The organism is Microbacterium sp. CBA3102 (genome assembly GCF_007954505.1).
Classification (GTDB): Bacteria; Actinomycetota; Actinomycetes; order Actinomycetales; family Microbacteriaceae; genus Microbacterium; species Microbacterium aurugineum.
The window spans coordinates 2,671,138-2,727,237 of record NZ_CP042412.1 but is presented as its reverse complement, the minus strand read 5'-3'; the positions used below and the strand labels follow the sequence as shown (position 1 = coordinate 2,727,237).

Below are 56,100 nucleotides of genomic sequence, written 5' to 3'. Positions count from 1 at the left end.
AGCCTCGTCGGCGGCAAGTGGACGACGTTCCGCGCGCTCGGCGAGTCGCTCTCCGATGTCGTGCTCGGCCTGCTCGGTCGTACCAGGACGGTCTCGACGGCCGGGCGCGCAATCGGCGGCGGCCGCGAGTTCCCGCGTACGGAGAAGGCGAAGCGCCTCTGGGTTCAGGAGAACCTCGCCGGCGCCGGCGCACGTGCCGACCGCCTGATCGCACGCTACGGCACCCGCGCCGCCCAGGTCTGGGAGTATGTCGAGCAGGGTACCGACGAGCCGCTCGCGAAGGGCGACCTCTCGACCCGCGAACTCGAATGGATGGTGCACAACGAGATGGTGAGTCGCCTCGAAGACGTCGTGCTGCGGCGCACCAGCATCGCCTTCACCGGAAACGCGGACGCCGAGGTCCTCGATGAGATCGCCGATGCGCTCGCACCGATGCTCGGCTGGGATCGCTCGCGTCACGACGCCGAGCTCGACCAGACACGTCAGCTGCTCAACGAGCGGCACGGACTCGATATCCAGTCCCGCACCCGCGGCTGACTGGACTTCGGACAGCCGCCCTCCTCGCGGCGCAACCCCCATAACGTGTCGGGGCAGAGGGGCCTCGACACACAAGAAAGGTCAAAGAAGACATGGCTGATGTGAATCTCGGTCTCTACTTCCTCTCGGAGTTGGTCGGCACAGCGATGCTCGTCCTCCTCGGATGTGGTGTCGTGGCCAACGTGGCCCTTGCGAAGAACAAGGGCTTCGGCGGCGGCTTCCTGATGGTCAACTGGGGATGGGGCCTCGCGGTCTTCGCCGGTGTGCTCGTCTCCGCGTACTCCGGTGCGATCATCAACCCGGCTGTCGGCATCGGACTCTTCGTCGCCGGCAAGATCTCGTTCGTGATGTTCCTCACCGCGACGGCCGCTGAGCTCCTCGGCGCGATCCTCGGTGCGATCGTCGTGTGGCTCGCATACAAGCAGCACTTCGACGAGGAGCCGGAGGCCGCCAACAAGCTCGGCGTCTTCTCGACCGGTCCCGCGATCCGCTCCTACGGGTGGAACCTCGTCACGGAGATCATCGGAACGTTCGTCCTCGTGTTCGTCATCTTCGCGTTCGCGGACTACGGCGACATCCAGGTCGGCACGCCCGGAGGCCTCGGACCGCTCACCGCGCTCCCGGTCGCACTGCTCGTGGTCGGTATCGGCGCATCGCTCGGTGGTCCGACCGGCTACGCCATCAACCCCGCCCGTGACCTCGGCCCGCGTATCGCTCACGCGATCCTGCCGATCAAGGGCAAGGGCGCCAGCGACTGGTCCTACTCGTGGGTTCCCGTCGTCGGTCCGCTCATCGGTGGTGTGATCGCCGCACTCGCCGCGCCCGTGCTGCTCGGCCTCGCCGGCTGATCGACACCCCATCCGCACTGGAATTCAAAGGAGAGCACAAGTGGCTGACTACATCATCGCCATCGACCAGGGAACCACGTCGAGCCGCGCGATCATCTTCGACAAGAAGGGCAGCATCGTCGCGACCGGACAGAAGGAGCACGAACAGATCCTTCCGAAGGCCGGCTGGGTCGAACACGACGCGGCGGAGATCTGGCGCAACGTGCAAGAGGTCATCGGCTTGGCCCTGGGCCGCGCCGACCTGACGCGCCACGACATCGCGGCCGTCGGTATCACCAACCAGCGCGAGACCGCCGTCGTGTGGGACAAGAACACCGGCAAGCCGATCTACAACGCGATCGTCTGGCAGGACACCCGCACGCAGGAGATCGTCGACCGCCTGGCGGCCGACGGCGGTGTCGAGCGGTTCAAGCCGGTCGTCGGTCTGCCCCTCGCGACGTATTTCTCGGGGACCAAGATCGCGTGGATCCTGGAGAACGTCGAGGGGGCCCGCGAGAAGGCGGAAGCAGGCGACCTGCTCTTCGGCACCACCGACTGCTGGGTTCTCTGGAACCTCACGGGTGGCGCCGACGGAGGCGTGCACGCGACCGACGTCACCAACGCGTCCCGCACGATGTTCATGGACCTCGAAACCCTCGAGTGGCGCGATGACATCCTCGAAGCGTTCGGCGTGCCGCGCTCGATGATGCCGGAGATCCGTTCCTCGTCCGAGGTGTACGGCACCGCGGAGAGCTCCTCGCTCCTGCGGGAGACGCCGATCGCCGGCATCCTCGGCGACCAGCAGGCCGCGACGTTCGGGCAGGCCGCCTTCCAGACCGGCGAGAGCAAGAACACCTACGGCACGGGCTGCTTCCTGATCTTCAACACGGGCGAAGAAGTCGTCCACTCGAAGAACGGGCTGCTCACCACCGTCGGCTACAAGCTCGGCGACGGACCGACCCACTACGCACTCGAAGGTTCGATCGCCGTCACCGGTTCGCTCATCCAGTGGCTGCGCGACCAGCTCGGCATCATCTCCTCGGCCCCCGAGGTCGAGAAGCTGGCCGAGCAGGTCGAGGACAACGGCGGCGTGTACATCGTCCCCGCGTTCTCGGGACTGTTCGCCCCCTACTGGCGTCCGGACGCCCGGGGCGCGATCGTCGGCCTCACCCGGTATGCCAACAAGAACCACATCGCGCGCGCCGCGCTGGAGGCCGTGGCCTTCCAGACCCGCGACGTGCTGGATGCGGTCAACGCCGATGCCGGTGTGGATCTGACGGAGCTCAAGGTCGACGGCGGCATGGTCGCCAACGACGCGCTCATGCAGTTCCAGGCGGACGTCCTCGGTGTCCCCGTCGTGCGCCCGGTCGTCGCCGAGACCACGGCGCTCGGTGCCGCCTACGCCGCCGGTCTCGCCGTCGGCTTCTGGAACGGTCTGGATGACCTCTCCGCGAACTGGCAGGAGGACAAGCGCTGGGAGCCGTCGATGGATGAAGCCGAGCGCGACCGCCAGCTCCGGTTGTGGCGCAAGGCCGTCACGAAGTCCATGGACTGGGTCGACGAAGACGTCAAGTAACAGCGTCGAGTGAAGCGAAGCGGGTCCGGAGTTCACCTCCGGACCCGCTTCTCGCGTCTTCCTGCATCCTCACGAGGAGGACGAGGCTGCGGCCCCGTGCTCCCCCGGAACCGCAGCCAGCACCGTGAGGAAGGCCCTGGCCACCGTCCGGGGCGCAGCCTGGTCCCAGGCCACGTACTCGACGCGCCGGGGACCGTCGAGCACGTCGATGGTCACGACATCGGCGCCCGATCGCGCCACCGTCTCCCGTGCGAGAAGCGTGACCGCCAGCCCCGCCTCGACGAGCCCGAGGATGAGAGTGGCCGAGTCGGCTTCGAACGCGACATCCCTCGTCACTCCCGCGGACGTGAACGCGGCGTCGCTCTGCGCCCGGCCGGAGGTCGCAGCCGGGAAGTCCGCGAAGGTCTGATCGGCCAGGTCCTCGATCCGAATCGCTTCCGCGCCCGCAAGAGCGTGCCCGCGAGGGACCGCCGCCACGAGTCGGTCACGCGACAGGACACGTGCTGCCACGCCGACCGGGTCCACGCCGTCGCGCAGGCCCAGAAGCGCCACATCGAGATCACCGCGACGAAGCCGGGCGACGAGCGTGTCGCTGTTTCCCACCTGCAGTTCGACTCGCGCTTGCGGATGTTGTCTGCGGAACCCCACGAGGACGGCGGGGAGATCGATGGCGGTCACGGTCGGGATGACACCGACGCGGAGAGTCCCCACCACCGCGCCGTCGACAGCGGCGGCATCCTCCCGTGCCTGTTCCGCCGCCCGGACCGCGGCACGTGCATGCCCGACGAACGCCTCGCCGGCCTCGCTCAATCGAACGCTCCGACTCGACCTGATGAACAGTCGCCGGCCGAGTTCCCGCTCGAGTGCAGCGATCTGGTGGCTGAGGGCCGACTGAGTCACGAAGCAGCGCTCAGCGGCCCTGGTGAAGCTCGAGGTGGCAGCAACCTCTACGACGTACCGGAGCTGTTGGAGTTCCATGTATCCATGATCAGCCCTCATGCAAGCGGTGACAACCATGCGTTGGATTCATCGGAGCACGGCGCGCACGCTGGAGGTATGAACCGCGTGATGCTCGTATTCCTCACCGCCCTCGCACCGATCTCCTGGGGGACCACCTATCTCGTGACGACAGAACTCCTCCCGCCCGGGCACCCTCTGTTCGCCGCGCTCCTGCGCTCCCTCCCCGCCGGGCTTCTCGCCGTCGTCCTGAGCCGACGGCTTCCGCACGGTTCGTGGTGGTGGAAGTCGATGGCACTCGGCGCACTCAACATCGGCGCGTTCTTCCCTCTCCTGTTCCTCGCTGCCGAACGCCTCCCCGGCGGGGTGGCGGCAGCGGTTGCCGGTGCTCAACCGGTCATCGTGCTGGCTCTCGGTTCGCTCGTGCTGCAGGAGCGCATCCGACCGCTCACCGCGGCTGCCGCCGTCGTCGGAGCAGGCGGTGTCGCCCTGGTCGTCCTCGGCCCTGCGGCGGATCTCGATCTCTGGGGAGTCCTCGCCGCGCTGGGCGGTGTCACCGCGACCGGAATGGGGATGATCCTCACCAAGCGCTGGGGCAGGCCGAGCGGGGTCGGGCCGGTGGCCTACGCCGGCTGGCAGCTCGGCGCCGGAGGGCTTCTGCTGCTGCCGGTCACTCTGCTCGTCGAAGGGGTGCCGTCGCGGATCGACGGTGAAGCCACGCTCGGGTATCTGTGGCTCGGCACGGTGGGCGGGATCGTCGCCTACTCGCTCTGGTTCCGCGGGGTCCAGCAACTGCCGGTGATCGTGCCGGGGCTCCTCGCGCTGCTCTCCCCGATCGTCGCGACCCTGCTCGGTGCGCTCGTCGCGGGCGAGTGGTTCACGCCACTCCAGGCCATCGGGTTCGTGCTGACGCTCGGCGCGTTGGTGCTGAGCCAGATCGTTGCGCGTCCGGCAGCAGGACCGGGACATCCCGCCGCCTCGGCGGTCGCGCCCGTGCTCACCGCACCGCGCTGACCAGGCTCAGCCCTTGCCGAAGAGCTTCTGGATCTCCGCGAGATCGGCCTCACTGGGAGCCTGGGGGACATTACCCAGCCCGAAGCCCGACCCCGTGGGTGCGGCCGAGGAGGTGATGCCCGCGTTCTCCGCAGCGCGCTTGGCCGGGTTGCCCGAACGAGAACCGCCGGAAGACTTGCCCTTCTTGCCCTTCCCCCGCTTCGAGGAAGCACCGGGACGTCCCATACCGGGCACCGCACCCATACCGGGGATGTTGGGCGTGCCCCCTCGGGCCACCGTCTTCATCATCTTCGCGGCCTGCTCGAAGCGCTGCACGAGCTGGTTCACGTCGGTGACCGTCATGCCGGCACCACGTGCGATGCGCAGACGGCGCGAGCCGTTGAGCACCTTCGGGTTTCGCCGCTCCCCCGGCGTCATCGAACGGATGATGGCTTCGGTGCGATCGATCTCACGCTCGTCGAAGTCCTCGAGCTGCTGCTTCATCTGCCCCATGCCCGGAAGCATCCCGAGCATCTTCTTCATCGAACCCATTTTCTTCATCTGCTGAAGCTGGTCGAGGAAGTCCTCGAGGGTGAAGGCCTCGGTCGCAAGCTTCTCGGCCATCTTCATGGCCTCTTCCTCGTCGAAGGCCTGCTGGGCCTGCTCGATGAGGGTCAGGATGTCGCCGAGGTCGAGGATCCGGCTCGCCATACGGTCGGGGTGGAACGGCTCGAGGTCTTCGAGGCGCTCGCCCGTCGACGCGAAGATGATCGGACGGCCGGTCACGGAGGCCACGGAGAGAGCCGCGCCACCACGCGCGTCGCCGTCGAGCTTCGACAGCACGACGCCGGTGAAGTCGACACCCTCCTGGAACGCCTTGGCCGTGTTGACGGCATCCTGACCGATCATCGCGTCGATGACGAACAGGACCTCGTCGGGGGTGACCGCCTTGCGGATGTCGGCGGCCTGCTTCATGAGCTCGGCGTCGACGCCGAGACGGCCGGCCGTGTCGATGATCACGACGTCGTGCTGCTGCCGTCGCGCGTAGTCGACACCGTCGCGCGAGACCTTCACCGGATCCCCGACGCCGTTGCCGGGCTCCGGCGCGTAGATGGTGGCGCCGGCCTGCTCCGCCACGACCTGGAGCTGGTTGACGGCGTTCGGGCGCTGAAGGTCGGCGGCGACCAGGAGGGGCGTGTGCCCTTCGCCCTCGAGCTGCTTCGCGAGCTTGCCCGCGAACGTCGTCTTACCCGAACCCTGCAGACCCGCGAGCATGATCACGGTCGGAGCGGTCTTCGCGAACTGCAGCCGACGCTGCTCGCCACCGAGGATCTGGACGAGCTCCTCGTTGACGATCTGCACGACCTGCTGCGCGGGGTTCAGCGCCTTGTTGACTTCGTCACCGAGCGCGCGCTCACGCACTCTGGCGGTGAAGTCCTTGACGACGACGAGCGCGACGTCGGCGTCGAGCAGCGCGCGACGGATCTCCCGTACGGTGCCGTCGACGTCGGCCGCGGTGAGCTTTCCCTTCGTGCGAAGGTTGCGGAAGGTCTCGGTGAGCCGATCGGAGAGCGTGCCAAAGGTAGCCATGGTGCTGTCGATTCTACGCGAGCGGAGCCTCCACGCTCAGCGCAGCGCGGAGCTCGGTCGCGACGCGGGGTCAGTCCGACCAGGGAAGGTCGTGGATCAACCCCAGCGCATCGGCGAGCAGGGCTTCCGGGGTACCCCGGCCGGCCCCCTGCTCGGCCCAGACCCGCAGCGACGAGAAGACGGCCGCGGCGTGCGCGGCGCCGAGGATGTCGGCACGCACCGCATCGACCCCGGAACCGCGAGCCGCGCGCGACACCCCTGCAGAGAGCTTCGCCAGACGCAGACCGGTGTCGCGAACGAGTTCGTCCTCGAGCCCCATGGCGGCCGCGTTACGGAGCGCGAGAGCCAATGCATCGGGCGCGAAGTCTCGGACGACGAGCAGAAGGATGCCACGGACGGCTCCCCCCGTCGCGCGCGTCCCGAGCTCTTCGAGGGACTCGAGTGCGTCCTCGATCCGCTCGTCGACGCCCGACCACAGGACGTCGCTCTTCGAAGTGAAGTAATTGAAGAAGCTCGATCGGCTCACGCCTGCGCGCTGAGTGATGTCGGCCACCGATGTGCCGTCGTACCCGCGTTCGAGGAAGAGCTCGCATGCGGCCTCCGCGAGAGTCTCGCGGGACGACGCCTTGGGGCGCCCTGCACGGCCGGTGGAGCTCATGCTCTCACGCTACCGCGCGCGACCGGCATGCATCCGATGCGCCTCGTCGGGAGTATTGTTAGACCCAATCCAACTAATCGATGATGGGAGACGTTCATGCTGGACATCCTCACGCCGGGACTGGCTCCGGACCTCGTGCCGTACGCCGACGGGTGGGAGCTGCAGCGCCGCATTCACCCCGAGGTGGTGGACGGAAGTCGACCGGACACGCTGATCCTGCTCGAGCACGAGGCGGTCTACACCGCCGGCAAGCGCACCGAGCCGCACGAACGCCCTCAGGACGGCACACCCGTCATCGACGTCGACCGCGGGGGGAAGATCACCTGGCACGGACCCGGCCAGCTCGTCGGGTATCCCATCGTCCGGCTCCCCGAACCGATGGACGTCGTCGCGCACGTGCGGCGGCTGGAACGCATCCTGATCGACGTGCTCCGCCCTCTCGGAGTGGACGGGTACCAGGTCGACGGACGGAGCGGCGTCTGGGTTCGTCGCCCGCTCTCGGAGGACAAGGTCGCGGCCATCGGCGTGCGAGTGCAGCAGGGCGTCACGATGCACGGTTTCGCGATCAACTGCGACAACAGCCTCGTGGGGTTCCGCGGGATCATCCCGTGCGGCATCACCGATGCCGGAGTCACCACCGTGAGCGAGATCGTCGGAGCCGACGTCTCCCCCGCCGACGTCATCGATCACGTCACGACCGCCTTCCTCACCGAGTACGCAGGAGTTCCCGCATGACCGCCGCCCCCGAAGGACGCAAGCTCCTCCGATTGGAGGTCCGCAACGCCGAGACCCCCATCGAGCGCAAGCCCGAGTGGATCAAGACCAAAGCGAAGATGGGCCCCGAATACACGGCGCTGCACTCTCTCGTGAAGAGCGAGGACCTGCACACGGTGTGTCAGGAAGCCGGCTGCCCGAACATCTACGAGTGCTGGGAGGACCGGGAGGCGACGTTCCTCATCGGGGGCTCGCAGTGCACCCGCCGCTGCGACTTCTGCCAGATCGACACCGGCAAGCCCGACGCCTACGACACCGACGAGCCCCGCCGCGTCGCCGAGAGCGTCGTGCGCATGAACCTCCGCTACGCCACGGTGACGAGCGTCGCGCGGGACGACCTCCCCGACACGGGCGCCTGGCTCAACGCTGAGACCGTCCGGAAGATCCACGAGCTCAACCCGAACACCGGCGTCGAACTGCTCGCGAACGAGCACAACGCCGATCCGGCCTTCCTCGGGCAGATCTTCGATGCTCGCCCTGAGGTGTTCGCGCACAATGTCGAGACCGTGCCCCGCATCTTCAAGCGCATCCGTCCGGCGTTCCGCTACGAGCGCTCACTCGATGTGCTCACGCAGGCCCGCGACGCCGGTCTGATCACGAAGTCGAACCTGATCCTGGGGATGGGCGAGGAACCGGAGGAGGTCGTCCAGGCGTTGCACGACCTCCATGACGCCGGCTGCGACATCATCACGATCACGCAGTACCTGCGTCCGTCACCGCGCCATCACCCCGTCGCGCGCTGGGTGAAGCCGGCCGAGTTCGTGGAGTTCAAGGAAGAGGCCGAGCGCATCGGATTCCTCGGCGTCCTCGCCGGCCCCCTCGTGCGCTCGTCTTACCGTGCGGGTCGTCTGTGGGCACAGTCGATGGTGTCGAAGGGACGGGAGATCCCCGAGCACCTCGCGCACATCGCAGACAGCGCGGAACTCGGTTTCGCGCAGGCCGTCTGACCACGCCCGGGTCGCAGGCGCCACCCGCGGCGGTGGCGCCTCAGTCGGCGCTCATCACCGACTGGACGGAACCGTTCGAGCCGAGGTTCACGAGCAGGACATCGTCGGACGAGCTGTCGTCCAAGGCGTACTCGAGCACGGCGAAGGGTTCCGAACCGCCGTGCTCGTCGGCCAGGATCGTCATGCTCATCAGTCGGAGCGAGCGGATGATGTCCACCGCGGCGTCGCCCGACACATCGACGAGGACGTCAGGGAGGTCATCGCCGTAGGCCTCCTGCTGCTGCAGGATGTACTCGGTCACCTCGCTGGTGCGATCGTCCACCTCGGCCAGCATGCCGCGACGTGCCGTCCCGTCCACGTTCTCGAGGCCGGCGATGAGTCCGGCGGCAATGTCGAGCGCGTCGGCGGACACATCATCCTGGTCCGGCGCGGTCAGATCGACGGTGACGCTCTGGTCACCGAGCTCCACGGTCTCCGACCAGAAGATCGAGCCGTCGGGGCCCGAGGACAGGAGTCCGAAGTAGTCGTGTTCGATCGCCATAACGCTATGAAACCAGCCTCGTGCTCACGGCGGTAGTCCCGTCCTCAGCCGACCAGGGATTGGACGAAGACATGAGGCGTGAAACCGGTGAGATCGTCGATCCCCTCCCCCTGCCCGAGGAGCTTGACAGGGATGCCGGTGCGCTCTTGAACGGCCAGCACGAACCCGCCCTTGGCCGAGCCGTCGAGCTTGGTGAGGACGAGCCCCGTGACGCCCGCGTGCTCGAGGAAGGCCTCTGCCTGCATCACGCCGTTCTGCCCGGTGGTCGCGTCGAGGACGAGAAGGACCTCGCTGATGGGCGCCTGCTTCTCGATCACCCGCCGCACCTTGGTGAGCTCGTCCATGAGACCGCCCTTGGTGTGCAGACGCCCGGCGGTGTCGATGATCGCGATCTCGATGCCTTCGCGCTTGGCGTACTCGACAGTCTGGAAGGCGACGGAGGCGGGATCCTGACCTTCCTGCTGAGGGCGGACGATCGCTGCACCCCCGCGCTGCGCCCACGTGGCGAGCTGATCGACCGCAGCAGCACGGAACGTGTCCGCCGCACCGACCACGACACTGCGCTGGTAGCCGCGGAGGAACTTCGTGAACTTGCCGATGGTCGTGGTCTTGCCGACGCCGTTGACCCCGACGACCAGCACGACGGCAGGACGCTCGGTGAGCTTGAGGGTGGTGTCGAACTTCGCGAAGTGCTCCTCCAGGGTCTCCCGCAGCATCCGCTGCAGGTCCTGGGGATCGGTGGTGCGGTACTTGTCGACCTTCGCACGCAGTTCCTCGACGACGCGCTCACTGATGTCGGGACCGAAGTCCGCGGTGATCAGCGCTGTCTCGAGGTCCTCCCACGTGGTCTCATCGATCGTGGGTTTGACGAACATGCCGCGCAGTGCGCGACCGAGTGACCAAGACTTCTCCGCCATCCCTCCAGCCTACGGGTAGCGCGGGCGAATCGACCGCGAAGCCGACCTCGATCGGTCAGACGGCGGCGGCCGCCCTGTCTCCGACCCGCTGCCCGACGACCGCAGACACGCCGTCCTGACGCATCGAGACACCGTAGAGCGCATCCGCGATCTCCATCGTGCGCTTCTGGTGGGTGATGATGAGCAGCTGGGAGCTCTCCCGCAGCTGCTCGAACACCGTGAGCAACCGCCCGAGGTTCGCGTCGTCCAGCGCGGCCTCGACCTCGTCGAGGATGTAGAACGGGCTCGGTCGCGCCTTGAAGATCGCCACGAGCAGCGCGACGGCGGCCAGCGAACGCTCACCGCCGGAGAGGAGCGACAGCCTCTCGATCTTCTTCCCGACCGGACGCACCGACACCTCGATGCCGGTCGTCAGCAAGTTGTCGGGATCGGTCAGCGAGATGCTCCCGGTCCCGCCCGGGAAGAGCAGCGGGAAGACCTGGCCGAAGGCCTCCTTGGTGTCTTCGAAGGCGCTCGCGAAGATCGTCTCCATCCGTTCGTCGAGGTCGGCGATGATCGTCCGGAGGTCCTCCCGCGTCTGCGTCAGGTCAGCGAGCTGCTCCGTGAGGAAGGCATGGCGCTGTTCGAGCGCAGCGAACTCCTCGAGCGCCAGAGGGTTCACCCTGCCGAGTTGCGCGAGCTTCCGCTCCGCCTCGGCCAGACGACGCTGCTGGATACGACGATCGAACGGGATGGCGGTGTCGTCGTGCGCGTCCTCGGCGGCCTGCTCCGTCCCCGGATCACGAGGAACCAGCTGATCGGGACCATATTCCGCAACGAGAATATCTTCGTCGAGCGACAGCTCGGACGACACCCGCTCGAGCAGGCTGCTCAGGTGCAGCTTCTTCTCGTGGATCTGCAGTTCGAGCCCGTGCACGCTCTCCGTCAGCCCCGCCAGGCGTTCCCGGAGCGACGTCTCCTGGGCACGCAGTGCGACGAGTTCCTGGTTCTGCGCCGACCGCACCGCCTCGGCTTCGGCGAGAGCGACACGGGCTTCGGTGACCGATCGGTCGAGCGAGTCGAGGATGCGCGGGAGTTCGTCGGCCACCCCGGAGGCAGCCTCGCGCTGAGCGCGACGGATCACGGCACGGCGTGCGGCTTCCGCCGCGGCATCCCGCTCCTGTTCGCGTTGCCGTTCGAGACTCGCCACCCTCGCCTGGGCGGCGCGCACCCGCTCACGCAGAGTCTCGATCTCGAGACGTGACCGCAGTTCTCCCTCCCGGGCGAGTTCGAGCGCCTCCAGGAGTCCGTCGCGAGCGGAAGCGTCGAGTACCGGGCGCGGTGTGGCGATCGCCTCGTCCAGTGCGGCTTTCGCATCGGTGGCCTTCGCCTCGGCGTCGGCAACGGCGGTCTGCGCCTGGGCGAGCCCCGTCTCGAGTCGTTCGCATTCGGCGACCGCGGACTCGTGCCGCACCGTGACCCGGTTCAGCTGCTCCGCATGCGTGGCGAGAGCGGCGTCGTGTTCGCGGAGAGCCCGCAGCGCATCCTTCGCCTGGCGCCGGGCCGTCTCCACCGCTTCGTTCGCATCCTCCCGAGCCTCACGGAGGGAGTCGACCACGATCTGGACCTCGGCGAGTCGTTCCGCTGCGGCATCCCGCTCCGCGGCGAGCTCGAGCCGTGAGCGCTCGCCTCCGGACCCGGTTCGCAGGGTGTGCGCCGTGATCACATCGCCACCGACAGTCACGATCGTCGTGGACGTGTCACCCGCCGTGTCGAGCGCTGTGCGCGCAGCACGAGCCGCATCCAGGTCGTTCGCGATGAGGACATGGGACAGGATGCCGAGAACACCATCGGGGGCGGTGACGGTCTCCACCGCAGGCGTGACACCGTCGATGGGTGCGACGACCACGGACCGGGGGGCAGGTACGTCCGCGACGACGAAGTCGACCACTCCCCGGCGATGCTCGGCCGCCTGCTCGGCCTGCGCGAAGGCATCGGCGGCGGTATCGATGAGCACGCCCTCGGCGAGCGGGCCCAGCACCGCCGCGATCGCTGCTTCGAAGCCGGCGCGGACCTGCACGGAGTCACCCACGAGCCCGCGCACGCCCCGACCGCCGGCTTCGACGACCTCTGCCGCTCCACCGGACAGCGCCAGTGCACTGCTCAGCGCGGCGGCCTTCGCCGTCAGAGCATCGACCTCACGCTCAGCGGTGTGCAGGCGCTCGCGCAGGGTCTCCCGTTCCGCTTCCGCCGCCGTGGAGGCGCGTTGGGCACTGTCGTACGCGGCGGCGTACTCGACGGCGGTGCCCTCGGGCGCCTCGGCATCGTCGATCGCCTCGAGCGCATCCGCGGCCTCCCGACGACGCATGTTCGCCGCTTCGAGCGCATTCTCCTGCCGGAGAACGGCCCCACGCACCGCGGCGAGGGCCGAGGAGGCCGCGTCGGCCGTGCCACGCAGCGCGGAGATGCGCATGTCGTACTCGGAGACCAGTGCGCTCTGCTCGGCGATGTCCACGTCGAGCGTGTCCAGTTCTGCGCGGGCCTGCACCACTTCGCGGCTCGCCGACGCGGCCGCGTCCTGCGCATCCCCCAGCCCCGCGGAGATCACGTCGATCTCTTCCTTCGCCTCGTCGATCGTGGCCTGAGTGACGGTGACCGTGGTGACGGCGGCGTCGTCCTCCTCCGATCCGAGCAACGCGAGGCGCTGATTCGCCAGCGTGTAGAGGCCGCGCATCCGCTCCTGCACCTGCTCCAGCCCGAAGGCGACGCTGCGCGCCTCGTCGACGGCGACCGAGTTCTGCTCGTGCTCGAGGCGCGCGATGCTCGCCCGCACCGTCTCCGCCTGGTCCGACAGCACCAGGCGTTCGGTGTGGCGTTCGTGCTCGGTGCGCGTGTGGTCGGCCAGAGCGGTGCGCAGAGCGACGACGTCGTCGGCGAAGATCCTCGCCTTGGCATCACGGACCACGGCGGCGATGGTCTGCGCCTCCCGCGCGATCTCCGCCTGGCGCCCCAGGGGTTTGAGCTGGCGCCGGATCTCTCCGGCGAGGTCGCTCAGACGGGTGAGATTGGTCTGCATGGCGTCGAGCTTGCGGAGGGTCTTCTCCTTGCGTCGCCGATGCTTGAGGATTCCGGCGGCCTCCTCGATGAAGCCCCGTCGATCTTCCGGGGAGGCCTGCAAGACCGTGTCCAGTCGTCCTTGACCCACGATCACGTGCATCTCGCGCCCCAGACCTGAGTCGCTCAAGAGCTCCTGCAGGTCGAGAAGACGGCAGCCCTCGCCGTTGATCGCATACTCGCTCGAACCGTTCCGGAACAGCGTGCGGCTGATCGTCACCTCGGCGTACTCGATCGGCAGAGCGCCGTCGGCATTGTCGATGGTGAGCTGCACCTCGGCGCGCCCGAGCGGACCGCGGGTCGAGGTGCCCGCGAAGATCACGTCCTCCATCTTGCCGCCGCGCAGGGTCTTCGCCCCCTGCTCCCCCATCACCCAGGCGAGAGCGTCGACGACATTGGACTTTCCGGAGCCGTTCGGACCGACGATGCAGGTGACACCGGGCTCGAACACGAAACTCGTCGGCTGCGCGAACGACTTGAACCCTTTGAGCGTCAGGCTCTTCAGATGCATGCGGGCACCGCTCGTCCGGGGAGAATCACGCGGCTACGCTACCGGAATTCCGGGCCGGAACGGTGATCCCGCGCGGATGCCCACGGAACCGGATGGGGTCGCGACACGCCGAGTCCGAGACGAGATGCTTGACGTCTCCGGCGCGCGTTCGCTACGGTGGCCTGCGGATCGCCACACGAAAGGAGGTTACCGATGATGATTCAGCTCAACGCACAGGCCACTGGCCTCGCCGCGCCCGCGCATTTCGCGCCGCGCCCTGCGTTCTCGGTAACCGCCGGCGTCCGCTCGAGCGCGCTCTGCTAGAACCGCACCCCGAGAATCCCGGCCCGTAGTGGGCCGTCTCCGGTCGGTCCTTCCGCGCCCCACCCTCTGATCTGCTCCAGATCACGGATCTTCCGCCGCCTTCGGCATCTGCGTCTTCGCAGGACCGAGGAGCCGCATCCCTCCGCACCGTCCCCGACTGCTTCGGCGGTCGGGCGTCGGTGCTTCCGCACCCCATCTCACCATCACTCACGAAGGAATCACCGTGAACACCACGTTGCACCGCAGCGTCTCCCACCCGCCCGATATCGAGGACCGTGAGGTCCTCCAGATCCCCCGTCCCGACGAACTGCGCCGCCTCTCGCTCGCGGATCGTCTCTCCCTCCGGATCGGCCTCTGGCTGTTCCAGAGGGCGCAGCGCCCGCAGCGACACCGCCGCGGCCTGTACATCGACCCGTCCGAGCTGTTCCTCCTCGGAGAGCAGCGCCACCGCTCCGCCGCCGAGTCGTCCGCCCTGCTGACGTTCGACATGCAGCGGGGGATGCGCTGACGGACGTCCGGCTGTGACAGCTCCCCCATCCCCCGCGCCGCATCCGCCCGTGCTCGTCACGGGCGGATGCGGGCACCCGCTCCACACACCGGCTCCCTCGGAAGCCCCACTCGAAGGAAAAGACATGACGACCATCGAACCGACGATCACCCCCCTGGTGGTGCCGGTCTCCCTGGACGGTGACGACGCCGCGGATTTCCGCGCATACGGCGAACTCAACCGGCGAATCTGCGACGAGCAGGTCGGTCTGCCCGATCTCGCTCCAGACGCCGCGCAGATGCTCCCGGACTGGCAGGACGACACCGATTCACTCGACCTCGGTTTCGTCGCACGCGTGGACGACGAGATCGTCGGGATGATCACGGTCTCCTTCGCGCAGGAGGCCGAGGCGCATGCGGCGGAGCTCGACCTGCTGGTGCCGGAAGCGCACTGGGGCCGGGGCGTCGAGGATGCCCTGCTCGCCCGCGCCGAAGCGGAAGCGCGTGCGCGTGGTCGGGGTCTTCTGCAGCTCTGGAGTCTCCACCGCCCGAAGGACGCCGACCGGATGCTCGTTCCGCGCACCGGGTGGGGTCGCATCCCGGCGACCCCGCTCTCCGACCTGGCCGAGGCGAACGGGTTCGTCCTGGAGCAGGTCGAGCGCAACAGCGAGTTCGACCTCCGGAGCGACCCTGCCCCCTTGCGCACCGCGCTGGACGACGCGCTCGCAGTGGCCAGAGCCGACTATCGCGTCATCGAGTGGAACATGCCCACCCCGCCGGAGCTGCGGGACGGCTTCGCCGGGGTCCTCGCGCGGCTGTCGACGGATGCGCCGAGCGGCGACATGGACTTCCCCGAGGAGGCCTGGGACGCGGAGCGCGTCGTGCGCCGCGAAGCGCGTCTCCTCGGTGCAGGTCAGGCCGTCTCGGTCGTCGCCGTCGAACACGTGTCGACCGGAGAGCTCGTCGCCTACAACGAGCTTCTCATCGCGGCCGACCGCACCGGGGTCACGCACCAGTTCGGCACTCTGGTCAGCAAGGACCACCGGGGGCATCGTCTCGGCACGATCGTGAAGTGTGCGAATCTGCTCCGCTGGCGGGAGTTGATGCCGGATTCCACCGTGGTCTCCACCTTCAACGCGGAGGAGAACCGGCCGATGCTGAACATCAATGAGGCGATCGGCTTCGTCCCGGTGTCGTACGCCGGCGGCTGGCAGCGCGCTCTCTGAGACACGTGCGGACCCGATCTCATTCGACGGGATGACCTCGGGTCCGCATCGTCATCCGCCAGACCGACGACCCAGGGCGGGGCGACGGAGAGGCTGGGATCATGAATGTTCCTGTGATCGAAGCCCACGCCCTCAGCAAGACCTTCGGGATGACCCGCGCACTCGCCGGTGTCGACCTCGCGATCGGTCGCGGCGAGTCCGTCGCGATCATGGGTGCCTCCGGTTCCGGCAAGACAACGCTCCTGCACGTTCTGGCAGGTATCACCGCGCCCGATGCGGGAAGTGTCGTCTTCCGTCCGGCCGAAGGCGCGCCGATCGAGGTCACCGCCCTCGGGGAGTCCGCCCGTTCCCGGCTCCGGCGCGAGCGGTTCGGCTTCGTCTTCCAGCAGGGACTCCTCATCCCGGAGCTCACGGCCGTGGAGAACGTCGCCCTCGCCTCCATGATCAACGGTGTCCGGCGACGGGATGCCGTCCCGCACGCGGCCTCCTGGCTCGCCGCGCTCGGGCTCGCCGGGATGGAAGAGCGTCGGATCGGCGAGCTTTCGGGCGGGCAGGCCCAGCGGGTGGCCATCGCCCGTGCGCAGGCCACCGGTGCAGAGCTGGTCTTCGCTGACGAACCGACCGGCGCTCTCGACTCGCAGACGTCGTCCGAGGTGATGGACGCACTCCTGTGGTCGACGACAGGTCAAGGGCGGACACTCGTCGTCGTGACCCACGACCCCGATGTCGCCGCGCGCTGCACCCGGACGATCGCCGTCCGCGACGGTCGCATCATCCCCTCGGCGGTGGCCGCGTGAACGGCAACGTCCTGTCCATGCTGCTGCGCCCTGCTCCCGGGCAGAACAGCGTGCTCGCGCTCCCGGTCATCGCGTTCGGTGTCGTGACGACGCTCGTCCTGACGGTGATCGGTGGAGCCCAGTCGTTCTGGGGGTGGTCCGATGACTACGCCCCTCTGTATCAGGCGCTCGCGGCGATCGCCCTCGTGCTTCTCGTCGTCCCACTGATGTCGCTCGGCGGCGCGGCGGCACGCCTGTCGGCGCGGCGCCGTGACGAACGACTCTCGACACTTCGCCTGCTGGGGGTCACCCCCGGTGGCGTCACCGTGGTCACGGTCGCCGAGTCTGCCCTCGTCGCCGCCGCCGGAGCACTCGCCGGTGTCCTCGGGCACCTCGCGATCAGCCCTCTGATCGGGCTCATCCCCTTCCGGGGCGAACCGCTCGGATTCGGCGCGGTCATCCTTCCACCGCCACTGATCGCCCTCGTCTTCGCCGGTGTGCTCGTGCTCGCGTCCGCGAGTGCGGTCATCGGCCTCCGTCGCGTCGTGATCTCACCACTCGGTGTCCGCACCCGCACGACCGTGTCGAGCGTGCACTGGATCCGCGCCCTTCTCGCTGCCGGCGCCATCGCCATCGCCTTCGCATTGATCACGGTGTTCCCGTCGATCGGCGGCTTCGTCATCACCGTCGTCGTCCTCGCCGGACTGTTCGGCGCCGCCCTGGCCGTCCTCAACGTGATCGGCCCCTGGGTTCTCAAGGTCTCGGCGTCCCGCCAGCTGCGTCGTGCCGAACAGCCCGAGCGGTTGCTCGCGGCACGCATCGTTCTCGACTCGCCGAAAGCGGCCTGGCGTCAGGTCGGCGGCATCGCGATGGCGAGCTTCATGGCCGTGTTCGCAGGCACCGGCGTCGCGCTGATGAATGTGATGACGAGCGCGGATGCATCCGCCGCCGACTTCGCCCTCGCCCGTGATATCCGCACGGGTCTCATCATCACGTTGATCGGCTCGTTCCTCATGGTCGCCGCCTCCGTCGGAGTCAATCAGGCATCGGACGTGCTCGACCAGCGGGAGCTGCATCGAAGCCTCCATCACCTGGGCATGCCGGTGGAGACGGTGGATCGTGCCCGCCGTCGCGCGATCATGTCTCCCCTGCTCGTCACGGCGCTCGGCTCGGCTCTGATCGCGGCACTCCTGGTGTTCCCGCTCGTGGGGATCGCGGTGATCACGGCGCCCGTGTCGGTGCTGACGATCAGCGCTGTGGTCGGTGTCGGCATCGCCCTCGTGTGGGCCAGCACCTGGGCGACGCGTCCGCTCCTGCGAAAGGCGTTCCGGACCGCGTGACGCGAAGAGTTCAGCGCCGACGCTGGCAGGACGGGCAGAAGTGCGACGAGCGGTTCATGAACGAGGCTGCGGGTAAGCGAGTGCGACCTTGCTGAGCATCGCCTCCGACTGTTCAGGCCACCTGCAGCCGACTATCGCCGGCGACATACTCGATGACAAGGTCTCCGCCGACAGCTTCGATGTACTTCCGGACTGTGCCGACGCGCGCGCTGTCGAGATCGCCGTTCTCGATCTTCGAGACCTGACGCTGACCAACGCCGATACGTTCAGCGAGCTGCGCCTGGCTGAGTCCGAGTTGCTCACGGAGTTCGCGCAGCCGGTACGCCCGCACCTCGCCCAGCATGCGCTCTTTGTGTATGTCGACACGTGCACGGTTCGCAGGACGCTTCTCGAGCAGCTGCTCCGGGGTAAGAGCCATCGTGATCACTTCCTCTTGGTCTCGTCGTTCTCTGTCTTCTTCAGCTGGGCCAGATGCTCCGTGAACCGAGCGTCTGCGATCGGAATGCTCTCCCGGTACCAGTTCTTCCAGTTGCCGGCCTTGTCCCCGGCGACCAGCAAGATCGCCTGTCGCTGGGGATCGAAGGCGAACAGCACCCTCAGCTCCGACGCACCGGATGAGCCCGGACGAAGCTCCTTCATGTTCTTGTACGCGGACCCCTTCACCGTGTCGACAATGGGGCGTCCCAGCTGCGGGCCGTGGTCCTGGAGGAGCTCGATGGCGGCAATGACCTGGTCGTACGTGTCGTCATCCAGTTTCATCAGCCAAGCCTCGATCACCCCAAGGTCGACGGTCCACATACCCGACACTCTAGACCCTCCAGGGTCTATGAACAACGATACGCTCCGACATCGGCGGCCCGGCTTCGCTATCGATCCGATGGCGCGCCCTCGACGGAGGGCCCACGACGAGTGACTGGCAGGCCTCAACGCTCTCCGACGCCGCACCGGTGTGACGAGAAGCGAGGCCGTAGAGAATCGTGAACTGCGCAAGTGGGTGAGAACTATCGTCGTCGCTGGCAGGACGGGCAGAAGTGCGACGAGCGGTTCATGAACGACACACGACGGATACTCGTGCCGCATCGTGCGCAGGGTTCTCCCTGTCGCCCGTAGGCGTTGAGGGAGTGAGCAAAATAACCCGCCTGACCGTTGACGTTGACGTACTGGGCGTCGAAACTCGTCCCGCCCTCGGCAAGCGCCTTCTCCAGCACGCTGCGCACTTCGGCCAGCAGTCTGCGCACCGACGGCGTCGACAGGCGGGCCGCGGGGGTCTCGGGGTGGATGCGCGCCGCCCAGAGGGACTCGTCGGCGTAGATGTTGCCGATACCGCTCACCACGCCCTGATCGAGGAGGACCCGCTTGATCGCGCTGCCACGCCGGGCGAGCGCCGCGCGGAAGGCGTCGTCATCGAAGCGGCGGTCGAGCGGGTCGCGGGCGATGTGGACGACTTGGGTCGGAATCCTCGAGCCGCCGTCGTCTACCAGGGCGTCGACCGCGAGCGAGCCGAAGGTGCGTTGGTCTGCGAACACGATCGCGAGTTCGCCATGTTCGGGATGCTCGATGCCGATGCGCACACGTTCGTGTCGCTCCGCGGTAGCCTCCGGTGCGCGCAGGAGCATCTGCCCACTCATCCCCAGGTGCGCGATCAACGCGGAGTCGTCATCATCGAGCGGAAGCCAGAGGAACTTCCCCCGGCGAGAGGCCGCCGCGAAACGTCGCCCCTCGAGCCGGGCGACGAAGTCCTCGGCGCCGGCGGAGTGCCGCGTGAGCGCGCGTTCATCGAACACGCTCACCGAGGTGATCAGGGATCCGACAGCGGCCGGCGCGAGGCCGGCGCGGACGACCTCGACTTCAGGGAGCTCAGGCACGCGCGCTGAGCGTGCGCCAGGCGCTGAGGGCGGCCGCCATCTCCGCGGTCTTCTTGCTGCTGCCGGTGCCGGTCATGGTCACGTCACCGACGACAACGGTCGCCGTGAAACGACGGTCATGATCGGGACCGCTCGCCTCGATCGAGTACTGGGGCGGCGTCGCACCGACGCGGGCGGCGAGTTCCTGCAGACTCGTCTTGGGATCCATCGCCGCGCCGTAGCGCTCCGGGTCGGCGAGCAGCGGCTTCGTGAGACGCAGCACGAGTTCCGTGGCCGCATCCGGTCCTGCGGAGAGATAGGTGGCCCCGATCACCGCTTCCATGGTGTCGGCGAGGATCGAATCCTTGTCGCGACCACCGGTCTGCTCTTCTCCGCGTCCGAGCAACAGGTGACTGCCGAGATCGATCCCCCGCGCCACCTCTGCAAGCGCGACGGTCGAGACGACGCTCGCACGTCGCTTCGCCAGCTCACCCTCGTCGAGGTCCGGGTGCGTGGTGAACAGCATGACGGTCACCGCCTGCCCGAGCACCGAGTCGCCGAGGAACTCCAGGCGCTCGTTGTGCGGTATCCCGCCGTGCTCATACGCGTAGGAGCGGTGGGTGAGGGCCAACCCCAGAAGCTCCGCGTCGATCTCGACGCGGAGCTTATCTGGGAGAGGTCTCGTCCCCCCGGGGACCTCCGTCACGGTACGCGACTCAGACGTCGGCGACCTTGCGGCCCTTGTACTCCAGGAAGAGCTCGGTGCCCTGCGAGTCGGTGACGACCTTCGCCTGGTGCGGACGGCTGTAGACGACCTGACCGTTCTCGATGGTCTTGACGAGGGCGACGGGAGCCGCCTTCCACTGCGCGCGGCGCGAGCGGGTGTTCGAACGGGAAACCTTGCGCTTCGGGGGGTTACCAGCCATGACTAGCTCTCTTCTTTCTCGGCGGCGCGAGATTCTTCCGCGCCGTCTTGGTCTGTGATGTTCTGGAGCGCACTCCATCGAGGATCGATGGGAGCCACCTGCTCCGTTCCGGTGTTCACGGCCAGTCGCTCACCCGTTTTCGGGTCGAGACCCGGGCAATCCGGCTGACACACCGGCTGAAAAGGAAGCGACAATACGGCCGCATCCCTGACGAGAGTTTCAAGATCCACGTGGTCGTCTTGAACCTCGAAGTCAGTTTCTTCCTCACCAGGATACGCGAAAAGCTCCTGGAACTCGACTTCGACGGGCCGGGCGATGTCGATCAGGCATCTGCCGCAGACGCCGACGTATTCTGCATCGGCCGTTCCGGACACGAGAATCCCCTCGTGAACGGACTCCAGCCGCACGTCGAGGGCCATCTCGGAGCCGGCTTCGAACGTCACGATGCCCTCTCCCCATGCCTCTTTGAGAGCCACGGAGAACTCGTGTTCACGCATCTCCCCCGGTCGCCGGACGATGTCGCGGACGGGGAGCACGAAGGGACCGTTCATTCGAGAGCGCACTCCGCCATGCTACCCGGGTCGTCCCAGGGTCGCGCCGAGCCTGTACTCAGGAACGGCGGTCAGATTCCGCGGGCCCCCGTGTCGAGGAAGTCGGCAACCGCCGGCGGAACGAACGGTGCGACGTCGCCGCCGAGCGAAGCGACCTGACGCACCAGGGAGCTCGAGACCATCGCATGCGAGGGATCGGGCAGCAGGAACACGGTCTCGATGCCGGCGAGGTGCCGATTGACGATCGCCATCGGGGACTCGTACGCGACGTCGATCTGGGAGCGGATGCCCTTCACGAGCACACCGGCGCCGACATCGCGCGCATAGTCGACCAGCAGACCCATGGTCCATGACCCGATCACGATGTTCCCCGACATCCCGTCGTCGGCGATCGAACGCTCCAGCAGCGACAGGCGCTGTGCGATCGGGAGCATCGCCTCCTTGCCCGGGTTGTGCACCACGAGCACGTGGAGCTCGTCGTACAGGGCCGCGGCCCGACGGATCACATCGAGATGACCCAGGGTCGGCGGATCGAAGGAACCCGGGACGACGGCGATCCTGCTGCTCATGCCACCAGCCTAGGGCACCTCGCGCGCACCTCAGTTCTTCGCGAGCGCCGCACGGTCCTCGTCACTCACGCGGCGGGCGATGGCCTCACGCAGACCCGGATGCGCGTCGAGAGCAGGATCGGCCACGAGGATCGTCTCGGCCAGTTCACGCGCTCGGGTGATGAGACCCGCATCCTTCACGACACGGAGGAGCTTCAGCGAGGAACGCACCCCGGCTTGCGCCGCGCCGAGCACATCGCCCTCGCCGCGCAGTTCCAGATCGACCTCTGCCAGAGCGAACCCGTCGAGCGTCGCCGCGACCGCGTCGACGCGATCCCGCGCGAGGGAGCCGGATTCCGCTTCGGTGACCAGCAAGCAGAGACCAGGCACGCCGCCACGGCCGACGCGCCCTCGCAGCTGATGCAACTGGGACACACCGAACCTGTCGGCATCGAGCACGATCATCGTCGATGCATTCGGCACATCGACGCCGACCTCGATGACCGTGGTCGCCAGGAGCAGATCGATGTCACCGCGCGCGAACGCCTGCATCACCGCATCCTTCTCTTCCGAAGGCATCCGGCCGTGGAGCACGGCACGACGGATCCCGCCGAGCGTCGGATGCGTCGCCAGCGCCTCATCGAGCTGCACCACCCCCCACCGGGGGCCGGAGGCCCCATCGGGGGCGAGAGGCGGCTGTTCACCGGCCTCCGCGGTCTTCTTGGCGGTATCGATCGCGGCGCACACGGCGAAGACCTGGCGGCCCTGCGCGATCTCCTCTGCCGCGCGCTCCCAGACCCGGTTGAACCATCCCGGGTGCTCGGCCAGCGGTGCCACGAAGGACTCGATGCCTGCACGGCCGGCCGGCATCGTCCGGATGACCGAGGTGTCGAGGTCGCCGAACACCGTCATCGCCACCGTTCGCGGGATCGGCGTCGCCGTGAGGACCAGTGCGTGTGGACTCGACCCCTTGGCGCGGAGTGCCTCACGCTGTTCGACGCCGAAGCGGTGCTGCTCATCCACCACCACGAGACCGAGATCGGCGAAGGTGGTCTTCTCCCCCAGCAAGGCGTGCGTGCCGACCACGATGAGCGCCTGACCCGAGGCGACCCGGAGGGCGGCCTTGCGTCTCTCGGCAGCAGGAAGCTGCCCGGTCAGCAGCGTGGGCATCAGCAGCGGTGCCAGTTCCGGGCCCAGCATCTTCGCGATCGAACGCAGATGTTGGCCGGCCAGAACTTCGGTGGGGGCGATCAGAGCGGCCTGGCCTCCGCTCTCGGCGACCTGCAGCATCGCACGCAGCGCGACGAGGGTCTTACCTGAACCGACCTCACCCTGGACGAGCCGGTTCATCGGCCAGGATCCCATCAGGTCGGCCGCGATCTGCGCGCCGACCGTCTCCTGATCGGGCGTCAGCGTGTAGGGCATCGCCGCGTCGAAGCGCTCCAGGAGTCCGCCGGGACCGGCCGGACGGGTCGTCGCCGAGAGCGCCCGGACCGCATCCCGTTGCTGCAGGAGCGCCGTCTGCATTGTGAGAGCCTCATGCATCCGGAGAGTGCGGACCGCCGGATCGATGTCGTTGCGCGTCCGCGGGCGGTGGATACGTTCGAGCGCCTCGCCGGCCGTGAGCAGCTCCTCGCTCTCGCGAATATCCTTGGTCAGCGGGTCGGGCACCTCGGCGAGGTCGTCCAGCACCCGTCCGATGAGCCGGGCGATCTGCCAGGTCTGGATCGTCGAGGTGGCCGGATAGATCGGGATGGGAACAGCCGCACGCGCGTCTGCGCTCCGCCGCGCGGAGTCTTCATCGTCGAAGAGCTCGTACTCCGGATGCGCGAACTGCGTCACTCCGTTGAACTCTCCGACCTTTCCGGAGAAGACTCCCCGCCGTCCGACGGCGAGATCTTTGGAGCGCCATTCCGCGGCCCCGACATTCTTCGCGAAGAACGTGAGCGACATGCGTCCGATGCCGTCTCCGATCACCACGTCGACCATGGCTCCCGGACGATTGCGCATGCGCCGGAAGCTCGATGAGAGCACCTCTGCCACGATGGTCACCGTCTCCCCGAGCGGCAGATCGCGGATCGGGGTGAGCTCACCCGGGTCGGCGTACCGGCGCGGGTAGTGCGACAGGAGGTCACCGACGCTCTGCATGGCGAACGCACGACCGAGCGTCTTGGCAGACGCCGCGCCGAGCGCGTCCTCCAGCGAGGAATCGAGCGAGAGCGACATGCTCCGAGTCTAGGGAACCCGACCGACACCGGCTGTACCGCTGCTGTCGTATCGTGAACGGGTGACGAGGATCATCGCGGGCAGAGCCAGGGGCACTCGACTCGAGGTACCCGGTGCGGGAACGCGCCCCACCAGCGACCGTGTGCGTGAGTCGCTCTTCGGCGCGCTCGAGTCACTGAGTGCCATCGACGGAGCCCGGGTCCTCGACCTGTATGCAGGATCCGGTGCTCTCGGCCTCGAATCGCTGAGCCGGGGCGCGGCGTCGGCGGAGTTCGTGGAGCGCGGACGGCAGGCTGCCGCGATCGTGCGTCGCAATGCCGCGGCCGTGGCGAAGGCCGGCGGCATGGCGCCGGGCCATGTGCACGAGGGCGCGGTCCGCACGTTCCTGCAGCGGGCGACCGGCCCCTTCGATCTGGTCTTCAGCGATCCGCCGTACGACCTCGACGATGCCGCGATGACAGCGGATCTCGTCGCGCTCGCGCCGCTCCTGTCCCCCGATGCCGTCGTCGTGGTCGAACGTGCACGCCGATCCACGCCACCGGACTTTCCCGCCGCCGGCCTCGACCTGTTCCGGGAGAAGACCTACGGCGACACCGCGCTCTGGTGGGCCGAGCCCCGGGCGGACGACGAGCCGAAGACGTCCGACGCTCAGCCCGAGACCGAGTCCCAGTCGCGATAGGGGTCCCACCCGCTGACCTCGACCGGCGAACCGTCGCACAGCAGGTCCTCCTCGCCGCGCGGAAGCACCCGTCCGATCGCACGGAAGCCCGGCGGAAGCGCGTCCGCGGGGAAAGTCGCGAGCAGCGCATGGTCCTCGCCACCGGCGATCGCACGCTCGGGGTCATCACCGAGCGTCGCGCGGTCGAGCGCGATGGTGACCTCGGAGGCCGCAGCCATCCGCCGGGCGTCGAGGGCGAGCCCGTCCGACACATCCATCATCGCGCTGGCGCCGGCCGCTGCGGCGACCGCACCGAGTCCGATCGGCGGAGAGGGGCGCAATTGCGCGGCCACCGCCGCGCTCTCCCCTGCGGCGAGCATCGCCGGGTCGACCGCCACCGGCACGTCTCCGTCACGAAAGCGTCCGAACAGCACCGCCAGTCCGTGAGCGGCGTGACCGAGTTCTCCCGCCACCGCGACGACGTCGCCAGGACGCGCCCCGCTGCGGGTCACCGGCGCTCTGCTTTCGAGATCTCCGAGCGCCGTCACTGCGACCGTCAGCACATCCGACACCGTCAGATCCCCTCCGACGACCGCACAACCGGGCGCAAGGGCGTCACAGGCGTCCCGGAAGCCGTCTGCGAGCCTTTCCACGAAGGAGAGTCGGAGATCGACGGGCACGGCCAACGCCACGAGGAGTGCCGTCGGACGTGCGCCCATCGCAGCGACATCCGCCAGATTCACGGCCGCGGCCTTCCAGCCGAGGTCGTACCCGCTCGACCAGGCAAGGCGGAAGTCGGGTCCGTGCACCAGGGTGTCGGTCGTCGCGACCACACTGCCCGAGGGGGTCGCGACGACCGCGGCGTCGTCCCCCGGGCCGATGAGGGCGTGCGAGGCGGAAGACGTTCGGCTCAGGATCGCATGGAGGATGCGTCCTTCGGAGACATCGCCGAGGCGTGGATCGTCGGCGTCGGGTCGGGAGGGCATGCTGTCAACGGTAGCCTGGAAGCATGCCTCGTTCCCGTCGCCTCGCTGCCCTCGCAGGCGCGGTGACCCTCTCCGCCGCCCTCTCCGGTTGCGCGACGACCGTGCACCTCGAACCGGCCGACGATGCGAACAATCCCGCATGCGCCTCGGTGTCGGTCCTGCTGCCCGACAACGTCGCCGGTCTCGACCGCGTGTGGACGGATGCCCAGGCCACCGGCGCGTGGGGTGAGCCCACCGCGGTCGCGCTGCGCTGCGGCGTCGAGCCGCCGGCTCCCTCCGCCCTCGTGTGCACCACGCTGGGGGGCGTCGATTGGCTGGTCCTCGAGCAGGAGGAGGAACGTCAGCGCCTCGTCACCTACGGCCGGGATCCCGCGGTCGAGCTGAACATCCGGCGCGGCGAGCAGATCGACTTCCAGTCGATCGTGGACTCGATCTCGCAGAGCATCCAGTCCGGGCTCGCCCCGGCCACGGCGAAGTGCACCGATCGGGTCGAGTTCCCCGCGAGCTGATCGCCACGGGGAACTCGATGTTCAGCGGCGGAGGCCCGCTTCGACCAGCTCGGTGATCAGTTCGCCGTAGCTCAGCCCCGAGGCGACCCAGCATTTCGGGAACATCGAGATCGGCGTGAAGCCGGGCATCGTGTTCAGCTCGTTGACGACCAACTCGCCCGTCGGGGTCAGGAACATGTCGACCCGGGCGAGTCCCCGGCCGTCCACCGCGTCGAACGCGCGGATACCCGCCTGCTGGATCGCTGCGGTCTCGGCATCGGTCAGCTCCGCCGGGCACACGACATCGACGCCGTCGCCGCCGAGGTACTTGCCCTCGAAGTCGTAGAAGCCGCGGGACGTCAGCACGATCTCGCCCGGCAGAGACGCCCGGACCCCGTCGGCGCCCTCGAGGACAGCGACTTCGATCTCACGGCCGCTCACGCCGGTCTCGATCAGCACCTTGTCGTCTTCCGCGAAGGCCACGGCCAGCGCGGCGTCGAGCTCTTCCGCGGTGTCGACCTTCGACACGCCCACGCTCGAACCGGCGCGCGCCGGCTTCACGAACAGCGGCAGGCCGAGCGCGGCGGCACGGCGGCGCACGTCCGCGGCGTCCCCGTCCCAATCCCGGCGGCGCACGGTCACCCACGGAGCGACGGCGATGCCCGCGGCCTGGAGGGCGATCTTCATGAAGTGCTTGTCCATGCAGAGCGCGGAGTCGAGCACGCCGCCGCCCGCATACGGGACCTCGAGGGTGTCGAAGTAGCCCTGGATCGTGCCGTCCTCGCCGTGCGGTCCGTGCAGGATGGGCAGCACCACATCGATCTCGCCGAAACCTTCGACCGAGCCGTCCACCTGCACGACGCGCAGTGTGCGGTCGCCACCCGGCTCCGGCCACAGCACACGAGTGCCGTTGTCGACGACCTCCGGGAGATGCGCGGCATCCAGCGGGAACTTCGCGGGATCGTCGTCTTCCAGCACGAATGCACCCTCGCGGGTGATGCCCACCGGGATCACGGCATACCGGTCGCGATCAATCGCTCCCAGCACGCCCCCCGCCGTTGCGGAACTGATCGAATGCTCGCTGGAGCGCCCGCCGAAGAGCACCACCACCGTCTGCTTGTCCATGGTTGGTCCTCTCACCCTGCGGGGTGTCGTCGTCCGTCGTCAGGTGGGGTGCGATGTCCCGCGGATCCATCTTGCCGTCGAGCACCATCTTCACCTGCTCGACGATGGGCATGTCGACCTCGGCTTCGCGCGCGAGCTGCAGGATCGGAGCGACGGAGGCGAGGCCTTCCGCCGTCTGCTGCATCTGCTTCACGACGTCCTGGAAGCTGTACCCCTGGCCGAGCAGGCGTCCCGCCGTGTTGTTCCTGCTCAGCGGCGACTGGCACGTGGCGATCAGGTCGCCGAGACCGGCCAGGCCCTGGAGCGTCTCCGGATGCGCACCGTTGGCCACCGCGAAGTCCGTCATCTCGACGAGTCCGCGCGTGATGATCGATGCCTTCGTGTTCTCCCCGTACCCGACGCCGTCGACGATGCCGATGGCGACCGCGATCAGGTTCTTGAGGACGCCGCCGAACTCCGTGCCGATCACGTCGGTGTTCACGAAGGTGCGGAAATACTGGTTGCGAGCCGCGCGCGCGACGACATCGGCCGTCTCTTGACTGCGGGAGGAGATCACGGCTGCGGTGGGCTGCTCCCGCGCGATCTCCAGTGCGAGGTTCGGCCCCGATGCCACGGCGATGCGGTCGGGATCGCAGCGGAGTTCCTGCTGGATCACCTGGCTCATGCGCAGACCCGTGCCGCGTTCGACGCCCTTCATGAGGCTGATGACCTTGGTGTCGCTGTCGGCGAGCAACGGGCGCAGCGCCTTCAGGTTCTCGCGGAGCGACTGGCTCGGCACCGACAGGTATACCTGTTCCACGCCGTCGAGCGATGTCGCGAGTTCGTGGGTGGCCGCCATCGTCCGCGGGAGATTGATGCCCGGGAGGTAGCGTGAATTGCGCTTGGCCTCGTTGATCTCGTGCGCGAGTTCTGCACGCCGGGCCCACATCGTGACGTGTGCGCCGCCGTCGGCGAGGATCTTGCCGAAGGTCGTCCCCCAGCTGCCGGCGCCGATCACCGTGACGCGCGGTCCGCTCGGAACGGTTCTCTTAGGAGTCAAGGCGCCCGGTCTCCTTCTGGCCGTGGTTCGCGGGGTTCCATCGCTCCGCCGGGGCCTTCTCGTCTCGAAGCTCCTCGAGCAGAGCGGTGATGGCGTTCATGAGTCGATCGGTGGCTTCATTGAGGGCAGCAGGCTCGCCCGCACGTTCACGCAGATCCGCGACATCGACCGGATCTCCGATGAGCACGCGGACCGGCTTGCGCAGCGGCCAGAGGCTGAGACCCTTCTGATAGCGCCCCATGATCGCCTGGGTTCCCCACTGGGCCATCGGGATCAGCGGGATGCCGTCGGCGAGTGCCAGACGCACCGCGCCCGACTTGCCGCGCATCGGCCACAGCTCGGGATCACGTGTGAGCGTGCCCTCGGGGTACACGATCACACCCCGACCGTGCTCGACGAGCTCTTCCGACTGCTTCATCGTCTGCCGAGCGGACGCGGCCGAGGAAGTGCGAGCGACCGGGATCATCCCGGTGCGGCGCAGGAACCAGCCGAGCACCGGCACCCTGAAGAGGCTTTCCTTGGCCATGAAGCGCGGCGCACGACCGGCGCGCCAGACGGCGACGGCGACGATGAGCGGATCGAACTCCGAGTAGTGGTTCGGGGCCAGCACGAACGAGCCCTCACGCGGCAGCTTCTCCGCCCCGCGGACGCGGATCTTCGCGATCAGGGAGACCGGAGGGATCACCAGCGCCGCGAGCGGCCAGAAGATGCTCGGGCGCTTCGTCTCCGATGATCGGGACGCCACCTCGGTCACCGGATGACGTCGAAGTCGGCGCCGAGCGCGTCGAGCTTGGCGAGGAACTTCTCGTAGCCGCGGCTGAGGATGTCGACGCCGGACACCTTCGACTCCCCGGTGGCGGTCAGCGCCGCGATGACGTGGCTGTAGCCGCCGCGAAGGTCGGGGACCACGATGTCAGCGCCGTGCAGCGGCGTGGGGCCGGTGACGACGGCAGCCTGCTCGAGGTCGCGACGCGGGACCCGACGCGGGCCGTCCTGGAGACCCCGGGGGTGGACGACGATGTCGGCGCCCATCTTGACCAGCGCATCGGTGAAGCCCATCCGGTTCTCGTACACGGTCTCGTGAACGACGGAGCGACCGTGTGCCTGGGTGAGCGCGACGACCAGCGGCTGCTGCCAGTCGGTCATGAAGCCGGGGTGAACATCGGTCTCGATCACGACGGGCTTGATCTCGCCGTCGCGACGGAACAGGATGCCGTCTTCCTGGATGTCGAACCAGCCGCCCGCCTTGCGGAAGACGTTGAGGAACGTCAGCATCTCCTGCTGCTTGGCGCCGCCGACGAAGATCTCGCCGTCGGTGGCCAGCGCGGCGGAGGCCCAGGATGCCGCCTCGTTGCGGTCGAAGATCGACCGGTGGTCGTAGCCGCGGAGCTTCTCGACGCCCTCAATCACGATGACGCGGTTCGGCTCGTAGGAGATGATCGCGCCCATCTTCTGCAGCACGGCGATCAGGTCCATGATCTCGGGCTCGATGGCTGCGTTGCGCAGCTCCGTGACCCCCTCGGCGCGGACGGCCGTGAGCAGAACCTGCTCGGTCGCGCCGACGCTCGGGTACGGGAGATGGATGTTGGCGCCGTGCAGACGCGTTCCCCCGGTCGAGAGGCGGATGCCGCTGGGGAGCTTCTCGACGATCGCGCCGAACTTGCGCAGTGCGTCCAGGTGGAAGTCGATGGGGCGGTCGCCGATGCGGCACCCGCCGAGGTCGGGGATGAACGCCTGTCCGAGACGGTGCAGCAACGGGCCGCAGAACAGGATCGGGATACGGGAGGCCCCCGCGTGCGCGTCGATCTCCTCGAAGTGTGCGGACTCCACGTCGCTGGGGTCGAACACGAGCGAGCCGGGCTCGTCGCCCTCGGAGACCCTGACGCCGTGCACCTCGAGCAGCGAACGCACGACGGCGACATCGCTGATGGCGGGGACGTCGCGCAGCGTGCTGACCGTCTCGCCGAGGAGGGACGCGACCATGGCCTTCGTGGCCAGGTTCTTCGCGCCCTTGACGTCGACACGGCCGCGGAGCGGACGTCCGCCTCGAATGGCGAGGACGTCTCCGGTGAGTGCAGGGACTCCGTCCGGAAGAGCGTCGCGCACAGGTGTCGTCATTCGGAGCCTCACTTCATTTACGGATTTCGGGGGCGGGTTGCCCCTGGCTCCCCGCCCCCACCGTCTACTGAACGGGAAGGGTCTGTGGCCGCCACGACTCGCGACGGGCCTCGAACTGCGCGATCTTGTCTTCGTTGCGCAGCGTGAGCCCGATGTCATCGAGCCCTTCGAGGAGCCGCCATCTAGTGTAATCGTCGATCCCGATGTCGGCCTGGACGTCGCCGATGGACGCCGTCCGCGCCTCGAGGTCGACGGTCATCGACACCCCGGGATTCCGGTCGATCTCGGCCCAGAAACGCTCGAGATCCTCTTCGGAGATGGTCGCCGCGAGGAGGCCCTGCTTGCCGGAATTACCGCGGAAGATGTCGGCGAAACGAGGGCTGAGCACGACCTTGAAGCCGAAGTCGCGCAGGGCCCAGACCGCGTGCTCACGGCTGGAGCCGGTGCCGAAGTCGGGTCCGGCGAGAAGCACGGACGCGCCCTGGAACGCCGGCTGGTTGAGGACGAACTCCGGGTCCTGGCGCCATCCGTGGAACAGCGCATCCTCGAAGCCGGTCTTGGTGACCCGCTTGAGGAAGACGGCGGGGATGATCTGGTCGGTGTCCACGTTCGAGCGCTTCAACGGCGCCGCGATGCCGGTGTGAGTGGTGAACTTCTCCATGATTCAGAACCCTTCGGTCAGATCGCTCGGGCTGGACAGCGTGCCACGGATCGCGGTGGCGGCGGCGACGAGCGGCGACACGAGATGTGTGCGCCCTCCCTTGCCCTGACGGCCCTCGAAGTTGCGGTTGGATGTGGAGGCGCAGCGCTCCCCCGGCGCGAGCTGGTCGGGGTTCATGCCCAAGCACATCGAGCAGCCGGCGAAGCGCCACTCCGCTCCGAAGTCCTTGATGACCTTGTCCAAGCCCTCCGCCTCGGCCTCCAGGCGCACCCGCGCGGATCCGGGGACCACCATGACGCGGACGCCGTCCGCCTTCTTCTTGCCTTCGATGACCGAGGCGAAGGCGCGCAGGTCCTCGATGCGACTGTTCGTGCACGACCCCATGAAGACCGCATCCACCGGCACTTCCTTGAGCGGCGTGCCGGGGGTCAGGTCCATGTACTCCAGCGCACGCTCCGCCGCGGCGCGTTCGTTGGGATCGACGATCTGCGCCGGGTCCGGCACGGAGGCGGACAGCGAGCTTCCCTGACCGGGGTTGGTCCCCCAGGTCACGAACGGTTCGAGCTCGTCGGCGTCGATGAACACCTCGGCGTCGAACGTCGCGCCCTCGTCGGTCGGCAGCGTGCGCCAATAGGCGACCGCGTCCTCCCAATCCTGGCCCTTGGGCGCGTGCGGGCGCCCCTCGAGGTACGCGAAGGTCGTCTCGTCAGGGGCGACCATGCCTGCGCGCGCACCGGCCTCGATCGACATGTTGCAGATCGTCATGCGCCCCTCCATCGAAAGGGCGCGGATCGCGCTGCCGCGGTACTCGAGCACGTAGCCCTGTCCGCCACCCGTGCCGATCTTCGCGATCACCGCAAGGATGATGTCCTTCGCCGTGACCCCGGGACGCAGCGTCCCGTCGACGTTGATCGCCATCGTCTTGAACGGCTTGAGCGGAAGCGTCTGCGTGGCCATGACGTGCTCGACCTCGCTCGTGCCGATACCGAACGCCATCGCACCGAACGCCCCGTGGGTCGAGGTGTGCGAATCTCCGCAGACCACCGTGATCCCCGGCATGGTCAGACCGAGCTGCGGCCCGACGACGTGCACGATGCCCTGCTCCGCGTCACCGAGTGAATGCAGACGCACACCGAACTCCGCCGCGTTGCGTCGCAGGGTCTCGATCTGCGTGCGGCTGGTGAGGTCGGCGATCGGCTTGTCGATCTCCCAGGTCGGCGTGTTGTGGTCCTCGGTCGCGATCGTGAGGTCGAGCCGGCGCAGCGGTCGTCCTTCGGTGCGCAGCCCATCGAAGGCCTGGGGGCTCGTCACCTCGTGCACGAGGTGCAGGTCGATGTAGATCAGGTCGGGCTCGCCGTTGTCGCCCTTGACGACCAAGTGGTCGTCCCAGACCTTCTCGGCGAGTGTCCTGCGGCGTGACGGATCAGCACTGTGTGCGGGGGTGGTCATTGCGTGTCTCCTGTGGCTGACGGTTCGGCCCACGATGGACTCCGCGACGAGGAGGGGCTCTAGATCGAGGTCTCGTCGCGGCCCATAAGAAGAAGGAGCACGGTCCGCATGACGTCAGATTACCACCGCTCGGCCGTGCTCCGATCCGCCATGACACTCTGTTGAGCACCGAACGACCGAGAGGCACCGCATGACCGTCGCACACCCCCGCTTCGCCACCCGCGCGGTCCATGCGGCGCGCGACCGGGAGACCGCCGCATCGCGCGCGACACCGATCTACCTGACGGCGGGCTTCGAGTTCGACGACTTCGATCACGCGGCCGACCACTTCCGCACCGGAGCGGGCTTCGGCTACACCCGCACCGGGAACCCGACCGTCCGCGCCGTGGAACGCCAGCTCGCCGCGCTGGAGTCGGGCGCGGACGCCGTGCTCGTCGCCAGCGGCCAGGCGGCGGTCGCCACAGCCCTGCTCACCGTCGCGGCCGCCGGCGACCACATCGTGTCGTCCACGCACATCTACGAGGGCACCCGGGGCCTGCTCCTCGACAACCTCGCGCGGCTCGACATCGAGACGACGTTCATCGACGACATCGCCGACCCGGACGCCTGGCGGAGCGCGATCCGCCCGAACACCCGCGCGCTGTTCGCCGAATCGATCGCGAACGCCCGCAACGACGTGCTCGACATCCGCGCCGTCAGCACCGTCGGGGAAGAGTTCGCGATCCCGCTGATCGTCGACAACACCCTCGCGACACCGGCGATTCTGCGCCCTCTGGAACACGGCGCCGCGATCGTGGTCCACTCGGCGTCGAAGTTCCTCGCCGGGCATGGTTCCGTGCTGGGTGGCGTGATCGTCGACGACGGACGCTTCGACGCCGAAGGCGCAGGCCACAACGCGCCCCATCTCGTGCTCCCGGGCCGCGGCGACGCGCCCAGCGTCTTCGCGCGCCACGGAGGCCGCGCTCGCATCGCCTATGCCCGGGAGTCGGTGGCTCCGCGATTCGGCGCCTCGCCCTCCCCGTTCAATGCGTTCCTGATCGGCCAGGGCGTGGAAACACTCGGACTGCGCGTGGAGCGGCAATCCCGCAGCGCCCTGCAGATCGCCCGCTGGCTCGAAGAGCATCCGGAGGTGGAAAGCGTCGACTACGTCGGCCTGCCGTCGCACCCTGACCACGCGACCGCGAACCGGTACCTGGAAGGCGGATTCGGCTCGGTGTTCACGTTCACGCTCCGGGGCGGCCTCCCGGCAGCACGACGATTCGTCGAGCAGGTGCAGGTGTTCACGCACATGACGCACCTCGGCGATGTGCGATCCCTGGTCCTGCACCCCGGGACGACGAGCCATGCTCAGCGCACCGAGCAGGAGCGCGAGGGGCTCGGCGTGCGTGCGGGCACGCTCCGGCTCTCGGTGGGCATCGAGGACCTCGACGACCTCCTCTCGGATCTGGCACAGGTGCTCGAGGGCGTGCGGGAGACGGTGGCATGAGCCGCCTTCAGCACTTCGGCTGGTTCCTCGCCCGCGGCTTCGGGCCGCAGGGCTGGGGGTACCCGTCCCTCGACTGGGATTACGACTGGACGCGTCCCGAGGTCTATCAGGAGGCGGCACGGACGCTCGAGCAGGCGGGGTTCGACCTGGTCATCATCGAGGACGCGCCGTCGCTGGGTTCGCCCTCGACGATCGACCTGCGCGTGCGCCACGCGTTCGGCGGGCCGAAGCACGATCCGCTGCTGTTGGCCCCCTACCTCTTCCAGGCGACGAGGCATCTCGGTGTGGTGCCGACCGTGAACCCTGCGGCGCACCTCCCCTATACAGCGGCGCGCCAGTTCGCGACCCTGCAGCACGCGAGCGGACATCGGCTGGGACTCAACGTGGTCACCGACACCGGCAGCGCGCGTCACTTCTCCGACGCCCCGCAGCTCGGCCACGACGAGGCGTACGACCGCGCCGAGGAATGGCTCGCCGGGATCCGTGCCCTGTGGCACAGCTGGGAGGACGGCGCCCTCATCGCCGATCGCGCGACCGACGTGTTCGCCGACGGCTCGCGGCTGCGCGCTGTCGAGCACCGTGGCGAGCACTTCGCCTTCGACGGCCCGCTCAACGCCCTCCCCTTCACCGACGGCGACCCTGCGATCGTCTCCCCCGGAGGTTCCGGTCGCGGGCTCGGGTTCGCGGGCGCGAACTCCGATGTGCAACTCGCCCTCGCACCGCTGAACGAGAAGTCGGTGCGCGACTACCGCTCCCGGGTGCACGCGGCTGCCGTCGCCGAAGGACGACGCCCCGAGGACGTCAAGGTCCTGTTCGCCATCCAACCCGTGATCACGCCGTCGCGCGAAGAGGCGGATCGCGTCGTGGCGGCCTCCGCGCACCCCGACGACGGAGCACTCCTGCAGATCGCCCGCAAGCAGTCCAGCGATCTCGAGACCGATCTGACCTCCCTCGATCTCGACGAACCCCTGCCTCCCTCGCTCTTCGGCTCCCACGTCTCGCGCGGCAGCATTCAGCGTCTGATCGGCGACCGTGGAGAGGACGCCCCGTTGCGCGCGCACCTGACGGCGCTCGCCCGGACCGGACGGATCAGCGATCGGACGGGCTTCGTCGGAACCGCGGACGAGTTCGCCGACCTGATCGAAGAGCTCGGCGAATGGGGCAACGACGGCGTGCTGCTGTGGGGAGACTTCCATCCGGTCACGCTGCATCGCACGCTCGACGAGCTCGTGCCGATCCTGCGCCGTCGCGGCATCCTCCGCCGGGAGTACTCGCACGGCGGCCTGCAGGCGAACCTGCACGCGTTCTGACCGGCCGTCAGGCGACCGTCACCAGCCCAGCGAGCCCGGCCCGCCTTTGAAGGGACCGACGACGGACGAGGTGACCCACCCGCCGTAGTACCCGCCGGGTTGCGGTACCACGACCTCGCCGCCGACCGTGCACTCGTCCATCGGTGCGGCGTAGACGGCGACCCGATCGGTCAGCATCTCGAAGCCCGGAGAGGGATGCGGGTAGTTCCAGGCCGCCCCCTGGCGCAGGGTGTCTCCGCTGCGCACGTCGAAGTAACGGGCGGCCCCCTTGAACTCGCAGAACGACGAGCCCGAGGCCTCGACCAGTGCGCCGGGGACGAAGTCGGCCATCGGAAGGTAATACACCGGAGGGTGACTCGTCTCCAGCACACGCACGGCATCGCGGGTGTCAGCGATCAGGTTCCCCGCAAGGCGGATGGTGATGCGCTCGCCGACGGGCTCGACGCGCGGCGGCCTCGGGTAGTCCCAGACGGACTCCTGACCGGCGGCGGGGATTTCGGGGCGAGGTCTGCGCATCTGTTCACTGTACGTCTCTCGGTGTTGACTGGTGCCATGACCGCCCTCCCGATGTTCCCGCTCGGCTCGGTGCTGTTCCCGTACACCCCGCTTCCGCTCCGCGTGTTCGAGCCGCGCTATCTCACCTTGATCGGGCGGCTTCTGGACGAGGATGACCCGCGATTCGGTGTCGTTCTCATCGAACGCGGCCAGGAGGTCGGTGGGGGCGACCAGCGCCGTCGCATCGGGACGACCGCGCGGCTGGTCAGCATCTCCACCGGCGCTGACGCGCTGGTCGCCGTCGCCGTCGGCACCGAACGGTTCTCGGTCGACGAGTGGCTGGCTGACGAGCCATATCCCCGAGCCGAGGTCACGCCGCTGCCGGAGCTCGACTGGAACGACCAGCTCACCCCGATGCGCACGGAGGCCGAGGCCATCGTGCGGCGCACCCTCGCGCGCGCCCCCGAGGCCCCGTGGGATTCCGGCACGGAGCTCTCGGACGATCCGATCGCCGCGGCATGGCAGCTCGCGGCGATCGCACCTCTCGGCGAGTACGACAGATACGCCCTCTTGCAGTCCGCCACAGTCGGGTCGCTGCTCCGTCAGATCATCGACCTCACGCTCGAGGCCGAGCTTCTGTGGTCAGACGAGTGAGACGTCGGCGACGCTGAGGGAGCTCACTCCGCCGGCGTCGCGACCCTCGCCGCTCGCTTCTCCCGCGAGGAGGCGATCAGGCTCGCGATCGTCGCGATGGTCATCGACGCCAGGATCACCCCGAGCGAGACCATGTTGCTGATGTCGGGCACCCATTCGACGTGCTCGCCGCCGTTGATGAACGGCAGCTCGTTGACGTGCAGGGCGTGGAGGATCAGCTTGACACCGATGAAGCCCAGGATGACGGCGATGCCGTAGTGCAGGTAGCGGAGACGGTCGAGCAGGTCGCCGAGCAGGAAGTAGAGCTGACGAAGACCCATGAGCGCGAAGATGTTGGCCGCGAAGACGAGGAATCCGTTGGTAGTGATCTCGAAGATCGCGGGGATGGAGTCGATCGCGAAGATCAGGTCCGTCACTCCGATGGTGATGAAGACGATGATCATCGGGGTCCACATGCGCTTGCCGTCCACCGTGGTGCGGATCTTGGACCCGTCGTACGTCTCGCTGATGTCGATCCGACGCCGCAGCAGACGGACGACGAAGTTCTCGCGCTGCACCTCACCCTCGTGGTCTCCGTCCGGCATGGCCTGACGGATCGCCGTCCAGATGAGGAACGCTCCGAAGAGGTAGAAGATCGGCGAGAAGTTCTCGACGATCGCGACGCCCGCGAGGATGAACAGTCCACGCAGGATGAGGGCGATGATGATGCCGACCATCAGCACCTGCTGCTGGAGACGTCGCGGCACCGCGAACTGAGCCATGATCAGCACGAACACGAACAGGTTGTCGATCGACAGGCTGTATTCCAGTGCCCAGCCGGTGATGAAGTCACCCGCATTCTGCCAGCCGCCGACGTTGCCGAGGAGCACGGCGAAGAGGAGCGCGAGGCCGACGTAGAACACCACCCAGAGGGTGGACTCCTTCGTGGAAGGGATGTGCGGCCGCAGCCGGATGAGCAGCAGATCGGCGATCAGGATGATGGTGAGGACGACCATCGACGTGATCTCGAACCAGACGGGGATTTCCAACGGCGCACTGCACCTTTCGCGAAGGGTCGGGAATGACTCGAAAGTCTCTCCCCCGCACAGTGGTGCGTCGCGCGCCCGGAGCAACGATGACGGTGCTCGTGATGACGTTACGCGCGGATCCGGGATACTCCCTCTCGCTCGGGCAATGCTACCGGAGTGCTGGGAGCGTGGGGAACCGCCCACGCGGCGGACATCGACGGAACAGGATCTGAGACGATGAGGACTCCGTCGACACTTCCCGGGTGAGAGACACCGAACGGAATCAGGATGCCCGTGCAGACGAGTGATCAGAAATGGGCGGCCCAGGCCGCGGCAGGCGAGGAGAGCGCCTTCCGCGAGCTGTACCGCGCGCATGTCCGGCCGGTCTACTGGATCGCCCGAGGGATACTCGCATCGGCCGCCGATGCGGAGGATGTCACGCAGGAGACGTTCGTCGTCGCCTGGCGGAAGCTCCCCGCCCTCGACCTCCAGGGCGAATCGATCCTGCCGTGGTTGGCGACGATCTGCCGGTTCCAGGCCGCGAACCGGCTCCGCCAGCAGCGACGTGATCAGGCGCACACCGCCGAAGCCGTGGATGCGACGCTGTTGCCGGACACGATCAGCGTGGAGGAGCAGGTCATCACGTCTGAGCTCGCCGCACGGATCGCCGCCGAGGTGGGCACCCTGAACGAGCTCGACCGGGAGATCTTCCGACTCTGCGCGTCTGAGGGCTACGCCTACCAGGCGGCCGCCGAAGAGTTGGGCATCACCCACGCCGTCGTCCGAAACCGTCTCTCCCGAGTGCGCACCCGACTGCGCGGTACCGTCCAGGAAGCGAGAGACGCATGAACGATCAGAACCCCCACGGCGAGTTGCCGGTCGTGTCGGACGAGACCATCGCCCGCATCGAGGAGTCGGTGTTCGCCGAGATCGCCGCCGAGCGTGCGCCGGTGAACCTGGCTTCGGCCCGCGCACGCACGCGACGACGGCGCTGGCTGACAGGCGGTGGCATCGCCGCAGCCTTCGTCATCGGCGTGCTCGTGACTCCCCCGATCCTCGGCGCGGTCGGCGGCTCCACTACGGTCACCGCGGGCGGGTGGAGCATGTCCGGGGATGCCGCCACCGACGCTTCCTCCTCCTCGCCCGACCGCATGGCCGAGAGTGTTCCGGAGATGCTCGCCGAAGGGACCACTGATGCGGGCGGTGCCGTCGAAGGTGCCGTCGATGGCGCTGTCGACAGCGATCGGGAGATCATCGCCACCGCACAGGCCACGGTTCAGGTGCCGAGGATTCCCGAAGCCGCGACGACCATCGCCGCACTCGCCGCCGACCACGGCGGATACGTGGAGAGCACGGAGATCGGCAAGGCGGCCGCGATGGACGGCACCTCCGAGCCGGCGCCGACCGACTCCGCGTACGGGTGGATCAGCATCCGCGTGCCGTCCGATGACCTGCCCGAGGTGATCGCCGCGCTCGGCGACGTCGGGGACGTCCTCTCCTCATCGACGTCGAAGCAGGATGTGACCTCGATCTCCATCGATCTGCAGGCGCGGATCGACTCGACCAGAGCATCGGTCGATCGTCTCACCGAGTTGATGTCGCAGTCGGGCAGCGTGTCCGAGTTGATCGAGGCGGAAGTCGCGCTGACCGATCGGCAAGCGCAGCTCGAGTCGTACGAACAGCAGCTCGAGGCACTGCAGGACCAGGTGGCGATGTCATCCCTGCAGGTGCAGCTGACCCGGGAGAACTCTCCCACCACTGCTGACCCCGCCGGATTCAGCGACGGCCTCCTCGCCGGATGGAACGGCCTCGTGGTCTCGCTGAACGCGCTCGTGGTCGCGGTCGGATTCATCCTCCCGTGGCTGGCGATCGCCGGAGTCGTCATCCTGATCGTGTGGCTGGTCCGCCGGTCACGCCGGGCCCGTCGCGCCGCGCACGCGTCAACCGGAGACCGTACGGGCACCGAAGAAGCCTGATTTTCCGGGGTATACAAGAAGGCTTGTGCGTCTGCACGGGCGAGATTAGCGTCTTCTCCCGTGGAAGACATCTCCGTGATCACCGCCGTGCACCATCCGTTGCGTCGCCGCATCTACGACTACCTCCTCCTGTACGGGACGTCTCAGGTGACGACGCTCGCCCGCGCACTCGAGAGCCAGGTCGGCAGCATCAGCCACCACCTGCGCATGCTCGAGCGAGCAGGGGTCGTCGAGCGCGTTCCCGACCCGGACGGTGACAAGCGCACCAGCTGGTGGGCTGTCGCACGGAGAGGGTTGACCTGGTCGACCGACGACTACGCGGACTCCCCCTCCGACGCCCTTCTCGCCCGAGAGGCGCAACGCCAGGGCATCCGGATGCAGATCGAGCGACTCCAGCAGTGGCACAGGCACCGACACGATCCTGCCTACGTCGGGTATGACGGCTCCAACACCGAGACCACGACCTGGGCTTCTCCCGATGAGTTGCGAGATCTTTCCGCTCGACTCCTGGCGACGATCCGCGAGTGGCAGGACGGCATCGATCTCGCGGACGACCAGTCGCGCACGCCCATCTTCGTGTTCGCCCACGCCTTCCCGACGGTGCCGTGATGGCCACCCTCAGCGAGCCGACCGTGCTCCTCACTCCCCCGGAGTTCCGCCGCGATCACCGCGTGCACGCATGGATCGGCGTCAAGGCCCTCTCCGACGCGGGGGATGCACTCTGGACGATCGCACTCGCCTGGACAGCCGTGCAGATCGCGTCGCCGGCCGTCGCCGGCCTGATCGTCGCAGCCGGGACCATCCCCCGGGCGGCGATCCTGCTGTTCGGCGGCGTCATCGCCGACCGTGCCGATGCGCGGCGGATCATGCTCTTCTTCACCATCCTCCGCGTGGGCGTGCTCGTCACCGTGGCCGTGTGGGTCCTCACAACGCCCCCATCCGTGGCGATCCTGCTGTTCGCCGCGATCGCGTTCGGGGTGTGCGACGCGTTCTACGAGCCGTCGGCGGGCACCATCGCGCGACAGCTGGTCCGACCGACGGATCTACCGTCGTACGGGGCGGCCGCGCAGACCGCGTCGCGACTCGGCACCATGGGTGGCGCGGCGATCGGCGGGATCATCGTGGCGCACGCCGGCCTCGTCGGCAGCGCTTCGCTGAATGCGCTGACGTTCGCGCTCGTCGCCGCCTTCATCGCGATCTGGTTGCGACCGCGGTTCCGGCTCGCCCGGGCCGAGAAGGAGTCGGCGCTGCGCGGCATCGCGCGAGGATTCGCGCACCTCTCCGCGAATCCGACCACGCGCACCCTCGTGATCGCGCTGTCGGGTCTGAACCTCGCCGTGGGGCCCGCTGTCGGGATCGGCCTCGCGTTGCGCGCACACGCCGAAGGCTGGGGCGCGCAGGCGGTCGGCCTCTTCGAAGCCCTCCTCGGTCTGGGCGCGGCGATCGGGGCCGTCTCGGTCGCGAAGTGGCGACCCCGCCACGAAGCGCGCGGTGGCTTCTGGGCCCTGGTGGTCCAAGGGGCAGGGATCGTCGCGCTCGGGTTCGGGCCGGCGTGGACCGTGGCGACGGCCGCCTTCGTGATCGGAGCGACAGCCGGATACGCCTCGGTCTTGCTGAGCGCGACCTTCTCAGCCACCGTCGACACCGCCTATCTCGGCCGGATGGGGTCGCTGACCCGGTTGGGAGACGACTGCCTGATGCCTTTGGCGATGGCGGGGTTCGGCGCGCTCGCCTCACTCACGAGCCTGTGGGTGCCGTTCACCCTGTTCGGCGGCGCGATGATGGCGCTGATGATCCTGCCGCTGAGCAACAGGACCTTCCGCACGATGGCGCTTCGCTCGGCCCCGGCAGAATGACGGCCTCTGAAAAGCGAGAAAGCCTCCGGCGAACCGGAGGCTTTCTCGTGTTGTGTGACCCCAGCGGGATTCGAACCCGCGTTACCGCCGTGAGAGGGCAGCGTACTAGGCCGCTATACGATGGGGCCGTCTGGCGAAACGTTTCCGTCGCGCGACAACCGTTCAAGTATGCCACGGCGTTTCTCCGTCCGCAAAATCGAGGCCGCCTCCTCGTGACCCCCGGGCGTGGCGCGCGGAATCCGTTTGCCGTGGAGCAGACGAAGGAGTTGACTCATCTCATGCGCGTCACCAAGTTCGAACATGCTGCTCTCCGTCTCGATGCGAACGACAGGACCCTCCTGATCGATCCGGGGTCCTTCACGGCACCCGTGAACGATCTCAGCGATCTCGTCGGGATCGTGATCACGCACGAGCATCCCGACCACTGGACCCCTGAGCACTTCGACCGTCTGCTGCGCACGGCGCCCGGCACCCCGATCTTCGCGCCCGCCGGCGTCGCGCGCGCGGCAGAGGGCTACGACATCACCGTGGTCTCCCCAGGTGACACCGTCGAGGTCGGCGGTTTCACTCTGCGTTTCTTCGGCGGCATGCACGAGGTCATCCACTCATCTCTCCCCTCCGTGGAAAACGTCGGCGTCCTCGTCAACGACGAGCTCTACTACCCCGGCGACTCCTACGCTGTCCCCGAAGGCATCTCGGTGGGCACTCTCGCCGCGCCGCTCGGAGCGCCCTGGTTGAAGATCGGCGAAGCGATGGACTACGTGCTCGCCGTCGCGCCACGCCGCGCGTTCGGCACCCACGACATGACGCTGTCGGTCATCGGCAAGAACATGCACCGGCAGCGCCTGCAATGGGCCACCGAGCAGGGCGGCGGCGAGTTCTTCGTGCTGGAGCCCGGCGACACCCTCGACCTGTGACCGGCGCAGCACGCCGGCTCCTCCCCTCGCCGACCGCCCGCCTGCGCTTCCGCGAGATGAGGGAAGACGACCTCGATCAGATCGCCGAGATGCTCGGCGATCCGGAGGTCATGGCCTTCTACCCGGCCGTGAAGACGCGCGCGGAGAGCGCCGAATGGATCGCGCGGATGCAGGAGCGCTACCGGGAACACGGGCATGGGCTCTGGGTGATCGAGACGCACGACGGTGAGTTCATCGGGGACTGCGGTCTGACCTGGCAGTCCGCGAACGACGCTCCGGTGCTGGAGGTCGGCTATCACGTCCGTCGCGCGAGTCAGCGCCGGGGCTACGCGACGGAAGCCGCGAGGGCATGCGTCGAACTCGTCGCCCGCGAACTCGCCCCCACCCTGCTGACGGCGATCATCCACCCCGCCAACACCGCGTCGCGCGGGGTCGCCGAGAACCTCGGCATGACGCACATCGACGACGACCGCGCCCACCCGTGGATCGTACGTACGGTCATGGGCATGCAGGTCGCCCCGGCTTAGCCCTCGGCGGACGCGTCCTGTGCGGCGCGTACCCGGAGGTCGCGTTGCAGGTGATCCCGCTGCTCGACGACCAGGCGACGAAGTGCGGCCGGGGCGGCCTCGTTGTCCGCAAGCCAGGCGTCGACGGGGCCGAGGGTGTCGCCCGCAGGGAAGAACCCGAGGACCAGCCTTCGAGCGATCTCGATGCTGCGTCCGCTCCATGCCGCACCGATACGGCGGAAATACTCCTCATCGAAGCTCGCGATGAGGTCTCGGCGTCCCCCGGCGCGGAAGCCGTCGATCTCGGCATCCAAGTGGTCGTTGCTGAGCGATTCGTCATTCCACGCCGACTCCCACGCGCCGCGTCGCACGGCGGTTTCCGGGCGCGAGGCACGTGCGCGCCGCGCCGCCGTGCGCCCACTCCCCGTGTCGTCGCGTTCCTCCTCGGCCGCGATGTCTGCGAGGTCGGCATGCCCCGTCGCGACGAGTGCCGTGAGGAGCTGCCAGCGCAGGTCAGGATCGACGACGAGACCCTCGGGCACGTCCCCGTCGAGCAGTGCGCGCACCCGTTCGCTGTGCACATCGTCGAACGCGGAGGCCGTCGCCAGAGCCCGCGCCCACGAGAGCTGCGCGTCGCTCCCGACGTCCGCGGCCTGAAGCGCATTCCACACGGAGTCGGTCCAGGTGCGCTGCTCGTCGTCGCGCCGGGCGGGTGCGACGAAGTGCCGGATCGTGTGGACCGCATTGGCGAGGACGCCGGACAGGAGTCCGCTGTTCGACTCCGCCGGAGCATGCGTGCGCACGATCGCGAGGTAGCGCGTCGCGCTGAGCTCGCCGTCGCGGGTGGCGTTCCACAGCGACGACCACACCAGGGCGCGGGCCAGCGGGTCTTCGATCGACGAGAGGGACTCCTCGACGGTGCGCAGGGACGCCTCGTCCAGTCGCGCCTTCGCATAGGTGAGATCGTCGTCGTTGAGCAGCACCAGATCGGCGTCATCGAGCTCCACCTCGGTCCGTTCACCGAGCAGATCGAGTTCCTGCTGGTCCTTCCGGACGATGCGACCATCTTCGCGCCCGTAGAGCCCGATGCGGAGCCGGTGCGGGCGGGGATCCGTCTGCACGAGGAAACGGCGCTCGTCGTCGTCGCTCTCCAGCCGGATCGTCGACACGCCGGAGGTCTGCAGCCATGACGCTGACCAGTCGCTCATGTCACGTCCGGACACGGCACTGAGTTGCACGAGGAAGTCGTCCAGAGTCGTGTTCCCGAACGCGTTCGCCGCGAAGTAGCGACGGGCGCCCTCGAAGAACGCCTCGTCCCCGACGAACGCGACGAGCTGCTTCAGCACCGCAGCACCCTTGGCATAGGTGATGCCGTCGAAGTTGAGTTTCGCGGCTTCGAGATCGGTGATATCCGCCACGATCGGGTGCGTCGTCGGCAACTGATCCTGCTGGTAGGCCCACGCCTTGCGACTCGCGGCGAACTTGACCCACGCGTCATGGAAACGCGTCGCGACGGCGGACGCGTGTGCGCCCATGTAGTCGGCGAAGGACTCCTTGAGCCACAGATCGTCCCACCAGGTCATGGTCACGAGGTCGCCGAACCACATGTGGGCCATCTCGTGGAGGATCGTGTTGGCACGCGCGGCTCGCTGCGCCTCGGTGGCTGCCCCTCGGGACAGGTATGCCTCGGTGAAGGTGACGAGCCCCGGGTTCTCCATCGCTCCGAGGTTGTACTCGGGGACGAAGATCTGGTCGTACTTGCCCCAGGGATACGGGTAGGCGAACGCTTCCGCGAAGAAGTCCAGCCCCTGCCGGGTCACCTCGAGGATCTCCTCGGATTCGAGATACGGGGCCAGCGAGCGGCGGGCGAAGACTCCGAGGGCGACCTGTTCCTCGCCGCGCTGCCACTCGCCGTCCACCCGGGTATAGGGGCCGGCGGCGACCGAGGTGATGTAGCTCGAGATCGGGAGAGTCGGGGCGAACTCGACGCGCTGCACGCCGACGCCGAGGTCCGTGTGCGTCGGTGACTGGTTCGAGAGCACCTCCCACCCGGACGGCGCGTCGACCACGAAGATGTAGGACGCCTTCATGTCCGGCTGCTCGAAGCACGCCATGACCCGGCGCGAGTCGGCGGGCTCGTATTGCGTGTACAGATACGTCTCGTCGTCGGCGGGATCGTGGAAACGGTGCAGTCCTTCGCCCGAACGGCTGTAGGCGCCGACCGCTTCGACCCGGACGACGTTGAACGGGCCCAGCCCGACGAGGGAGATCCGTGCGCCGTCGTACACGACCTCCTGCTCGACACCGTTCAGGACGACGCGGGTGACGGCCTCACCGATGAAGTCGAGCCAGGTCGCTTCGGTGGACGCGTCGAATTCGAGCGTCGTCACCGTCGGGAACCCGGTGCGAGCCCGCTCGGGGGCGCCGGTCAGGTCGAGCTCGACGCGAATGCGGTGCACGGTGACCGCTGCGGATCGCGCTGCGGTCTCCTCGCGGGTGAGGTTGGCTGTATCCATGTATCCATCCTGTCATCCGGATCGCCGCGTCCTCTTCCGCGACGTCGCCGGTCCGCCCAGCAGTCGGCGGATGGCCGTCTCGGGCGACACGGAGATGTCGAGGGTGCGCCCCCGCGCATACTGCGTGAACACTCTCGGATCGATGTAGCTGCCGCGTGCGACGGCGGTGGTGTTGCCGAGTGCGGTCGCCGCGGCCTGCACTGCGAGCCGCTCGGCCTGCTTGCGCTCGCTGCGACGATCGAGTTCACCGATCCGGGCCAGGGCGTCGGCGGCGATGATCGTCCCGTGCAGAGTCCGGAAGTCCTTCGCCGAGAAGGAGGAGCCGGTGACCTCGCGCAGATACGCGTTCACTTCGGCCGGGCTGATGCGCACACGGCGGCGGCCGCGCCGATAGGCCAGCAGGAAGGCTCCGGACTTCCCCGCGGCGAAATCGGTCAGGGCGTCCGCGAGCGCCTCATCGGTGATCTCTATCGATGCGGTGCGCCCGCTCTTGGCGGGGAACGACAACGCCACCTCGCTCCCGGACACGCGCACGTCACGACGCCGCAGGGTCGTGAGACCACGGCTGCCGTGACGCACCAGGTACCGCTCCGAGCCGATCCGGAGTGCCGCATCGTCGAGCAGGCGGAAGGCGATCGCCAGCGCGCGCTCCTTCGTCTGTCCGTCCTCGCGGAGAGCCCGTGTCACTCGCGCTCTGGCACCAGGAAGCGCAGCGGCGAGTTCGAGGGCGCGGACGAACTTCTTGCGGTCGCGGCTGACGCGCCACAGCGGGTGGTAGAGGTACTGTTTGCGGCCCGCCTCGTCGACCCCGACCGCTTGGATGTGCGCCAACGGATCCGCAGCGATCCAGACGTCGCGCCAGGCCGGCGGAATCACCAGATCGTCGATGCGTTGCCGATCAGCTTCCGGGGCGGTCTCTCCCCCGGGACCCGCATACCGGAACCCCGATCCGGATCGCCGCCTGCGGAACCCGGGGTCCTCCCCCGGAACCACCCGGTTCAGTCTCGCCATCCGCTCTCCCTCCTCGACCCTCTCGCCTCAGACGAGGATGCCGCCTCGTCACGGCCGGCGATAGGGAGTGGCGTCGCGGCCCCGTGCGTGCTAATCGTCGTCGGAGGGAGGTGCGGCGAACGCACGACGCATGTGGTCGCTCGTCAGGAAGTCGGCGATACCGATCATGATGAGGCTGAAGATGATCTGCTCGGAGACCATCCACAGCGGATACAGGCCGGGGATGGCGGCCATCACGAGCGTGATGATCGGGAAGATCTGCGCGAACAGACGCAGGCGCTGATACGCCCAGCGCCACCCGCGCCGCGCTCGCCACGCGAAGTAGAACAGCGTGACGGTCATCGCGAGGACCACGAGCGTCCGCATCCACACCGCGAATGAAACGGGCTCTCCGTCGACCGCGAGCACCAGCGCCACCACGACCGCCCCGACACCGATCACGAGCTCGACGACGAGAAGCCAGAGGATCCACGCGAAGGCGCGCACCGTCCGGGGGTGGGTGCGGTCGGCCTCGCTGATGGCGACGCCGGCGTGGCGGCCGCCCGCGATCCGATCGAGACGGAGGAAGAGGGGTTCCAAAGCCATGTCTGGAGCCTAGGCGTTCCGATTCTCGGTGTCCTCCGGCAGGCCCACCTTCGCCTTTGCCCACGACCGCCCGTGCGTGTCCTTGAGGATGTCGTACTCGACATCGACGTGAGGCTCGATCGCGCTGTACTTGTCGTTCGGGGCGCCGATCACCAGCTGGAAGCCGAGACCTCTCCACGCACCGATCGCGCGCTTCGTGAAATGCGCATCGGCCTTGATCAGAGCCTCGTCCATGAAGACCGGGGCGTAGCGCGGTCGAGCCGCGCCCGCGTCTCCGAGCTGGTACCGAAGAGCGGCGCCGACGATGAACGCGACAAGCTCCTGCGACTCCCCTCCGGACTTCTCGCCGATGTGGTCGTAGAGCGCGACATGCGAACGCGTGGCGGCGTCCACTCTCTCCGCACTCACCCGCACATGGTTCCTCACGTCGATCAGCTCCGCGAAATCGGGGGCCGTGCGACGCATGCGTGCGATCAGCCGGCTCATCTTGCGGTAGACGGTCTCACGCTCCGCATCCGTCGACGCCGCATCGATGAGTCCGCGGACCTCACGGAGCTCCCTGCGGAACCGCTTGCGCGCCTCCGTCTGGTTCTCCCGCGGGGTGATCTGCAGCCGATGGTCATCGTCGTAGAACGGGAGCTCCTCCATGATCCTGTTGATGGGATCGATCCGATCCTTGATCTCTCGGAGGGAGCGGCTGAGCGTCGAGTCGAGGCTCGTCAGATCGTTTCCGGACAGCTTGAGGAGACTGTCGCGCCACTCGGTTTCGAGCTCATGCAGCCCGTTGGTCTGGAGCGCTTCGAGGATGCTCTCGAACTCGCCGACCGAGGCATCCGGATCGGGGAGGATCGTCAGACTGTCCCAGCGTTCGAGGAACCCGGTCATGAGTCGACGCATGCTCTCCCGCTGCTGCTCGTGAGCGTCGGCGGCTTCGCGGCGCTCCTCGAGGAGGCGCTGCGCGGCGGTCCGGAGCGCTGTGTCGAGATGCGACAGTCTCTGAGCCGCCGTCGGTGTGTCCCCGGTCTCCGCATGCAGGAATCGCCCGTCGAGGAAGGCCGCGTGCCCCTCCTCCAAGACGGTCCCCGACGACGCTGCCGCATCGATCACGGTCTGGCAGGTGTCGACGTCATCGGTCACCTGCCCCCACCGCTCCTGCGTCTGGGCGAGCTCATTGCCCAGACGCGCCTCGTCGTCGCGGAGGCGACCCGCACGGGCCCTCAACTCCTCGGCCTGGCTCTTCAGCTGCGCGATCTCGGGGCTGGCCGTCGTCACCTCGGCTTCGACCGCGAGCCAGCGCTCCTTCTCCGCTTCCACGGCGGCGACATCGATCTGCTCCCAGGTGAGGTCCTCGATCTTCGCGAGCGCGGTGGACGTCGTCTCGATCCGGTCGAGCGCGGCCTCGGCCTCCTGCGCCGCCGCGGCGGCGTCCTCGTATCGCTCGGCAAGTCGGTGGAGTTGCTCGTCGAGTTCCCGCAACCGGCGTTCGTTGGTGAAGCCGAGCACATTGGCACGGCCCTGACCGCCGTGACCGCCGCGGCTTCCCTGAGATACCTGACCGCTGATGGTGAGCGCCTTCTGGTGTTCGCTCAGCTGCGAAGAAGAATCCACGCAGACGTACCCGTAACGCTCCTGCAGTCTCTGCTGCAACCAGCCGGTGAAGGGCGATGGCAGGTAGTCGAGCCGGGCGGGAAGCGACTTCGGGTCAGCCGGGCGCATCTCGGGCAGTCCGACGTGCACGCCTTCGTAGTTCAGGCGCTCGGGAGTGCGGACCGCGTTGATGGCGGAGCGGAACGTCGCCAGGTGCTCGGCATCGATCAGCAGCGTCCGGGCGAAACCGCCGAGAGCGAGGTTGAAAGCCTCACGCCAGGGCTCGAACTCGGTCCGCAGCTCGATGAGCTCCGCTACGAAGGGGAGCTCCGACGGGGAGAGACCCACCGCTTCGGCGAGCAGCGCCCGCGACTCGTCGAGACGCGCCGGGATGCTGCCCCGCACACGGCTCGTCCGCTCGCGTTCCTCCCGAACACCGCGCATCTCCGTCTCCGCGGCTCTCCGAGTCGTCTCCGCGTCGGCGAACGCAGCCCGTGCCCCGCGGCTGTCGGACTTCGCCGACGCACCGCGAGCCTGGGAGACGAACGCGTCGAACTGCGCCGCGGTTTCGACCTCTGCGCCGAACTCGCGGACGATGGCGTCGAACTTCGCCCGTTCCCGACGGACGTCCTCGAGCCGGCGTTCCGCGACGCGGAGCTCGCGCTGCGCGGTCTCGAGGCGATCGCCGCCGGACTGACGAAGGACATCGAGGAGTCCTTCGCGCTCGAGGTCGGCCGCGTCGACGAGCGCACGCTTCTCGCGGACGGCGAGGCTCAGGGCACGCGCACGGTCGCCCAGTTCGACCTCCACCTCGCGGAGCAGATCCAGACGTCGCTGCGCATTCCACAGAGCGGCGAGCGAGGACGGATCCGTGAAGACCCCGACCTCGTCGATCACCCTGACGCGCTCGGCAGCCGCGGCGATCCGCTCCTTGATCGCCCGGATCGGTTCGAGAGCGCTCACCTGCTGCTTGGCGGTCAGCATCCGGGTGCGCGTGCTCTCGAGCTCGTCGAAGTGCGCGACGACGGCGTCTGCGGTGGCCATGGTCTCGGGCTCTTCCAGGACGAGCTTCTTGTAGAGATCGTCGACCGTCGTGATCTGCTGTCCTGCCTGGATGCGCGCCAGCAGGCTGATGGCCTTCGAGCCGGAGCCCGCGGCACCGATCCCGAGCACGGCCTGCAGCCGCGCCGAGAACTCACGGTCGGTGGCGAGCGTCTCCAGCCCGGTCCCACGCACCGCCGCATCGGACAGGCGCTGCGCGGCCGCCTGCTCCAACAGTCCCAGGTCGAAGGCGCCGCCGACCGTCGCCCGCACCCGGGTGGTGTCTTCCAGAGTGCGCGCATCCGCCGGGATGTACCACGCACGCACCGCGGTGAACCGTGACCCGTCGTGATCCAGCCACGTCGTGGCGATCGCGCTCCAGGTGTCCTCACCGTCACCACGCAGCACGCGCAGTTTGGTGCCGTCCTCGGTTCGGGACTCGTCGATCTTCCCGCGCCCGTAGGAGAGGATGTTCCGCTGCTCCTCGCCCCGGGGGCGCCCGGTCACGCCACCGTTGGACGCGCCGTTGAACGGTGTCGTGTGCGGCATCATGAGCGCGATGTACGCGTCCATCAGCGTGGACTTCCCCGACCCCGAACCGCCGCAGAGCAGGGTCGCATCCGGGGAGAAACGCACGCGGTGAGGGCCGCCGTCATAGCCGCCCCAGTTGATCAGCTGCAGTTCCTCCGCCATCCACTGCTGTCCTCGGGACCCCGAGGGAATGAGTCCGAACAGCGTGTCGACCATCGTCATCGTTGCACCACTTCCTGCGACCGCAGCCAATCCCGGAGCTCCTTGAGCGTCTCCGCGCTCAGCACCACTTCGACGAGCGCCGTGATCCGATAGCGACCACTCGTCTCCTCCTGGATGATCCCCTCACGGTCGAGGCGGTCCATCGCGTTGCGAATCGCCTTCTGCTGTCGGGCGGTCCCTCCGTCGACATCCGTGAAGTAGCTCAGCACCGTCTGCTCGAGATCTTCGATGTCGATGCGGACGGAGGCCTCACCGGCAGCGGACTCCCGCTGATAGACGGTGCGCAGGTGCACGAGCACCAGGGTCTCCGCACGTGTGTACGGCGCATCCTTGAGGAGAACAGGCATGTCGATCTCATCGGAGCGGAGTTGCTGCTTGTACGCGAACCCCCGGCCGTGGTCGATGACCAGGCGCAGGTACAGATCGTTCAAGCGCGACTCGATCACCTGCTGATGGTCCAGCAGCAGGGTCCACTCCCGACGGTTGCGCTCCGCAGCGATGAACCGGCGCTGCAGGATGTGCACGAGCACTCGTCGGATTTCCGGATCGAGCGTTCCCCGATCACCGGCGAAGTGCTCCTCGATGTCGTCTTCCATCGGAACCGGCGCGATGAACGGCTCATCGAGCGGCGCCTCGGTCGCGAGGCTCTGTTCAGGCATGTGCATCTTCCTTCGGGTTGCGCGCCGTGACGGCACCGAACGCGAAACGTCGAGTCGAGCCGTCCGGACGCAGGGCTTCGACCACCGACACCTCGTCGCTCTCGGTCATGCCGTTGCGGTGTGCGATCTCGAGCAGACCGAGAAGGTCGACGGGGCGGCGCGTGTCGTCCGCGGCTGTCGTGAACGCCGCGGCGAGGTCGAACTCCTCACCGAGAGCGGAGACGTGGTCTTCGAGTTCGGTGTATCTCGGGCCTCCCCAGGCGCGACTGTCGACGTCGAGGAACTCGACGTCGTCGGCGTCCGCGAGGGGAGCGGGGGCGGCGGGAGGGCGGATACTGCTCACCGTTTGCCGGAGGTGTCCGAGGTCGACGAGCGGGAGGCTGCGCACCGGCGCTGCGCTCGCGCCCGTGCCGTCCCAGACGTGGAGGGCGGCGATCACATCGCGGAGCAGGTCGTCGATCTGACGGTCCCGCAGCGGATCGTGCGTCTTCACCTGCCCGGTGATGACGTGCGATGCGCGGCGCTGCGCGGCCAAGACCTCCTCGACGCCGAGTTCGACCCGGCGTCCGATGGCATCGAGATCGGCGCGCTGGTTGCTGTCGAGCTTGCGTGCGAACGGCTGCCGGAGCAGGCCGTGGAGTTGCTCGGACAGCGCGTCGATGCGCTCCGGGTCACCGATCAACCGCAGCGCCCCGGCGAACGCGCGCCCTTCGGGGGTGGAGTTCATGACGTCCTGCGCGCGCTGCAGATACTCACGGAGGACCTCGCCCGTCGGACGCTCGTCGCGACGCAGGTGGGCGACGACATCGCGCTGCATGAGCTTCAGTGACTCGGCGACGCGCGTGAAGTCCGCCGGGAGCTCGCGAGCCAGATGCAGCACGTTCTCCGCCTCTTCGAAGAGCTCTTCATCATCGAGGGGATCCGCCTTGCCGGATTCCTCGATCCGGGCGATCTCCGCGTCGAGTGCCGTCCGCTCCTCGCGAAGGCGCGTGAGTCGTCGCTCCGGATCGACCTCCGCGCTGTCCGCCAAGTGCTCCACGGCCTCGAGGAGCGTGCGCACACGGGAGTTCGAGACGCGTGTGCGTCCACCGCCCGTCCGGCCCGCGATCTCCAGCGCTTCCACCGCATGCGCGGAGAGCCGATACACCTCGACGTCGTCATCGATCTGCTGGACCAGCCAGCCCAGGCGCACCCAGTTCCTCGAGACATCCCGTCCGGTCCCCGCCGGTGTCCGCCGCTCATCGTCGTCGTCGTCCGCGCCCCTCAGCTCCTCGAGGATCTCGGAGAGCTCGGCATGGGCATCCGCGATCGGGATCGACGGCCGGTCAGCCGTGAACAGCAGAGAAAGCGAGGCGACGACGAAGGGAGCGAACCGACCGTGGAGCAGATCGAGGGTCGGAGTGCGGAAAGCGGTGACAGCACGGGAGTATGCCGATTCCGCTCGTGTTCCTGTCACACATTCACATTAGTCGCGACGTCGGTGTTCCTCGGACGCGACGCGGGAGGATGCCGTGCGACGACCGGCCAGCTGGGGACGATCACCCGAACACGAAGAAACCCCCGTCTGAGCGGGGGTTTTGATCTTGCTGGGGTACCTGGACTCGAACCAAGAATAACGGAACCAGAAACCGTCGTGTTGCCAATTACACCATACCCCAAGGGCGAAACCAGGGCCTCGCACCGAGAATCAAGCCTACCCGAGCGGCGGCGGAACACCAAAACCGGTGCCCTGTGCCGCCGCCCGGGCGCGTCGCGGTTCAGCCCGCGAGGAACGTGGAGAGCGACCGCAGGCGTCGCAAGGACTCCTCCTTGCCCAGCAGCTCCATCGACTCGAACAGCGGTGGCGAGACCCGTCGGCCGGTGATGGCCACCCGCGGCGGGCCGTAGGCGATGCGCGGCTTGAGCTCGAGCTTCTCGACGAGCTCGGCGGCGAGGGCCTCTTGGATCTTCTCCGGCGTGAAATCCGTCACCGGTTCGAGCGCGGTGACGCAGGCGTCGAGCACCTCGGCCGCATTCGCCGGAAGGCCCTTGAGCGCGTCCTCGGCATACGAGACCTCATCCGTGAAGAGGAAGCCGACCATCCCCGGCACCTCACCCAGCAGCTGCACACGCTCCTGCACGAGGGGCGCGACGCGGAACGCCATCACCAGCTGCTCATGCGTGGGCTCATCGAACAGACCCGCGGCGGCGAGGTACGGCACGGTCCGCTCGGCGAAGTCCTTCTCCCCCAGCATCCGGATGTGATCGCCGTTGATCGACTCGGCCTTCTTCTGATCGAAGCGCGCCGGGTTGGGGTTCACGTCGGTGATGTTGAACGCGGCGGTGAACTCATCGAGCGAGAAGACGTCGCGGTCGGGACCGATCGACCAGCCGAGCAGAGCCAGATAGTTGAGCAGCCCCTCGGGGATGAACCCGCGCTCCCGGTGCAGGAACAGGTCCGCCTGCGGGTCGCGCTTGGAGAGCTTCTTGTTGCCGGTCTCCCCCAGCACCAGCGGCATGTGGGCGAAGCGCGGCACGAAGGTCGTCACACCCGCATCGATCAGTGCCGCGTACAGAGAGAGCTGGCGCGCGGTCGAGGGCATGAGGTCTTCGCCACGCAGCACGTGGGTGATGCCCATCAGCGCATCGTCGACCGGGTTCACGAACGTGTACAGCGGCACGCCGTTCGGACGCACCACCACGAAGTCGGGGAACGAACCGGCGGGGAAGGTGACCTCACCGCGGATCAGGTCGACGTACGTGAGGTCCTCATCCGGAACACGCAGGCGGAGAGCGGGCTGACGGCCCTCGGCACGGAACGCCTCCTTCTGCGCATCGGTGAGGTCGCGGTCGAAGTTGTCGTAGCCGAGCTGCTTGGCGCGACCGGCGGCCTCGTTGCGCGCATCGATCTCCTCCGCCGTGGAGTAGCTCTCGTAGAGGGCTCCGGTGGCGATGAGCTTGTCGATCACCTCACGATAGATGTCGTGACGCTCCGACTGCCGGTAGGGCGCATGCGGACCGCCGACCTCGACGCCCTCATCCCAGTCGATCTTGAGCCAGGTCAGCGCGTCCACCAGCTGGCGGAAGCTCTCCTCGCTGTCACGCGCGGCGTCAGTGTCCTCGATGCGGAACACCATCTTCCCGCCGTTGTGACGGGCATAGGCCCAGTTGTAGAGAGCCGTGCGGACCATGCCGACATGCGGCAGACCGGTCGGCGAGGGGCAGAAGCGGACGCGGACGTCGGCACCACTGACAGTCGTGGTGAGAGGATGAGGGGTAGCCATAGCCCTTCGATTCTACGGGGACAGCGCTGGGCGCCGTCGGCGGGTCGCGGCGCTCAGCGACCGGCGCTCACCGCGATCGCCGCACGATGCTCCAGCGGCAGCGATCCGCGCACGCTCCGCTCCTCCACGACGGTGTCGAACGCGGTTCGGAAGCGCTGCCGCTCGGCCTGGTCGAGACCGGCGTAGAGAGCACCCGCACCGGCCACTCCCCCGTCGACCGAGAGCCAGAGCGAATCCGGGTCCGCGTTCCAGATCCAGTCGATCTCGGTGACCGCGACGTGCGGGAGTCCCGCCTCGTGCAGCATCCGCCCGAATCCGTCAGACGTCCGCTCGAAGTCCTCCGCGTCCGAGAGCCGTGCGCCGACGAACGGCGCGATCCCGGCACGCTCGGTGATCTCGGCCCAGAGCCAGGAAGGCGAGAGGGTCCAGACCGTCGCCACGACGACACCCCTGCTGACTCGTCGCAATTCCGCGGCGGCAGAGCGCGGAGAGTCGACGTGATTGAGCACGAAGTTCGCGATGGCCACGTCGAACTCTCCCTCCGCGAACGGCAGTGTGGGCAGGGCGCCGTCGATCGTCTCGATCCGAGGGTGCAACCGGCGGGACGCCGCGCGCATGGTGGGTTCCGGCTCACATGCCGTCACCGTCCATCCGTCGGCCGCCCACCTCGCTGCGAGCGTGCCGTCCCCCGCACCGACGTCGACCAGACTGCGACCGTTCCCTTCGCCCAGCACCTCCCGCATCGCCGAGAAGGTGCCCGCGCAGAGCGCGGCGTAGGAAGCCGAGTACGCGTCGCCGACGCCGGACCAGTCCTTCACCGTGCTCCGGAACGAGCCAGCGGAGCCAGCGCCACGATCGCGATGACCAGCACGAAGGCGGCGACCCCGAGCCCCGCGTACTGGAAGTTCGCCAGCACCACTCCCGCGAGCACCGAACCCGCCGCAGCGGACAGGCTCATCAACGAGTCGCTGCGGCCCTGCCTGCGCGTGCGGAGCTCAGGCGCGGACGCCTCGGTGAGGAGCGCGGCACCGGCCACCGTCGCGGCGCTCCACCCCAGACCGAGCAGGATGAGGGCGACCATCACGCCCCAGGCCTCGGTGCCCGTGAAGACCGCGAAAGCCAGCGCCCCCGCGAGGAGCGCCTGACCGAGGAGGACGACCTGGAGCCGGCCCCACCGGTCGGCGAGCACCCCGAAGACGGGCGACAGCGCGTACATGCCGCCGACATGGAGCGCGATCGTGATACCGACCAGCGCGGAGACATCCGCCGGGCTCGGCGCCATCCCGCCGGCGCCATGCGCCATGTGGGACAGGTGGACGGGGGTCATCGCCATGACCGATGCCATGACCACGTGAGACCCCGCGATCGCGAAGATCGCGTAGCGCGCGACCCGAGGCCGGTCCGCGACCGCGGTTCCCGTGACGGCGGCGGACGACTTCGCGAGACGCTGAGCGGCCAGCAGAGGATCGGGCCGCAGCGCGACGATGTAGAGCACGAGCGCCGCGCACTGCGCCACGAACGAGAACAGATAGGAGCCCGTCTGCGGAGGCATCCCGACCGCCTGCCCGACGATCTCGCCCGGTCCGAGCAACAGCGGGCCGGCGACACCGCCGATGGTCGTCGACCAGACGACGATCGACAGGTCGCGACCACGATGCTGCGGTGCGGCGAGATCGGTGGCGGCGAACCGCGACTGCAGGTTCCCCGCGTTGCCCGCCCCGATCAGCAGGATCCCGACGAGAAGCAGAGGGAAGACGCGCAGGGAGGCGGCGACGATGACGACCGCGATACCGACGAGCGCGAAGAG

Annotated in this window: 53 protein-coding genes and 2 tRNA genes (2 of these 55 cut by a window edge); 21 read left to right on the top strand and 34 right to left on the bottom strand. The window is 68.1% G+C overall.

Annotated features, from left to right (window positions below):
• The 3 genes from FGL91_RS12990 to glpK form a co-directional block, all read left to right on the top strand.
• Positions 1-537: the final stretch of a glycerol-3-phosphate dehydrogenase/oxidase gene (locus tag FGL91_RS12990; RefSeq protein ID WP_153244001.1), read on the top strand. 1,173 nt of this gene lie to the left of the window's left edge; 537 of the gene's 1,710 nt are visible here — the last part of the coding sequence; its start codon lies off the left edge, out of view; the stop codon is at positions 535-537.
• A 92-nt stretch (positions 538-629) separates the two neighbouring features.
• The gene (locus tag FGL91_RS12985; RefSeq protein ID WP_047523385.1) at positions 630-1,385 is read left to right on the top strand and encodes an MIP/aquaporin family protein; all 756 of its coding nucleotides are present in this window, start codon (positions 630-632) and stop codon (positions 1,383-1,385) included.
• A 40-nt stretch (positions 1,386-1,425) separates the two neighbouring features.
• A complete protein-coding gene (gene glpK / locus FGL91_RS12980; protein WP_131490940.1) occupies positions 1,426-2,940 on the top strand; it encodes a glycerol kinase GlpK in 1,515 nt (504 codons plus the stop codon).
• Between the two features lie 69 nt (positions 2,941-3,009).
• Here the strand turns inward: glpK and FGL91_RS12975 are convergent, their stop codons facing one another.
• Positions 3,010-3,918: a LysR family transcriptional regulator gene (locus FGL91_RS12975; protein WP_153244000.1), complete on the bottom strand. Its 909-nt coding sequence runs from the start codon at positions 3,916-3,918 to the stop codon at positions 3,010-3,012.
• A 78-nt stretch (positions 3,919-3,996) separates the two neighbouring features.
• Between FGL91_RS12975 and FGL91_RS12970 the strand changes: the two genes are divergently transcribed.
• Positions 3,997-4,911, top strand: a complete 915-nt coding sequence (locus FGL91_RS12970) for an EamA family transporter (RefSeq protein WP_153243999.1) — start codon at positions 3,997-3,999, stop codon at positions 4,909-4,911.
• A gap of 6 nt (positions 4,912-4,917) precedes the next feature.
• Here the strand turns inward: FGL91_RS12970 and ffh are convergent, their stop codons facing one another.
• On the bottom strand, positions 4,918-6,480 hold the full coding sequence (ffh, locus tag FGL91_RS12965; RefSeq protein ID WP_153243998.1) for a signal recognition particle protein: 1,563 nt from the start codon (positions 6,478-6,480) through the stop codon (positions 4,918-4,920).
• 70 nt (positions 6,481-6,550) lie between these two features.
• Entirely contained in the window at positions 6,551-7,138 is a 588-nt protein-coding gene (locus FGL91_RS12960; protein WP_131490937.1) for a TetR/AcrR family transcriptional regulator, read from the bottom strand.
• 96 nt (positions 7,139-7,234) lie between these two features.
• On the opposite strand from FGL91_RS12960, the gene lipB reads away from it, so the two are divergent.
• Positions 7,235-7,873 carry a lipoyl(octanoyl) transferase LipB gene (gene lipB / locus FGL91_RS12955; protein WP_131490936.1) on the top strand — a complete coding sequence of 213 codons (639 nt, stop codon included), beginning with the start codon at positions 7,235-7,237 and terminating at the stop codon, positions 7,871-7,873.
• Positions 7,870-8,859: a lipoyl synthase gene (gene lipA, locus FGL91_RS12950; RefSeq protein ID WP_153243997.1), complete on the top strand. Its 990-nt coding sequence runs from the start codon at positions 7,870-7,872 to the stop codon at positions 8,857-8,859. The genes lipB and lipA overlap by 4 nt, the downstream gene beginning before the upstream one ends.
• A gap of 40 nt (positions 8,860-8,899) precedes the next feature.
• On the opposite strand, the gene FGL91_RS12945 is transcribed toward lipA, so the two are convergent.
• The 3 genes from FGL91_RS12945 to smc are packed head-to-tail and all read right to left on the bottom strand — an operon-like array spanning position 8,900 to position 13,921.
• Positions 8,900-9,400, bottom strand: a complete 501-nt coding sequence (locus FGL91_RS12945; protein ID WP_153243996.1) for a DUF2004 domain-containing protein — start codon at positions 9,398-9,400, stop codon at positions 8,900-8,902.
• 44 nt (positions 9,401-9,444) lie between these two features.
• Positions 9,445-10,317 (bottom strand): signal recognition particle-docking protein FtsY, encoded by an 873-nt coding sequence (ftsY, locus tag FGL91_RS12940; RefSeq protein ID WP_047523393.1) that lies wholly within the window; start codon positions 10,315-10,317, stop codon positions 9,445-9,447.
• Positions 10,318-10,372: 55 nt separating this feature from the next.
• Positions 10,373-13,921: a chromosome segregation protein SMC gene (gene smc / locus FGL91_RS12935; RefSeq protein ID WP_153243995.1), complete on the bottom strand. Its 3,549-nt coding sequence runs from the start codon at positions 13,919-13,921 to the stop codon at positions 10,373-10,375.
• A gap of 526 nt (positions 13,922-14,447) precedes the next feature.
• Between smc and FGL91_RS12930 the strand changes: the two genes are divergently transcribed.
• The 4 genes from FGL91_RS12930 to FGL91_RS12915 all read left to right on the top strand — a co-directional run bounded on the left by FGL91_RS12930 (position 14,448) and on the right by FGL91_RS12915 (position 18,052).
• Positions 14,448-14,732, top strand: a complete 285-nt coding sequence (locus FGL91_RS12930) for a hypothetical protein (RefSeq protein ID WP_047523395.1) — start codon at positions 14,448-14,450, stop codon at positions 14,730-14,732.
• Positions 14,733-14,856: 124 nt separating this feature from the next.
• A complete protein-coding gene (locus FGL91_RS12925) occupies positions 14,857-15,936 on the top strand; it encodes a GNAT family N-acetyltransferase (RefSeq protein WP_131490932.1) in 1,080 nt (359 codons plus the stop codon).
• A 101-nt stretch (positions 15,937-16,037) separates the two neighbouring features.
• Positions 16,038-16,733 carry an ABC transporter ATP-binding protein gene (locus FGL91_RS12920; protein WP_131490931.1) on the top strand — a complete coding sequence of 232 codons (696 nt, stop codon included), beginning with the start codon at positions 16,038-16,040 and terminating at the stop codon, positions 16,731-16,733.
• On the top strand, positions 16,730-18,052 hold the full coding sequence (locus FGL91_RS12915) for an FtsX-like permease family protein (protein WP_131490930.1): 1,323 nt from the start codon (positions 16,730-16,732) through the stop codon (positions 18,050-18,052). The genes FGL91_RS12920 and FGL91_RS12915 overlap by 4 nt, the downstream gene beginning before the upstream one ends.
• A gap of 112 nt (positions 18,053-18,164) precedes the next feature.
• On the opposite strand, the gene FGL91_RS12905 is transcribed toward FGL91_RS12915, so the two are convergent.
• The 8 genes from FGL91_RS12905 to FGL91_RS12870 form a co-directional block, all read right to left on the bottom strand.
• On the bottom strand, positions 18,165-18,470 hold the full coding sequence (locus FGL91_RS12905; protein WP_131490929.1) for a helix-turn-helix domain-containing protein: 306 nt from the start codon (positions 18,468-18,470) through the stop codon (positions 18,165-18,167).
• A gap of 5 nt (positions 18,471-18,475) precedes the next feature.
• On the bottom strand, positions 18,476-18,850 hold the full coding sequence (locus FGL91_RS12900; protein ID WP_131490928.1) for a type II toxin-antitoxin system RelE/ParE family toxin: 375 nt from the start codon (positions 18,848-18,850) through the stop codon (positions 18,476-18,478).
• 203 nt (positions 18,851-19,053) lie between these two features.
• A complete protein-coding gene (gene mutM / locus FGL91_RS12895; RefSeq protein WP_047523958.1) occupies positions 19,054-19,917 on the bottom strand; it encodes a bifunctional DNA-formamidopyrimidine glycosylase/DNA-(apurinic or apyrimidinic site) lyase in 864 nt (287 codons plus the stop codon).
• The gene (rnc, locus tag FGL91_RS12890; protein WP_047523957.1) at positions 19,910-20,602 is read right to left on the bottom strand and encodes a ribonuclease III; all 693 of its coding nucleotides are present in this window, start codon (positions 20,600-20,602) and stop codon (positions 19,910-19,912) included. The genes mutM and rnc overlap by 8 nt, the downstream gene beginning before the upstream one ends.
• Positions 20,603-20,612: 10 nt before the next feature.
• Positions 20,613-20,822 (bottom strand): 50S ribosomal protein L32, encoded by a 210-nt coding sequence (rpmF, locus tag FGL91_RS12885; protein ID WP_017830754.1) that lies wholly within the window; start codon positions 20,820-20,822, stop codon positions 20,613-20,615.
• 2 nt (positions 20,823-20,824) lie between these two features.
• Positions 20,825-21,373, bottom strand: coding sequence for a YceD family protein (locus tag FGL91_RS12880; protein WP_047523956.1), 549 nt, complete (start codon positions 21,371-21,373; stop codon positions 20,825-20,827).
• A gap of 71 nt (positions 21,374-21,444) precedes the next feature.
• Positions 21,445-21,942 (bottom strand): pantetheine-phosphate adenylyltransferase, encoded by a 498-nt coding sequence (gene coaD / locus FGL91_RS12875; RefSeq protein ID WP_047523955.1) that lies wholly within the window; start codon positions 21,940-21,942, stop codon positions 21,445-21,447.
• A gap of 30 nt (positions 21,943-21,972) precedes the next feature.
• Positions 21,973-24,147, bottom strand: a complete 2,175-nt coding sequence (locus FGL91_RS12870; RefSeq protein ID WP_153243994.1) for an ATP-dependent DNA helicase RecG — start codon at positions 24,145-24,147, stop codon at positions 21,973-21,975.
• 61 nt (positions 24,148-24,208) lie between these two features.
• On the opposite strand from FGL91_RS12870, the gene rsmD reads away from it, so the two are divergent.
• Positions 24,209-24,826 carry a 16S rRNA (guanine(966)-N(2))-methyltransferase RsmD gene (gene rsmD, locus FGL91_RS12865; protein WP_131490924.1) on the top strand — a complete coding sequence of 206 codons (618 nt, stop codon included), beginning with the start codon at positions 24,209-24,211 and terminating at the stop codon, positions 24,824-24,826.
• Here the strand turns inward: rsmD and thiL are convergent.
• On the bottom strand, positions 24,796-25,791 hold the full coding sequence (gene thiL, locus FGL91_RS12860) for a thiamine-phosphate kinase (RefSeq protein ID WP_153243993.1): 996 nt from the start codon (positions 25,789-25,791) through the stop codon (positions 24,796-24,798). The genes rsmD and thiL overlap by 31 nt on opposite strands.
• 23 nt (positions 25,792-25,814) lie before the next feature.
• On the opposite strand from thiL, the gene FGL91_RS12855 reads away from it, so the two are divergent.
• A complete protein-coding gene (locus FGL91_RS12855; RefSeq protein WP_134353636.1) occupies positions 25,815-26,300 on the top strand; it encodes a DUF3515 family protein in 486 nt (161 codons plus the stop codon).
• Positions 26,301-26,321: 21 nt separating this feature from the next.
• On the opposite strand, the gene FGL91_RS12850 is transcribed toward FGL91_RS12855, so the two are convergent.
• The 6 genes from FGL91_RS12850 to leuC all read right to left on the bottom strand — a co-directional run bounded on the left by FGL91_RS12850 (position 26,322) and on the right by leuC (position 32,671).
• Entirely contained in the window at positions 26,322-27,404 is a 1,083-nt protein-coding gene (locus FGL91_RS12850; protein WP_153243992.1) for a D-alanine--D-alanine ligase family protein, read from the bottom strand.
• Positions 27,310-28,443 carry an NAD(P)H-dependent glycerol-3-phosphate dehydrogenase gene (locus FGL91_RS12845; protein ID WP_153243991.1) on the bottom strand — a complete coding sequence of 378 codons (1,134 nt, stop codon included), beginning with the start codon at positions 28,441-28,443 and terminating at the stop codon, positions 27,310-27,312. The genes FGL91_RS12850 and FGL91_RS12845 overlap by 95 nt, the downstream gene beginning before the upstream one ends.
• Positions 28,433-29,197, bottom strand: a complete 765-nt coding sequence (locus tag FGL91_RS12840) for a lysophospholipid acyltransferase family protein (RefSeq protein ID WP_047523948.1) — start codon at positions 29,195-29,197, stop codon at positions 28,433-28,435. Before FGL91_RS12840 ends, FGL91_RS12845 begins: the two co-directional genes overlap by 11 nt.
• Positions 29,194-30,561, bottom strand: coding sequence for a UDP-N-acetylglucosamine 1-carboxyvinyltransferase (gene murA / locus FGL91_RS12835; protein WP_131490919.1), 1,368 nt, complete (start codon positions 30,559-30,561; stop codon positions 29,194-29,196). The genes FGL91_RS12840 and murA overlap by 4 nt, the downstream gene beginning before the upstream one ends.
• A 64-nt stretch (positions 30,562-30,625) precedes the next feature.
• Positions 30,626-31,222 carry a 3-isopropylmalate dehydratase small subunit gene (leuD, locus tag FGL91_RS12830; RefSeq protein WP_153243990.1) on the bottom strand — a complete coding sequence of 199 codons (597 nt, stop codon included), beginning with the start codon at positions 31,220-31,222 and terminating at the stop codon, positions 30,626-30,628.
• A gap of 3 nt (positions 31,223-31,225) precedes the next feature.
• A complete protein-coding gene (leuC, locus tag FGL91_RS12825) occupies positions 31,226-32,671 on the bottom strand; it encodes a 3-isopropylmalate dehydratase large subunit (protein ID WP_047523945.1) in 1,446 nt (481 codons plus the stop codon).
• A 190-nt stretch (positions 32,672-32,861) separates the two neighbouring features.
• On the opposite strand from leuC, the gene FGL91_RS12820 reads away from it, so the two are divergent.
• Complete coding sequence (locus FGL91_RS12820; protein WP_153243989.1) at positions 32,862-34,157, top strand: O-acetylhomoserine aminocarboxypropyltransferase/cysteine synthase family protein; 1,296 nt, start codon at positions 32,862-32,864, stop codon at positions 34,155-34,157.
• The gene (locus FGL91_RS12815) at positions 34,154-35,467 is read left to right on the top strand and encodes an LLM class flavin-dependent oxidoreductase (protein ID WP_153243988.1); all 1,314 of its coding nucleotides are present in this window, start codon (positions 34,154-34,156) and stop codon (positions 35,465-35,467) included. The genes FGL91_RS12820 and FGL91_RS12815 overlap by 4 nt, the downstream gene beginning before the upstream one ends.
• 18 nt (positions 35,468-35,485) lie before the next feature.
• Here FGL91_RS12815 and FGL91_RS12810 read toward each other — a convergent pair whose 3' ends face one another.
• Entirely contained in the window at positions 35,486-35,983 is a 498-nt protein-coding gene (locus FGL91_RS12810; protein WP_131490917.1) for a DUF427 domain-containing protein, read from the bottom strand.
• Between the two features lie 36 nt (positions 35,984-36,019).
• On the opposite strand from FGL91_RS12810, the gene FGL91_RS12805 reads away from it, so the two are divergent.
• Positions 36,020-36,616: an LON peptidase substrate-binding domain-containing protein gene (locus FGL91_RS12805; protein ID WP_153243987.1), complete on the top strand. Its 597-nt coding sequence runs from the start codon at positions 36,020-36,022 to the stop codon at positions 36,614-36,616.
• Positions 36,617-36,639: 23 nt separating this feature from the next.
• On the opposite strand, the gene FGL91_RS12800 is transcribed toward FGL91_RS12805, so the two are convergent.
• Entirely contained in the window at positions 36,640-37,644 is a 1,005-nt protein-coding gene (locus tag FGL91_RS12800) for a TerC/Alx family metal homeostasis membrane protein (RefSeq protein WP_153243986.1), read from the bottom strand.
• Positions 37,645-37,911: 267 nt separating this feature from the next.
• On the opposite strand from FGL91_RS12800, the gene FGL91_RS12795 reads away from it, so the two are divergent.
• Genes FGL91_RS12795 through FGL91_RS12780 form a run of 4 tightly spaced genes read left to right on the top strand, consistent with a single transcriptional unit; the run spans position 37,912 to position 41,455 of the window.
• On the top strand, positions 37,912-38,472 hold the full coding sequence (locus FGL91_RS12795; protein ID WP_153243985.1) for an RNA polymerase sigma factor: 561 nt from the start codon (positions 37,912-37,914) through the stop codon (positions 38,470-38,472).
• A complete protein-coding gene (locus tag FGL91_RS12790; RefSeq protein ID WP_153243984.1) occupies positions 38,469-39,599 on the top strand; it encodes a DUF4349 domain-containing protein in 1,131 nt (376 codons plus the stop codon). Before FGL91_RS12795 ends, FGL91_RS12790 begins: the two co-directional genes overlap by 4 nt.
• Before the next feature lie 60 nt (positions 39,600-39,659).
• Positions 39,660-40,208, top strand: a complete 549-nt coding sequence (locus FGL91_RS12785; protein ID WP_047523937.1) for a winged helix-turn-helix domain-containing protein — start codon at positions 39,660-39,662, stop codon at positions 40,206-40,208.
• A complete protein-coding gene (locus FGL91_RS12780; RefSeq protein ID WP_131490913.1) occupies positions 40,208-41,455 on the top strand; it encodes an MFS transporter in 1,248 nt (415 codons plus the stop codon). Before FGL91_RS12785 ends, FGL91_RS12780 begins: the two co-directional genes overlap by 1 nt.
• 55 nt (positions 41,456-41,510) lie before the next feature.
• On the opposite strand, the gene FGL91_RS12775 is transcribed toward FGL91_RS12780, so the two are convergent.
• Positions 41,511-41,583, bottom strand: a tRNA-Glu gene (locus tag FGL91_RS12775).
• Positions 41,584-41,733: 150 nt separating this feature from the next.
• On the opposite strand from FGL91_RS12775, the gene FGL91_RS12770 reads away from it, so the two are divergent.
• Positions 41,734-42,372: an MBL fold metallo-hydrolase gene (locus tag FGL91_RS12770; protein ID WP_153243983.1), complete on the top strand. Its 639-nt coding sequence runs from the start codon at positions 41,734-41,736 to the stop codon at positions 42,370-42,372.
• Entirely contained in the window at positions 42,369-42,899 is a 531-nt protein-coding gene (locus tag FGL91_RS12765) for a GNAT family N-acetyltransferase (RefSeq protein WP_227991616.1), read from the top strand. The genes FGL91_RS12770 and FGL91_RS12765 overlap by 4 nt, the downstream gene beginning before the upstream one ends.
• Here FGL91_RS12765 and pepN read toward each other — a convergent pair.
• The 10 genes from pepN to FGL91_RS12715 form a co-directional block, all read right to left on the bottom strand.
• Positions 42,896-45,394 (bottom strand): aminopeptidase N, encoded by a 2,499-nt coding sequence (gene pepN / locus FGL91_RS12760; protein WP_153243982.1) that lies wholly within the window; start codon positions 45,392-45,394, stop codon positions 42,896-42,898. The two genes, FGL91_RS12765 and pepN, sit on opposite strands and share 4 nt — an antisense overlap.
• Before the next feature lie 12 nt (positions 45,395-45,406).
• Positions 45,407-46,405, bottom strand: coding sequence for a DNA topoisomerase IB (locus tag FGL91_RS12755; RefSeq protein WP_153243981.1), 999 nt, complete (start codon positions 46,403-46,405; stop codon positions 45,407-45,409).
• 90 nt (positions 46,406-46,495) lie between these two features.
• Complete coding sequence (locus tag FGL91_RS12750; RefSeq protein ID WP_153243980.1) at positions 46,496-46,990, bottom strand: hypothetical protein; 495 nt, start codon at positions 46,988-46,990, stop codon at positions 46,496-46,498.
• Between the two features lie 9 nt (positions 46,991-46,999).
• Positions 47,000-50,371 (bottom strand): ATP-binding protein, encoded by a 3,372-nt coding sequence (locus tag FGL91_RS12745; protein ID WP_153243979.1) that lies wholly within the window; start codon positions 50,369-50,371, stop codon positions 47,000-47,002.
• Complete coding sequence (locus tag FGL91_RS12740) at positions 50,368-51,030, bottom strand: DUF4194 domain-containing protein (protein WP_047523930.1); 663 nt, start codon at positions 51,028-51,030, stop codon at positions 50,368-50,370. Before FGL91_RS12740 ends, FGL91_RS12745 begins: the two co-directional genes overlap by 4 nt.
• A complete protein-coding gene (locus FGL91_RS12735) occupies positions 51,023-52,486 on the bottom strand; it encodes a DUF3375 domain-containing protein (RefSeq protein WP_153243978.1) in 1,464 nt (487 codons plus the stop codon). The genes FGL91_RS12740 and FGL91_RS12735 overlap by 8 nt, the downstream gene beginning before the upstream one ends.
• Before the next feature lie 130 nt (positions 52,487-52,616).
• Positions 52,617-52,688: transfer RNA gene (locus FGL91_RS12730), tRNA-Gln, on the bottom strand.
• A gap of 99 nt (positions 52,689-52,787) precedes the next feature.
• Complete coding sequence (gltX, locus tag FGL91_RS12725; RefSeq protein ID WP_153243977.1) at positions 52,788-54,293, bottom strand: glutamate--tRNA ligase; 1,506 nt, start codon at positions 54,291-54,293, stop codon at positions 52,788-52,790.
• Positions 54,294-54,346: 53 nt separating this feature from the next.
• Positions 54,347-55,111, bottom strand: a complete 765-nt coding sequence (locus tag FGL91_RS12720) for a class I SAM-dependent methyltransferase (RefSeq protein WP_153243976.1) — start codon at positions 55,109-55,111, stop codon at positions 54,347-54,349.
• A protein-coding gene (locus FGL91_RS12715; RefSeq protein ID WP_131490904.1) for an MFS transporter crosses the window boundary here: on the bottom strand, positions 55,108-56,100 show its 3' portion. It continues 267 nt past the right edge of the window; 993 of the gene's 1,260 nt are visible here — the last part of the coding sequence; the start codon falls outside the window, past its right edge; the stop codon is at positions 55,108-55,110. Before FGL91_RS12715 ends, FGL91_RS12720 begins: the two co-directional genes overlap by 4 nt.

What these genes read in the sequence shown, in the direction of transcription:
- FGL91_RS12985 (WP_047523385.1), top strand. Translation starts at nt 630, where the DNA reads ATGGCTGATGTGAATCTCGGTCTCTACTTCCTCTCGGAGTTGGTCGGC.
- FGL91_RS12975 (WP_153244000.1), bottom strand. Translation starts at nt 3,918, where the DNA reads ATGGAACTCCAACAGCTCCGGTACGTCGTAGAGGTTGCTGCCACCTCG.
- FGL91_RS12970 (WP_153243999.1), top strand. Translation starts at nt 3,997, where the DNA reads ATGAACCGCGTGATGCTCGTATTCCTCACCGCCCTCGCACCGATCTCC.
- ffh (WP_153243998.1), bottom strand. Translation starts at nt 6,480, where the DNA reads ATGGCTACCTTTGGCACGCTCTCCGATCGGCTCACCGAGACCTTCCGC.
- FGL91_RS12960 (WP_131490937.1), bottom strand. Translation starts at nt 7,138, where the DNA reads ATGAGCTCCACCGGCCGTGCAGGGCGCCCCAAGGCGTCGTCCCGCGAG.
- lipB (WP_131490936.1), top strand. Translation starts at nt 7,235, where the DNA reads ATGCTGGACATCCTCACGCCGGGACTGGCTCCGGACCTCGTGCCGTAC.
- lipA (WP_153243997.1), top strand. Translation starts at nt 7,870, where the DNA reads ATGACCGCCGCCCCCGAAGGACGCAAGCTCCTCCGATTGGAGGTCCGC.
- FGL91_RS12945 (WP_153243996.1), bottom strand. Translation starts at nt 9,400, where the DNA reads ATGGCGATCGAACACGACTACTTCGGACTCCTGTCCTCGGGCCCCGAC.
- ftsY (WP_047523393.1), bottom strand. Translation starts at nt 10,317, where the DNA reads ATGGCGGAGAAGTCTTGGTCACTCGGTCGCGCACTGCGCGGCATGTTC.
- smc (WP_153243995.1), bottom strand. Translation starts at nt 13,921, where the DNA reads ATGCATCTGAAGAGCCTGACGCTCAAAGGGTTCAAGTCGTTCGCGCAG.
- FGL91_RS12925 (WP_131490932.1), top strand. Translation starts at nt 14,857, where the DNA reads ATGACGACCATCGAACCGACGATCACCCCCCTGGTGGTGCCGGTCTCC.
- FGL91_RS12920 (WP_131490931.1), top strand. Translation starts at nt 16,038, where the DNA reads ATGAATGTTCCTGTGATCGAAGCCCACGCCCTCAGCAAGACCTTCGGG.
- FGL91_RS12905 (WP_131490929.1), bottom strand. Translation starts at nt 18,470, where the DNA reads ATGGCTCTTACCCCGGAGCAGCTGCTCGAGAAGCGTCCTGCGAACCGT.
- FGL91_RS12900 (WP_131490928.1), bottom strand. Translation starts at nt 18,850, where the DNA reads ATGTGGACCGTCGACCTTGGGGTGATCGAGGCTTGGCTGATGAAACTG.
- rpmF (WP_017830754.1), bottom strand. Translation starts at nt 20,822, where the DNA reads ATGGCTGGTAACCCCCCGAAGCGCAAGGTTTCCCGTTCGAACACCCGC.
- FGL91_RS12880 (WP_047523956.1), bottom strand. Translation starts at nt 21,373, where the DNA reads ATGAACGGTCCCTTCGTGCTCCCCGTCCGCGACATCGTCCGGCGACCG.
- coaD (WP_047523955.1), bottom strand. Translation starts at nt 21,942, where the DNA reads ATGAGCAGCAGGATCGCCGTCGTCCCGGGTTCCTTCGATCCGCCGACC.
- FGL91_RS12870 (WP_153243994.1), bottom strand. Translation starts at nt 24,147, where the DNA reads ATGTCGCTCTCGCTCGATTCCTCGCTGGAGGACGCGCTCGGCGCGGCG.
- thiL (WP_153243993.1), bottom strand. Translation starts at nt 25,791, where the DNA reads ATGCCCTCCCGACCCGACGCCGACGATCCACGCCTCGGCGATGTCTCC.
- FGL91_RS12855 (WP_134353636.1), top strand. Translation starts at nt 25,815, where the DNA reads ATGCCTCGTTCCCGTCGCCTCGCTGCCCTCGCAGGCGCGGTGACCCTC.
- FGL91_RS12850 (WP_153243992.1), bottom strand. Translation starts at nt 27,404, where the DNA reads ATGGACAAGCAGACGGTGGTGGTGCTCTTCGGCGGGCGCTCCAGCGAG.
- murA (WP_131490919.1), bottom strand. Translation starts at nt 30,561, where the DNA reads ATGACGACACCTGTGCGCGACGCTCTTCCGGACGGAGTCCCTGCACTC.
- leuD (WP_153243990.1), bottom strand. Translation starts at nt 31,222, where the DNA reads ATGGAGAAGTTCACCACTCACACCGGCATCGCGGCGCCGTTGAAGCGC.
- leuC (WP_047523945.1), bottom strand. Translation starts at nt 32,671, where the DNA reads ATGACCACCCCCGCACACAGTGCTGATCCGTCACGCCGCAGGACACTC.
- FGL91_RS12820 (WP_153243989.1), top strand. Translation starts at nt 32,862, where the DNA reads ATGACCGTCGCACACCCCCGCTTCGCCACCCGCGCGGTCCATGCGGCG.
- FGL91_RS12815 (WP_153243988.1), top strand. Translation starts at nt 34,154, where the DNA reads ATGAGCCGCCTTCAGCACTTCGGCTGGTTCCTCGCCCGCGGCTTCGGG.
- FGL91_RS12810 (WP_131490917.1), bottom strand. Translation starts at nt 35,983, where the DNA reads ATGCGCAGACCTCGCCCCGAAATCCCCGCCGCCGGTCAGGAGTCCGTC.
- FGL91_RS12805 (WP_153243987.1), top strand. Translation starts at nt 36,020, where the DNA reads ATGACCGCCCTCCCGATGTTCCCGCTCGGCTCGGTGCTGTTCCCGTAC.
- FGL91_RS12795 (WP_153243985.1), top strand. Translation starts at nt 37,912, where the DNA reads ATGCCCGTGCAGACGAGTGATCAGAAATGGGCGGCCCAGGCCGCGGCA.
- FGL91_RS12790 (WP_153243984.1), top strand. Translation starts at nt 38,469, where the DNA reads ATGAACGATCAGAACCCCCACGGCGAGTTGCCGGTCGTGTCGGACGAG.
- FGL91_RS12780 (WP_131490913.1), top strand. Translation starts at nt 40,208, where the DNA reads ATGGCCACCCTCAGCGAGCCGACCGTGCTCCTCACTCCCCCGGAGTTC.
- FGL91_RS12770 (WP_153243983.1), top strand. Translation starts at nt 41,734, where the DNA reads ATGCGCGTCACCAAGTTCGAACATGCTGCTCTCCGTCTCGATGCGAAC.
- pepN (WP_153243982.1), bottom strand. Translation starts at nt 45,394, where the DNA reads ATGGATACAGCCAACCTCACCCGCGAGGAGACCGCAGCGCGATCCGCA.
- FGL91_RS12755 (WP_153243981.1), bottom strand. Translation starts at nt 46,405, where the DNA reads ATGGCGAGACTGAACCGGGTGGTTCCGGGGGAGGACCCCGGGTTCCGC.
- FGL91_RS12750 (WP_153243980.1), bottom strand. Translation starts at nt 46,990, where the DNA reads ATGGCTTTGGAACCCCTCTTCCTCCGTCTCGATCGGATCGCGGGCGGC.
- FGL91_RS12745 (WP_153243979.1), bottom strand. Translation starts at nt 50,371, where the DNA reads ATGACGATGGTCGACACGCTGTTCGGACTCATTCCCTCGGGGTCCCGA.
- FGL91_RS12740 (WP_047523930.1), bottom strand. Translation starts at nt 51,030, where the DNA reads ATGCCTGAACAGAGCCTCGCGACCGAGGCGCCGCTCGATGAGCCGTTC.
- gltX (WP_153243977.1), bottom strand. Translation starts at nt 54,293, where the DNA reads ATGGCTACCCCTCATCCTCTCACCACGACTGTCAGTGGTGCCGACGTC.